Annotated in this window: 47 protein-coding genes and 3 tRNA genes; 20 read left to right on the forward strand and 30 right to left on the reverse strand. The window is 62.9% G+C overall.

Going from position 1 to position 57,671, the window contains the following annotated elements:
* Positions 1-133: 133 nt before the first annotated feature.
* The 10 genes from ACOYNB_RS10950 to trpE all read right to left on the reverse strand — a co-directional run bounded on the left by ACOYNB_RS10950 (position 134) and on the right by trpE (position 9,280).
* A tRNA-Thr gene (locus ACOYNB_RS10950) sits at positions 134-208 on the reverse strand.
* Positions 209-321: 113 nt separating this feature from the next.
* Positions 322-395 (reverse strand) — tRNA-Gly (locus ACOYNB_RS10955).
* A 29-nt stretch (positions 396-424) separates the two neighbouring features.
* Positions 425-510 (reverse strand) — tRNA-Tyr (locus ACOYNB_RS10960).
* Positions 511-625: 115 nt separating this feature from the next.
* Complete coding sequence (locus ACOYNB_RS10965; RefSeq protein WP_422839106.1) at positions 626-1,837, reverse strand: glycosyltransferase family 4 protein; 1,212 nt, start codon at positions 1,835-1,837, stop codon at positions 626-628.
* Positions 1,838-1,924: 87 nt separating this feature from the next.
* Entirely contained in the window at positions 1,925-2,707 is a 783-nt protein-coding gene (locus ACOYNB_RS10970; protein WP_422839107.1) for a uracil-DNA glycosylase, read from the reverse strand.
* Between the two features lie 13 nt (positions 2,708-2,720).
* Positions 2,721-3,521 carry an indole-3-glycerol phosphate synthase TrpC gene (gene trpC, locus ACOYNB_RS10975; RefSeq protein ID WP_422839108.1) on the reverse strand — a complete coding sequence of 267 codons (801 nt, stop codon included), beginning with the start codon at positions 3,519-3,521 and terminating at the stop codon, positions 2,721-2,723.
* 19 nt (positions 3,522-3,540) lie between these two features.
* The gene (gene trpD, locus ACOYNB_RS10980) at positions 3,541-4,587 is read right to left on the reverse strand and encodes an anthranilate phosphoribosyltransferase (RefSeq protein ID WP_422839109.1); all 1,047 of its coding nucleotides are present in this window, start codon (positions 4,585-4,587) and stop codon (positions 3,541-3,543) included.
* Positions 4,588-4,598: 11 nt separating this feature from the next.
* Positions 4,599-5,183 carry an aminodeoxychorismate/anthranilate synthase component II gene (locus tag ACOYNB_RS10985; protein ID WP_422839110.1) on the reverse strand — a complete coding sequence of 195 codons (585 nt, stop codon included), beginning with the start codon at positions 5,181-5,183 and terminating at the stop codon, positions 4,599-4,601.
* A 228-nt stretch (positions 5,184-5,411) separates the two neighbouring features.
* On the reverse strand, positions 5,412-7,655 hold the full coding sequence (locus ACOYNB_RS10990; protein WP_422839111.1) for a putative bifunctional diguanylate cyclase/phosphodiesterase: 2,244 nt from the start codon (positions 7,653-7,655) through the stop codon (positions 5,412-5,414).
* Positions 7,656-7,801: 146 nt separating this feature from the next.
* A complete protein-coding gene (gene trpE / locus ACOYNB_RS10995) occupies positions 7,802-9,280 on the reverse strand; it encodes an anthranilate synthase component I (protein ID WP_422839112.1) in 1,479 nt (492 codons plus the stop codon).
* Between the two features lie 315 nt (positions 9,281-9,595).
* On the opposite strand from trpE, the gene ACOYNB_RS11000 reads away from it, so the two are divergent.
* Positions 9,596-10,234: a chalcone isomerase family protein gene (locus ACOYNB_RS11000; protein WP_422839113.1), complete on the forward strand. Its 639-nt coding sequence runs from the start codon at positions 9,596-9,598 to the stop codon at positions 10,232-10,234.
* Here the strand turns inward: ACOYNB_RS11000 and ACOYNB_RS11005 are convergent.
* The 9 genes from ACOYNB_RS11005 to ACOYNB_RS11045 form a co-directional block, all read right to left on the reverse strand.
* Positions 10,218-10,940, reverse strand: coding sequence for an HAD-IA family hydrolase (locus tag ACOYNB_RS11005; protein ID WP_422839114.1), 723 nt, complete (start codon positions 10,938-10,940; stop codon positions 10,218-10,220). The two genes, ACOYNB_RS11000 and ACOYNB_RS11005, sit on opposite strands and share 17 nt — an antisense overlap.
* 50 nt (positions 10,941-10,990) lie before the next feature.
* Entirely contained in the window at positions 10,991-12,211 is a 1,221-nt protein-coding gene (locus ACOYNB_RS11010) for a voltage-gated chloride channel family protein (RefSeq protein WP_422839115.1), read from the reverse strand.
* Positions 12,212-12,256: 45 nt separating this feature from the next.
* Positions 12,257-13,888 carry a diguanylate cyclase gene (locus tag ACOYNB_RS11015; RefSeq protein WP_422839116.1) on the reverse strand — a complete coding sequence of 544 codons (1,632 nt, stop codon included), beginning with the start codon at positions 13,886-13,888 and terminating at the stop codon, positions 12,257-12,259.
* Positions 13,889-14,335: a hypothetical protein gene (locus ACOYNB_RS11020; protein WP_422839117.1), complete on the reverse strand. Its 447-nt coding sequence runs from the start codon at positions 14,333-14,335 to the stop codon at positions 13,889-13,891.
* On the reverse strand, positions 14,335-15,606 hold the full coding sequence (locus ACOYNB_RS11025; RefSeq protein WP_422839118.1) for a hypothetical protein: 1,272 nt from the start codon (positions 15,604-15,606) through the stop codon (positions 14,335-14,337). The genes ACOYNB_RS11020 and ACOYNB_RS11025 overlap by 1 nt, the downstream gene beginning before the upstream one ends.
* Positions 15,607-15,679: 73 nt before the next feature.
* Entirely contained in the window at positions 15,680-17,569 is a 1,890-nt protein-coding gene (locus ACOYNB_RS11030; protein ID WP_422839119.1) for a GspE/PulE family protein, read from the reverse strand.
* Between the two features lie 130 nt (positions 17,570-17,699).
* Positions 17,700-18,698, reverse strand: coding sequence for a CapA family protein (locus tag ACOYNB_RS11035; protein WP_422839120.1), 999 nt, complete (start codon positions 18,696-18,698; stop codon positions 17,700-17,702).
* An 11-nt stretch (positions 18,699-18,709) separates the two neighbouring features.
* Entirely contained in the window at positions 18,710-19,102 is a 393-nt protein-coding gene (locus ACOYNB_RS11040) for a hypothetical protein (protein WP_422839121.1), read from the reverse strand.
* A 127-nt stretch (positions 19,103-19,229) separates the two neighbouring features.
* On the reverse strand, positions 19,230-20,807 hold the full coding sequence (locus tag ACOYNB_RS11045; RefSeq protein WP_422839122.1) for a flavin-containing monooxygenase: 1,578 nt from the start codon (positions 20,805-20,807) through the stop codon (positions 19,230-19,232).
* Between the two features lie 135 nt (positions 20,808-20,942).
* Between ACOYNB_RS11045 and ACOYNB_RS11050 the strand changes: the two genes are divergently transcribed.
* Both ACOYNB_RS11050 and trpB read left to right on the forward strand, forming a co-directional pair.
* Positions 20,943-21,944 carry an AraC family transcriptional regulator gene (locus ACOYNB_RS11050; RefSeq protein WP_422839123.1) on the forward strand — a complete coding sequence of 334 codons (1,002 nt, stop codon included), beginning with the start codon at positions 20,943-20,945 and terminating at the stop codon, positions 21,942-21,944.
* A gap of 83 nt (positions 21,945-22,027) precedes the next feature.
* Positions 22,028-23,236 carry a tryptophan synthase subunit beta gene (gene trpB, locus ACOYNB_RS11055; protein ID WP_422839124.1) on the forward strand — a complete coding sequence of 403 codons (1,209 nt, stop codon included), beginning with the start codon at positions 22,028-22,030 and terminating at the stop codon, positions 23,234-23,236.
* A gap of 72 nt (positions 23,237-23,308) precedes the next feature.
* On the opposite strand, the gene upp is transcribed toward trpB, so the two are convergent.
* From upp to ACOYNB_RS11075, 4 genes are all read right to left on the reverse strand, one after another.
* Positions 23,309-23,938, reverse strand: a complete 630-nt coding sequence (gene upp, locus ACOYNB_RS11060; RefSeq protein ID WP_422839125.1) for a uracil phosphoribosyltransferase — start codon at positions 23,936-23,938, stop codon at positions 23,309-23,311.
* A 109-nt stretch (positions 23,939-24,047) separates the two neighbouring features.
* On the reverse strand, positions 24,048-24,752 hold the full coding sequence (locus tag ACOYNB_RS11065) for a hypothetical protein (RefSeq protein ID WP_422839126.1): 705 nt from the start codon (positions 24,750-24,752) through the stop codon (positions 24,048-24,050).
* A complete protein-coding gene (locus tag ACOYNB_RS11070) occupies positions 24,739-25,974 on the reverse strand; it encodes an N-acetylmuramidase domain-containing protein (RefSeq protein WP_422839127.1) in 1,236 nt (411 codons plus the stop codon). Before ACOYNB_RS11070 ends, ACOYNB_RS11065 begins: the two co-directional genes overlap by 14 nt.
* Positions 25,967-29,077 carry a type VI secretion system Vgr family protein gene (locus ACOYNB_RS11075; protein ID WP_422839128.1) on the reverse strand — a complete coding sequence of 1,037 codons (3,111 nt, stop codon included), beginning with the start codon at positions 29,075-29,077 and terminating at the stop codon, positions 25,967-25,969. Before ACOYNB_RS11075 ends, ACOYNB_RS11070 begins: the two co-directional genes overlap by 8 nt.
* Before the next feature lie 173 nt (positions 29,078-29,250).
* Between ACOYNB_RS11075 and ACOYNB_RS11080 the strand changes: the two genes are divergently transcribed.
* On the forward strand, positions 29,251-30,579 hold the full coding sequence (locus ACOYNB_RS11080; protein ID WP_422839129.1) for an Hsp70 family protein: 1,329 nt from the start codon (positions 29,251-29,253) through the stop codon (positions 30,577-30,579).
* Between the two features lie 2 nt (positions 30,580-30,581).
* Here ACOYNB_RS11080 and ACOYNB_RS11085 read toward each other — a convergent pair whose 3' ends face one another.
* From ACOYNB_RS11085 to ACOYNB_RS11095, 3 genes are all read right to left on the reverse strand, one after another.
* Positions 30,582-31,046 (reverse strand): DUF2314 domain-containing protein, encoded by a 465-nt coding sequence (locus ACOYNB_RS11085; RefSeq protein WP_422839130.1) that lies wholly within the window; start codon positions 31,044-31,046, stop codon positions 30,582-30,584.
* A gap of 103 nt (positions 31,047-31,149) precedes the next feature.
* On the reverse strand, positions 31,150-32,307 hold the full coding sequence (locus ACOYNB_RS11090; protein ID WP_422839131.1) for a pyridoxal phosphate-dependent aminotransferase: 1,158 nt from the start codon (positions 32,305-32,307) through the stop codon (positions 31,150-31,152).
* Positions 32,308-32,365: 58 nt separating this feature from the next.
* Entirely contained in the window at positions 32,366-32,686 is a 321-nt protein-coding gene (locus tag ACOYNB_RS11095) for a hypothetical protein (RefSeq protein WP_422839132.1), read from the reverse strand.
* 312 nt (positions 32,687-32,998) lie between these two features.
* Between ACOYNB_RS11095 and ACOYNB_RS11100 the strand changes: the two genes are divergently transcribed.
* The 10 genes from ACOYNB_RS11100 to ACOYNB_RS11145 are packed head-to-tail and all read left to right on the forward strand — an operon-like array spanning position 32,999 to position 43,413.
* Positions 32,999-33,502, forward strand: a complete 504-nt coding sequence (locus tag ACOYNB_RS11100) for a hypothetical protein (RefSeq protein ID WP_422839133.1) — start codon at positions 32,999-33,001, stop codon at positions 33,500-33,502.
* 26 nt (positions 33,503-33,528) lie between these two features.
* A complete protein-coding gene (locus tag ACOYNB_RS11105; RefSeq protein ID WP_422839134.1) occupies positions 33,529-34,224 on the forward strand; it encodes an RNA polymerase sigma factor in 696 nt (231 codons plus the stop codon).
* A 5-nt stretch (positions 34,225-34,229) separates the two neighbouring features.
* Positions 34,230-34,892, forward strand: coding sequence for a hypothetical protein (locus tag ACOYNB_RS11110; RefSeq protein WP_422839135.1), 663 nt, complete (start codon positions 34,230-34,232; stop codon positions 34,890-34,892).
* A complete protein-coding gene (locus ACOYNB_RS11115) occupies positions 34,889-36,199 on the forward strand; it encodes a caspase family protein (protein WP_422839136.1) in 1,311 nt (436 codons plus the stop codon). Before ACOYNB_RS11110 ends, ACOYNB_RS11115 begins: the two co-directional genes overlap by 4 nt.
* 40 nt (positions 36,200-36,239) lie before the next feature.
* Positions 36,240-37,298 carry a hypothetical protein gene (locus ACOYNB_RS11120; RefSeq protein ID WP_422839137.1) on the forward strand — a complete coding sequence of 353 codons (1,059 nt, stop codon included), beginning with the start codon at positions 36,240-36,242 and terminating at the stop codon, positions 37,296-37,298.
* 38 nt (positions 37,299-37,336) lie between these two features.
* A complete protein-coding gene (locus ACOYNB_RS11125) occupies positions 37,337-37,789 on the forward strand; it encodes a glycine zipper 2TM domain-containing protein (RefSeq protein ID WP_422839138.1) in 453 nt (150 codons plus the stop codon).
* Positions 37,790-37,798: 9 nt separating this feature from the next.
* Positions 37,799-38,596: a hypothetical protein gene (locus tag ACOYNB_RS11130; protein WP_422839139.1), complete on the forward strand. Its 798-nt coding sequence runs from the start codon at positions 37,799-37,801 to the stop codon at positions 38,594-38,596.
* The gene (locus ACOYNB_RS11135) at positions 38,593-40,206 is read left to right on the forward strand and encodes a hypothetical protein (RefSeq protein ID WP_422839140.1); all 1,614 of its coding nucleotides are present in this window, start codon (positions 38,593-38,595) and stop codon (positions 40,204-40,206) included. Before ACOYNB_RS11130 ends, ACOYNB_RS11135 begins: the two co-directional genes overlap by 4 nt.
* Positions 40,187-41,119 (forward strand): glycerophosphodiester phosphodiesterase, encoded by a 933-nt coding sequence (locus tag ACOYNB_RS11140; RefSeq protein WP_422839141.1) that lies wholly within the window; start codon positions 40,187-40,189, stop codon positions 41,117-41,119. Before ACOYNB_RS11135 ends, ACOYNB_RS11140 begins: the two co-directional genes overlap by 20 nt.
* Positions 41,116-43,413: a hypothetical protein gene (locus ACOYNB_RS11145; RefSeq protein WP_422839142.1), complete on the forward strand. Its 2,298-nt coding sequence runs from the start codon at positions 41,116-41,118 to the stop codon at positions 43,411-43,413. Before ACOYNB_RS11140 ends, ACOYNB_RS11145 begins: the two co-directional genes overlap by 4 nt.
* Before the next feature lie 5 nt (positions 43,414-43,418).
* Here ACOYNB_RS11145 and rpe read toward each other — a convergent pair whose 3' ends face one another.
* Positions 43,419-44,102, reverse strand: a complete 684-nt coding sequence (gene rpe / locus ACOYNB_RS11150; RefSeq protein ID WP_420818117.1) for a ribulose-phosphate 3-epimerase — start codon at positions 44,100-44,102, stop codon at positions 43,419-43,421.
* A 107-nt stretch (positions 44,103-44,209) separates the two neighbouring features.
* On the opposite strand from rpe, the gene apaG reads away from it, so the two are divergent.
* The 5 genes from apaG to ACOYNB_RS11175 all read left to right on the forward strand — a co-directional run bounded on the left by apaG (position 44,210) and on the right by ACOYNB_RS11175 (position 52,483).
* Entirely contained in the window at positions 44,210-44,584 is a 375-nt protein-coding gene (gene apaG, locus ACOYNB_RS11155; RefSeq protein ID WP_422839143.1) for a Co2+/Mg2+ efflux protein ApaG, read from the forward strand.
* Positions 44,584-46,695 carry a site-specific recombinase gene (locus ACOYNB_RS11160; protein WP_422839144.1) on the forward strand — a complete coding sequence of 704 codons (2,112 nt, stop codon included), beginning with the start codon at positions 44,584-44,586 and terminating at the stop codon, positions 46,693-46,695. The genes apaG and ACOYNB_RS11160 overlap by 1 nt, the downstream gene beginning before the upstream one ends.
* A gap of 37 nt (positions 46,696-46,732) precedes the next feature.
* Positions 46,733-47,974, forward strand: a complete 1,242-nt coding sequence (locus ACOYNB_RS11165) for a murein transglycosylase A (protein ID WP_422839145.1) — start codon at positions 46,733-46,735, stop codon at positions 47,972-47,974.
* Between the two features lie 107 nt (positions 47,975-48,081).
* Positions 48,082-51,465 carry an MHYT domain-containing protein gene (locus ACOYNB_RS11170; RefSeq protein ID WP_422839146.1) on the forward strand — a complete coding sequence of 1,128 codons (3,384 nt, stop codon included), beginning with the start codon at positions 48,082-48,084 and terminating at the stop codon, positions 51,463-51,465.
* The gene (locus ACOYNB_RS11175; RefSeq protein WP_422839147.1) at positions 51,458-52,483 is read left to right on the forward strand and encodes an HD domain-containing phosphohydrolase; all 1,026 of its coding nucleotides are present in this window, start codon (positions 51,458-51,460) and stop codon (positions 52,481-52,483) included. Before ACOYNB_RS11170 ends, ACOYNB_RS11175 begins: the two co-directional genes overlap by 8 nt.
* Here ACOYNB_RS11175 and ACOYNB_RS11180 read toward each other — a convergent pair.
* Both ACOYNB_RS11180 and ACOYNB_RS11185 read right to left on the reverse strand, forming a co-directional pair.
* A complete protein-coding gene (locus tag ACOYNB_RS11180; RefSeq protein ID WP_422839148.1) occupies positions 52,454-53,404 on the reverse strand; it encodes an alpha/beta hydrolase in 951 nt (316 codons plus the stop codon). The two genes, ACOYNB_RS11175 and ACOYNB_RS11180, sit on opposite strands and share 30 nt — an antisense overlap.
* Positions 53,405-53,445: 41 nt before the next feature.
* Positions 53,446-54,162, reverse strand: a complete 717-nt coding sequence (locus ACOYNB_RS11185; RefSeq protein WP_422839149.1) for a hypothetical protein — start codon at positions 54,160-54,162, stop codon at positions 53,446-53,448.
* Between the two features lie 199 nt (positions 54,163-54,361).
* Between ACOYNB_RS11185 and ACOYNB_RS11190 the strand changes: the two genes are divergently transcribed.
* Positions 54,362-55,189 (forward strand): HDOD domain-containing protein, encoded by an 828-nt coding sequence (locus ACOYNB_RS11190; protein WP_422839150.1) that lies wholly within the window; start codon positions 54,362-54,364, stop codon positions 55,187-55,189.
* 21 nt (positions 55,190-55,210) lie between these two features.
* Here the strand turns inward: ACOYNB_RS11190 and priA are convergent, their stop codons facing one another.
* Complete coding sequence (gene priA / locus ACOYNB_RS11195; RefSeq protein ID WP_422839151.1) at positions 55,211-57,379, reverse strand: replication restart helicase PriA; 2,169 nt, start codon at positions 57,377-57,379, stop codon at positions 55,211-55,213.
* Positions 57,380-57,671: the final 292 nt, after the last annotated feature.

Consider the following 57,671-nt stretch of genomic DNA (forward strand, 5'->3'; position numbering starts at 1 on the left):
TGGTCTTGCCGTGGTCAACGTGACCGATGGTGCCGACGTTCACGTGCGGCTTGGTCCGCTCGAACTTCTCTTTTGCCATTTTTCTCGCTCCTAGCGAATCGGGACTGGGCTGAAGGAAAGGGATGAGGAGGTGTGGTGCCCATGGGCAGGATCGAACTGCCGACCTCTCCCTTACCAAGGGAGTGCTCTACCACTGAGCCACATGGGCATCGACACAGGTTTAGGCTTGAACAAACTCAAACCTGTGCCGACTGACACTGCGACCTCCGCATCCGCGAAGACCGCTACTTTACCACGCCTAAATTGACAGAACCGTGACCTTGGAGCGGGAGACGGGAATCGAACCCGCGTCATTAGCTTGGAAGGCTAAGGTTCTACCATTGAACTACTCCCGCTCGGGAGCGATTCCAGAATTAGGTTTCCCTGGTGGAGGAGGCTGGATTCGAACCAGCGTAGGCGTAAGCCAACAGATTTACAGTCTGCCCCCTTTAGCCACTCGGGCACCCCTCCAGGGAAGACCAAGACTTTAACATCGTTTTTTCGATCTTGGCAAGCACTGTGTCATTTTTGTCGATGACGCTTTTCAGCAACGTGTCGCAATCACCACACAAAACGGTCATACCCCTCAGGGCGCAGCAGGAGCCCGCCCACGCACCTGCTGGAAATAAGCAAGATGCTTCAAGGCCTGACGAGACCAATGGTGATCTTGGAGGACGGCTTGCGCCTGCGCAAACCAATGATCGAGCGGACTGTCCTCCCCCGCCAAACGCGTCAGCACTTGAGCCAGGGCATCAGGGTCGTTGTCCTGATAGCTCACGCCGTTTCCAGCCTCAACGGATTCAGCCAGCCCTGCTTGATCGAGAACGATCATGGGGCGAGAGTTGGCCAACGCCAACTGCACGGCATCCTGATGCCGCACCAGGGCCTCTGCATGCGTGACTTGCGCGTGCGTCCCCACGGACACGCCAGGCAACACCATCACTTGGTGCTCGGCCATCAGAGGCGTCACGTCGCGAGGATCGGGGTCCACCACCCACTGGATCTGCTCCTCCAGGCCACGTTTGGCGGCGGCGTGGCGAATGGCGAGCAAGGGATCATCCAGGCCGGGCTGCATCAGCCCTGAGGGGGTCATCCCGACCAACGTCAAGCGGAGACGATCCGCCACGAGGGGGCCGGTGTCCCTGGCACGCTGCCACGCCTGCAGCACCAACTCCAGCGCCTTGGCACGCTGACCGACACCAGCCACGCACAGCACTTTGATCACGTTGTCCGATGGCGCAGGGCGGAAGCCCGCAGCAGACAAGCCCGGGCAGATGACGCAGACTCGCTCGGGCGGCACCTTGAGGCGCTTGATCAAACGCTCGGCTGCGTACTTCGTGTGCACCACAAAGCCCTCCATGCGGCGGGCCAGACGGCGCTCGGCCAACAGGGTCAAGGGGGACGCGAGCCAGCACGCGAACGACCGCAGCGGTGCAGGCAACCACGACGACTGAGAAAGAGCCAGCCACGGCTGATGCAACGGCCGCCATGCCAGCTTGTCGGGCTCGTGAAGGGACGCCGAGAGGGCGGGGCGATCGGGCAGTCGAGACAGTGCTGCCAGCACCCAAAACTCACTTTGACTGCCGGGCATCAGTTCGGCATGCACCACGTCAATGCGACGCCAGTCACGCTCGGCCACCCAAGCACGGGCGGCAGCCAGACTGGTAATGGGGCGCTGACCCGTCAACGGGGTCAACACATCGATTTCCACCTGGTTGAGCGCACGCTTGTACTGCGCGGCGTAAGCAGCCAGCGCAGAGGAGTCGGGGGGCAAGGGCGACAACAGCGCCAAACGCATGCAAAAAACCTTTCAGAAAACCAAGGGTCAGATGCCTGATTTTCCACGATGCGCGCGAGCGGGGCGTGGCCCGCTGCGCTTACCCGACTAGGTCAAGGACCAGTCCAGATCGTGGCCATGCTTGCGCCAGAAGTCCTGCGCCAGCCCAAAGTGCCCGCATCCGATGAAGGGGACCGGCCCGCGCGTTGCTGAGAGCGGCGAAGGATGATTGCTCTCCAGACTCACGAGAGTCGACGACGTTGCGCCGCTGCGCGCACGCGCAGCCTCGATCAACGCGCGCTTTTTTTGCGCATGCGCCCCCCAGAGCATGAAGACGACCGGGGTGTCACGCTCGGCGACGGATGCGATCAGGCGATCGGTCAGGTGCTCCCAGCCCCAGCCCGCATGGCTCGCCGCCTGCGCGGCCTCTACCGTCAACACCGTGTTGAGAAGCAGGACCCCTCGATTCGCCCATTGCTGCAAGCAACCGTGATCGGGTGAAGGCAGGCCCAAATCGCGCTGCAATTCTTTGCGGATGTTGCGCAGGCTGGGCGGAATGGGCACGCCAGGCTGCACCGAAAACGCCAAGCCGTGCGCCTGGCCGGGGCCATGATAAGGGTCTTGACCCAGGATCACGACGCGCACATCGGCACGGTGCGTGGCGCGCAAGGCGGCAAAGACGTCAGCGGGGTACACCACGCCCCCTTCGCGCACACGCTGGTCGACACGCTGAATCAACGCAAGGCCCTCGGGACTGGCGCGAAACGCATCTGTCTGTGGCCGCCAGGCAGCGGGCACGCCGTCAAACAGGGCATGCAGGGTCTCAGACAAGCCCTGGTTGCGGGCCGCCTCTGCGTCAAAGAGTCCCGCTTGGCTGGTGCCGCGTCCCACCTGCTGTCTCCGATCAGGCAAACAGTGTGGCCAGCGCTACGCCAGGGTCGGGCTGACGCATGAAGGCTTCCCCAACGAGGAAGGCATGCACGTTGGCCGCACGCATGCGGGCCACATCGGCCGCCCCCAAGATGCCGGACTCGGTGACCAAAATGCGGTCAGATGGCACCTTGGGCAGGAGCCCAATCGTCGTGTCGAGGGTGACCTCGAAGGAGCGCAGGTTGCGGTTGTTGATGCCCACCAGGGGCGTCTTCAAGGCCAGTGCACGGTCCAGTTCCGCGCCGTCATGGACCTCGACCAGCACGGCCATGCCCAATTCGTGCGCCAGGGCTTCCAGATCGCGCATCTGTGTATCGTCCAGGCAGGCAGCGATCAGCAAGATGCAGTCAGCCCCCATCGCGCGCGCTTCGTAGACCTGGTAGGCGTCCACCATGAAGTCCTTGCGCAGGACGGGCAAGTCGCATGCGGCGCGCGCCTGTTGCAGAAACAAGGGTTCGCCCTGGAAGAACTGGCTATCGGTCAGAACACTCAGGCATGCAGCGCCGTGTGCGGCATACGTGGCAGCGATCTCTGCAGGGCGGAAATCCTCGCGCAACACGCCCTTGCTGGGGCTGGCCTTCTTGACTTCGGCAATGACTGCTGCCTGGCCCGCAGCGATCTTGCTGCGCACCGCGCCGACAAAGTCACGCACGTCGGCCAGGTCGCGGTTGCGCGCTTCAGCCTGAGCGCGAATGTCAGCCAAAGAAACCGAGGTGAGCGCAGCGGCCACTTCCTGGTGTTTGACGGCGACGATTTTTTGAAGAATGTCAGACATGGTGTGTTCGGTCGCGGGCTCAGCCCAGCGTGATCGTGGGGAACGACTGTGTGGTTTGCACGAAGCGCGCAAGCGCCTGTGCCGCACGTCCGCTCGACAGGGCCTCGCGTGCGCGCGCCACGCCATCGGCCAGGCTGTCCGCCACATTGGCGGCATAGATGGCCGCACCGGCGTTGAGCAGGACGATGTCACGTGCCGGGCCCTCTTGGTTTTGCAGCACCGCGCGCATGATGGCCATGGAGTCCTCACGATTGCCGGCCTTGAGTGCCGTGCCATCGTGTTCCGCCATGCCGAATTGAGACGGATGAATGACGTATTCGCGCACCGCCCCGTCTTTGAGTTCGGCCACCAAGGTTTCACCGCTCAGGGTGATTTCGTCCAAGCCATCGCGGCCATGCACCACCAAAACATGCTCCGAGCCCAGGCGCTGGAGCACACGCGCCATGATGCCCACGAGGTCGGCATGGAAGACGCCCATCAGTTGATTGGGTGCGCCAGCCGGGTTGGTCAGCGGGCCAAGGATGTTGAACAGCGTGCGCACGCCCAACTCCTTGCGGATGGGCGCAGCGTGCTTCATGGCCCCGTGGAAGTTGGGAGCGAACATGAAGCCCACTCCTGACTCACCCAGGCAACGCGCCACTTGATCGCCGGTCAGATTGATGTTGGCGCCCAGGGCTTCGAGGGCATCGGCGCTGCCGGTTGACGACGACACGCTGCGGCCCCCGTGTTTGGCAATGCGAGCGCCTGCGGCCGCCGCCACAAACATGGCGGTGGTGGAGATATTGAACGTGTGTGCGCCATCGCCACCGGTGCCACACAAGTCGACCAGATGCGCCCGGTCTGCCACCACCACCGGGGTGGCGAATTCGCGCATCACCTGGGCCGCGGCAGAGATCTCTCCGACAGTTTCCTTTTTGACACGCAAGCCGGTGATGAGCGCGGCCATGACGACAGGCGACATCTCGCCACGCATGATGCGGCGCATCAGGCCCAACATTTCGTCGTGGAAGATTTCGCGGTGCTCGATGACGCGCTGCAGGGCCTGCTGATCTGTGATCTGGCTCATCGGACGATCCTTTACATCTTCAGGAAGTTGGCCAGCATGGCATGGCCGTGTTCGCTCAGAATGGACTCAGGGTGAAATTGCACGCCTTCGAGCGGGGCAAAGTTCGGATCCGTCTGAGGGCCGGTGTGACGCACGCCCATGATCTCGCCGTCGTCAGTCCACGAGGTGACTGCCAGGCACTCCGGCAAAGTGGCCCGCTCAATGGCCAGCGAGTGGTAACGGATCACGGTGAACTGCTTGGGCAGGCCCGCGTACACACCCTTCTGGTCGGTGGTGATCACGCTGGTCTTGCCGTGCATTTGCTCTTTGGCACGCACGACCTTGCCTCCCATGGCAGCACCAATGCTCTGGTGCCCCAGGCAGACACCCAGGATGGGCAACTGACCAGCGAAGCGGCGCAGGGCCGAAACACAGACACCCGCCTCGTCCGGCGAACAGGGGCCGGGTGAGAGTACGAGTCGATCGGCCTTGAACGCGGCGATCTCGTCGAGGGTGACTTCGTCATTGCGAACGACCTTGACCTCTTCACCCAGTTCGCAGAAGTACTGCACCAGGTTGAAGGTGAAACTGTCGTAGTTGTCGATCATGAGCAGCATGGGCACTATCCTGTATCGGGATGTGATTCATGGAATGGGCTTGCACCATCCCTCTGTTTGTCCCCCTCGGAGGACCCTGTGTGAGGCGCAAGGTGCGGTGGGGAGCCGCAGGCGCAGGGTCAGGCAGTTGTGGCTGGCGTCACCGCCACCAACGTGCGTTCAGTCGAAAGAGGTCCGAGGGTTGCTGCATGCGAGTCATTCTACATGGACACACCGGCCATCGCCGTGTCAGTAGCGCTCACCCAGCCAGCGTGTGGCTTCATCCACTTCAAGGGGCTTGGCGAAGAGGTAGCCCTGAAGGGCATCGCATCCGGCCTGAAGGGCGGCGCGAGCGTGATCTTCGGTCTCCACGCCTTCTGCCACCACCTTGAGTTGCAGCACGGCGGCCAGATCGCAAATGGCCTTGACCACCGCGATGGCATCCACATGAGGCATGGGGTCGATGAGGCTGCGGTCAATCTTGACGGTGCGCAGCGGCAAGCTGCGGAGCATGTTGAGCGAAGAGAACCCGGTGCCGAAGTCATCCAGGGCCACGTCAATCCCGTACTGGCGCAGTTGGGTGATTTGTTCACAGGCCTGGTCCATGTGGGCAACTGCGGCCGTTTCGGTGATCTCCAGGCTCAGGCACTGAGGTGGAATGTCGAATTCCTTGAGGGTCTTCATGACCATGACAGGGAATTGCACATCCAGCAATTGCAGCGGTGACACGTTGACGGCGACCGGCACGGCGTTGAAGCCCTGCACACGCCAGTTGGCAATTTGTCGGCAGGCCTGGGTGATGATGAGCTCGCCCAGTGGAACGATCAAGCCATTGCGCTCGGCGGCAGGGATGAAGTCCATGGGGCTGATGCGCCCGATGCCGGGCCGGTCCCAACGAACCAGGGCTTCAAAGCCCAGCAAGGCACCGGTGTTGGCCGCGACCTTGGGCTGGTACATCAGCGTGAACTCTTCGTGGTGCAAGCCGGCGCGCAGGGCCTGCTCGGCACGGAACGACGACGCCAGATGTTGTGTCTGCTGCTCGGATGCCCAACTGACCGAGGTGCCCGGCAGGCGTTTGGCCGCGTGCATGGCCGCATTGGCGGCCTGCAGCAGGGGCTCAGGCGACGATGCCGCCTGGGGATAGACCGCCACCCCCATGGAGACGTCGAGGAAGAACTCGTGTGCAGTCAGGCGCAGTGGCTCGGCCAACAACTGCTTGACCGATTCGGTCAGGCGACGGGCATCGTTTTCAGCGTCCGGACCGCGCAGAAGCAGCGCAAATTCGTCTTCACCTAGGCGCATCACCTCGACGGTGTCCTCCAGTCCACGCTGCAAACGGGTGGCGAGTGACTGCAAGACTTCGTCGCCCACCGTGTGGCCATGGGCATCGTTGAAGAACTTGAAGCGGTCAACGTCCAGCAACACGAGGGCGAGGCTGGTGGTGCGCGAGTCAGCAATGCCCTCTCGCAGACGTTGCAGCAGTGCGCTGCGATTGGGCAGCCCGGTCAGCTCATCGTGGGTGGCTTGCCAGAGCAGGGCGCGCGCGGACTCGTGCTGCGCGGTTTCGTCAGACATGACGATTTGGATGGCGGGTTGACCATCCCATTCGACAGGCCAGGCCTTGAAGCGGAGATAAAGCGGCTGACCGTCGAGTGCGCGACGCTCGCCCTCCCACTCTGCCTGCGCCAGAGACCCATTGCGCAACTGCGTCAGCAACTTTCGGACGTACACACGCTCAGCGTACGTCGAGGTGCGGTCCAACCAGGCTTCAGACAGCGGCGCAGGTGCATCCACCACCTTGTCAACGCGGTACGCACTCATGAAGGCAGGGTTGCTGTACACGCATTGCTGATCGATGATGACCGCCACCCCCTGGTGCGCGCGCTCGGTCAACAAGAAGAAGCGGTCACGCATGCGACGCACCCCTTCGGCCGTGCGATTGATGGCAGCGTACATCAGCGCCAGCGCCAACATGAGTCGCAACACGGTGGCAAACACCGTTTGCAGCATCGCCCCCTGGTCGGTCGGCTGCAGCACAAAGTTGAACTGGTTCAACCCGGCCAGAATCAGCAGACCGGCCGTGATGCGTTCCCCCACGCCCATGCGCCACAACCAGTTGGCCAGCATCAGGCTGATGGCGATGTTGATGGAGGCCGAAACGCCCTGCATCAGCCCCATGTCATGGGAGATCACCACGACGTGCGTGACCGTCAGGACCACCGTCATGGCGACCAAAATGGGGCGAGCCACCTGTCGCCGAGACAGCGAGCCGATCCCGGCCACCATCAAGGTCAAACACAGGGACGGGACGATCGACAGTCCGAACACACCCAGCCCATGCACCCACGGGTTCAGGCTGTGTGTCGCCAAATACGCAACCGGATAGCCCGTCCAGATGAGATGTGACAGTCCCAACTGGGCGGTGAACGACTGCGAGCGGTCCTGGCGCCACACCATCAGCAAAGCTGCGCCCGTGATCAGGGTCACAGCCATGTAGATTGCGAAGGTGTACTGCACGGTGGGAAGCGCTTGACTCAGCGAATGGGACAAGCCCTGTAAGTTATCGCAATCTACTGTCATGTTCCGGGGGGGAGATTCCCTCACCCCCCGTTGTCAGCCGCGAATTGCGGCAATCTGACTCACAAACCTTGCTCGACCATCTCGGCGGCGCGGATCACCGCACGGGCCTTGGCCTCGGTTTCTTTCCATTCCAGTTCGGGTACCGAGTCGGCCACGACACCTGCACCCGCAGCCACGTACAACGTCTGGTTCTTGACCACGCCGGTGCGGATGGCAATGGCCACGTCCATGTCGCCGGCAAAGCTGAGGTAGCCCACCGCGCCGCCGTAGACCCCGCGTTGCACGGGCTCCAGTTCGTCGATGATTTCCATCGCACGGATCTTGGGCGCACCACTCAGCGTGCCCGCCGGGAAACTGGCGCGCAGCACGTCCAGTCCGGTCATGCCGGACTTGAGGATGCCCTCGACGTTGCTGACAATGTGCATGACGTGCGAGTAGCGTTCAATGCCAAAGGCCTCGGTGACCTTGACCGTGCCGGTTTTGGCAATGCGACCGATGTCGTTGCGGGCCAGGTCAATGAGCATGACGTGCTCGGCGCGCTCCTTGGGGTCGGCCAGCAGCTCTTTTTCGTTGGCAAGGTCCAGGTCGGGCGTGGCGCCGCGCGGACGGGTGCCCGCGATCGGGCGGATGGTGACCGTCTGGCTGCCGTCCTTGTTGTGCTCCTGACGCACCAGGATTTCAGGGCTGGAGCCCACGACATGGTGATCGCCCATGTCGTAGTAGTACATGTAGGGGCTGGGGTTCAGCGAACGCAGGGCGCGGTACAGCGTGAGCGGCGACGCGGTGAAGCGCTTTTGCAAACGCTGGCCGATGACGACCTGCATGCAGTCACCGGCCGCGATGTATTCCTTGCACTTGCGCACGGCCGCTTCGTAGTCGTCTTTGGCGAAATGGCGCTCAACGGGGAAGGAGTCGGTCGGCGTCACCGGCGGGACGGGCACCACAGTGTGCAGGCGTGCTTGCAGCTCGGTCAGACGCGCTTGCGCCTTGGCGTATGCACCCGGCTGAGAGGGGTCGGCGTAGACGATCAGGAAGAGGCGGTCAGCCAAGTTGTCGATGACCGCCAGTTCTTCACACTGCAACAGCAGGATGTCGGGCGTGCCGATGCCAGGCGTGTCTGGGCGCTGCGCCAGGCGGGGCTCGATCAGCCGCACCGTGTCATACCCGAAGTAGCCCGCCAAACCGCCACAGAAGCGTGGCAGCCCCTGGGGCACCGCCACCTTGAACCGCTGCTGGTAGGCCGCAATGAAGTCCAGAGGGTTACCGGCAAAGGTTTCCACCACCTGGCCATCGGTCACCACTTCGACGTGATGCCCCGTGGCGCGCACCAGGGTGCGCGCGGGCAGGCCCACAAAGGAGTAGCGACCAAAGCGCTCCCCCCCCACCACGGACTCCAGCAGGAAGCTCAGCGGATTGCCTTGCGTGAGCTTGAGGTAGAGCGACAACGGGGTGTCGAGGTCAGCCAAGGCCTGGGCGACCAAGGGGATGCGGTTATGGCCTTCGGCGGCCAAGGCGTTGAATTCGTTTTCAGTCAGCATGGATGTGATCTCGATCTAAGGTTTCCCGCATGGCGAACAAGGGGAAACAGGCAAACAAACAGTGATGACCGGCCCCGATATGGGCGGCATCCACTCAGCAGGTCGTGACGCAGCGACGCCAGGGCCAGGCTCCCCGGTCGTGCGGACCTTTGGTTTGTTTGCGAGAGATGAACATGAAATCAGTGTAGCAGGCACCAATGTGAGGGGAGAAATGACGTGCAAACCGACCCAGACAGGGCAAACCCGTTTGGCGCCCACCCTAAGTGACGCAACAATCGCACACTTTTATCGTTGAACGATTGACGAATGACTGGAATGCAGCGCACTGGAACAAGATGGACGCGTGCCACCTGGCACGGCCTTGGGCTGGCTGTGCTCATGCTGGCGAGCACGGGACAGGCCTGGTCTCAATCGGCCGAGATGTTCGGCGTCACTTACGAGCCGACGATCACCGTCGACGGTCGCCCCCTGCACCTCAACGGCACCGGCGTGGCCTTTCGGGCGCTGGCCAAGCTCTACACCGTGGGACTGTATGTGCCCAACAAAAGCCAACAGGCGAGCACCGTGCTGGGCATGGCAGGCCCCAAGCAACTGCGTTTCGTGATGTTGCAGGGCATGCGGGTCGATGAGCTGGGCAAAGTGATCACCAATGGCATTGAAGCCAACAGTTCACGCGAGCAGTTCTTCCGCCTGATTCCGGCCATTCGTGCCATGGGTGAGCAGTTTGGCCGGATGCCTCGCCTGGCGCCCCACGATGTGGTGACGCTGGACGATGCCCCCCAACGCGGCACAGTGATCGCCGTCAATGGTCAGGCCATGGGCACCCCGATCAAGGACCCGGCCTTTTTCCCGGCCGTGCTGCGGGTGTGGCTGGGGGACAAGCCCAGCACCATGGACCTGAAAAACGCCTTGCTCGACAGCAAGGCGCAGCCCGTGCTCAGCGCCCTGGAGTGAACAGCGCCCCCCAAGGGGCCTGGTCCAGGCGATCCACGTGGGTCAATGCGGGCACATCGTCAATCGGATGGCCATGGTTGTAGCCATATCGCACCAGCAGGATGCCGCAACCGGCAGCCGTGGCGGCTTGGGCATCGTTGCTGGAGTCTCCCACCATCACCGTGTGCGCCGGTGAGATCCCCAGGGCTTCACACGTTTTGAGCAAAGGCAGCGGATCGGGCTTTTTGCGCTCGAACGCATCGCCGCCAAACACATGACGGAAGTGGTCACGCAGCCCTTTGCCCGACAGGAGTTGCTCTGCAAAGGCTGTCGGCTTGTTGGTCAGGCAGGCCAGCGGGACACCCAGTTTCTGCAATTGCGCCAAGCCCTCTCTGACGCCCGGGTAGACCTCGGCATGCTGGCCATTGAGGCGGACGTAATGACCCTGGTAGTGATGCCAGGCTTCGGGCACGGTGTCGTGCACCTCGCGGTCGTCGTCTGGCAGACCCCAGGCATGCGCGACGGTGCGGCGCAGCAGGTCCTCGGTGCCCTTGCCCACGGTCAGCTCGACGAAGGCGCGGTCCACCCGCGCGATCTCCACCGGGTGACAGCCGAGGTCGGCCAGCGTGTGGTGCAAGACCACGACGAAATCGCCCAAGGTGTCCACCATGGTTCCGTCAAGGTCGATGATGGCGGCTTGAAATTGGCGAGGAAAGTCTGAATGCATGGTGTAGTCCACAGTGCCGAATCACACGGCCCCACAAATGGGGACGGTTGTCACGGCAACAAGCGGTGCTTGCGGCGCTCGACGCGTTGCGCCTTGTAAATGCCGGCATGGCCAGATGCGAGGTAACTGAGCACACAGGCCAGCGCCGCCGTGACCGCCGCGTCGGCGCCAAACAGCTCCACCGCCAGCAGGGTGCAGGCCAAGGGGGTGTTGGCGGCCCCGGCAAAAACGGCCACCATGCCCAATGCGGCCATCCAGGCCAAGGGCTGGTGCAGCCAGAGCGCCAGGGCATTGCCAAACGTGGCCCCGATGTAGAACAGCGGCGTAACTTCACCGCCTTTGAAGCCGGTGCCCAATGCGCCGACCGTGAAGGCGGCCTTGACCAACCAGTCCCAAGCCGGCAAAGGCTGCACAAAGGCTTCGCTCAAGCCCGCCAGGCTCAAGCCGGCATACCGGTGGGCATCCAAGCCCCAGGTCAGCAGCGCCAGCACGGTGCCACCCACCAAGGGGCGCCAGGGTGCCCAGCTGAACTGGCGCGCCATGAACGCCGACAAAGCATGGGCGCTGGCGGCAAAGCCTCGCCCAACCCAGCCGGCACCAATGCCCACCAAGGCGACGGCCAGCAGGCAGCCGGCTGACCAAGCAGGCACCGAATCGACCAGATAGTGCTCGTGCTGAATGCCCCAGGCCCGACAGACCTGATCGGCCAGCACCGCAGACAGCAGGCACGGCCACAGAGCGTCGTATTTCAGGCGACCAATGGCCAGCACTTCCAGCGCGAAGACGGCGCCGGCCAGCGGTGTGCCAAACACCGACGCAAACCCCGCACTGATGCCCGTCATCAACAAGAGGCTGCGGTCATCGGCACGCAATCGAGCCAGATGCGTCAGCTGATCGGCCAGGGCACCGCCCATCTGGACAGCCGTGCCCTCCCGGCCCACCGAGGCACCAAACAAGTGAGACAAGACCGTGCTGAGCAAGATGAGAGGCGCCATGCGCAGCGGCACCACTTGCTGGGGGTCGTGGATCTCATCAATGAGCAGGTTGTTGCCCCGCTCGACCGATCGCCCCAGACACCAGTACACCCAGCCCACGGCCATCCCCATCAAGGGCAGGCCTGCCAGCAGCCAGGGATGGGCCTCACGGGTGCGTGTGGCCCAGTCCAGCGCGGTCAGAAACACGGCCGATGCCGTGCCTGACAGCAGTGCCACGAGCGAGGCCAGCAACAGCCAGCGTCCGTGTTGACGAAGAAAAACTCGGGGGAATTGCATGGCAAGACAGTATCGCACCCTGTCTGAGCAGGGTCGCGCGCCGTGTCAGCGGATGGCCATGGCAAAGGCATCTTTGCCTGTGTGCTTGACGGCATACATGGCCTCATCGGCGGCCAGCAGCAGCTGTCGCCCGGTCAGCCCGTGTTCGGGTGAACAGGCAATGCCCACGCTGACCCCCACTGAAACGGTCACCCCGCCATCCAGTGCGATCGGCGCACACACCGACGCCATCAACTGTTGCGTTAACTGAATCAGCAAAGGGTCGCAGGCCCCCACGCCCTTGAGCAAGATGACAAACTCGTCGCCACCGAGTCGACCGACCACATCACTGGAGCGCCGCAGGGCCAGCCGCATGCGCTGGGCACATTGCACCAACACCTGGTCACCCGCATGGTGTCCGTGCTGGTCATTGATCTGTTTGAAACCGTCCAGATCCAGGAAGAGCACGCTCACGGGCTGGCTGTCTGCGGTGGCCTCGATGAGCAAGCGTTCCAGCATGTCCTCCGTGGCACGTCGGTTGCGCGCACCGGTCAAGGCATCGTGCTCTGCCAAATGGCGAGCCTGGGCTTCGGCGGACTTGCGGTCGGTGATGTCATACATCACCCCCTCGACGTGAAAATCGTCTTGTGCGGTACGGTGTTGCGGCCATCCCTCGGCATGCTGGACCGAGATCAGGCAATGCACCCAGCGAGACGCGTCCCCTGGGCCCAGCAACTCGAGGTCATCGGAAACGGTCCCCCCCAATCGCAAGGACTGATCGATGAGGTTCAGGACATGGTCGGGACGCGCAAAGACATCGTGAATGATGTCTGCCGCTTTGAATCGGTTCACATCGGATGGGTCACCACCGAGTATCCTCAGGGCAGTGGGGTTGCAATTGACCAGGCGTCCGTCATGGTCCAGCACGAAAATCCCGGCGCTGCTGGCATCAAAAATCTGACGGTATTGCGCCTCCATTTTTTCGATTTCGGCGCGCAAGGTGCGCTCGTTGCGCAAAGCGCTGTGGTTAGACGCCAGCAAGACGTTGGCGCTTTCGACCAGGGTCCCGATTTCATCATCGCGGTGCCCACGCGGCACAGGCAACTGCGCCGAAGTACCCGGCGGCAAACTGCGCAACTGATCAGCCAGTCGCTGGATGGGGCGGGTCACGGCCTTGTAAACCATCACGTAGAGCAACAAAGCCAGGACGGTGGACTGGATGCCCATCATCCAGGCCAGGTTGTTGGCCACTTTGCGGGCCTCTTGGTGCAGGCTGTCCACGTCGGCATACACCTGCACTTCGCCCACGGATTCACTCTTATCGAAGGGTGCGGCCAGTTTGCGAGCGGTCATCTGCCCCGCATGGTTGACAACAGCCTCCATCGGACCGCGATGGCCGTATTGCCGGACCAGCACCGTACCTCGGGCATCGAGCACATCGACACGTGCCACCAATTCATTGCGAGCCATGCCATCGATGACATCCTGCAGCAAGACCTTGTCACCGGTGTAGGCGCCAATGGCCAAGGTCTTGTCCACGGCGTCCAGCAAGCCATTGACCTGCTCGGTGCCTTCGTCAAAGGTGCGTTGGTAAGCAGCGCGATACCCCAGCACGGCGGCCATGACGGCAAACAACATGGCGCCGACCAACATGGCCAACATGATGCGCACCTGCAGACGTTTGATGGGCACAGCCACTCAGCGTCCTTCCTTGAGGATCAAAATCGTACGCAGTTGGCGGTCGCCGGGGTCTCGCCCCAGGTAGCCAATGGCGCCGGGATGGCGACGCAAATACTCCAGCATCGCCTGCTCACTGCTCATGGTTTGCGGCGGCATGGTCCGCCCGGTGAACATCAACCGCGCCCAATAGCTGTTGATTTGCGCCTGTGTCAACCCGATGAGGCTTTCATAGAAGGCCACACGCACCGCGCTGTCACGGGGCAAATCCAAGGTCACCACCGCACTGCCGTCAGGATAGACGCGCGTGCGCCCCATGAACAGGTCTGTGGCTTCTTTTTGAGAAATGTTGCCCAATGGATTGGTTGCGTTCACCAGCACGTGCACATCGGCATGCGCCAAACCCTGCGAGCCCCAGGCCCACAGGATCGCAGCGATTTGCAGGAAGCGAACCAGCTTGTGCATCATCAGAAAACGAAATCCAGGGCCACGGTTCCCACCTGGGGATGGCCACCACGGACATCACTGCCCGACCACAGGGCCGCGCCGTTGTCCTCCACGTCATACCAGTCCCACTGCACCTTCAGCGCAGTCTGTGGATGGAAATCCCACCTCACCCCCAAGGACACGGAACGCTCCCGGGTGCGCCCGGAATTGAGCCCATTGGACGCTTCGGCGCCCAAGGCCATTGCAGCCCCTCCGAGCGCCGACCAGTCAGGGCGTTCAGCCGCCTTGTTGTCCGGGCGCACCCAGCCCACGACGCCATACACCGTGTAGTCGGCCATGCGTCGCCCCACGGCCAGGTACGCGGCCTTGGCGTTCAGGCTATACAAATCACTGAAGATGCGGGCCGCTTCGGCCTGAATCAACCAGGGGCCACGGTCATACACCACGCCCACCTCTGCAAAATGCACCCGGCCGGACAATTTGGCCATGGGGGTCAGCAAGGCGTTGGCCTGCTGCGCCACGACTGGGTTGCCGGCGCTTTCCACGCTTTGCAGGGCCTGCACCACTTGGGTCAGTGAAGCCGGGGAGTTCACCTCAATGTTGGACACCGACACCGCCGCGCGCAAGGTCAGCCCGTCATCTTCTCGGGACAGGACAGCGCTGATGCCGTTGTGCAAATGCGCCTCGACCGCGGGCGCGCCAGGTTGAATGGGTGTCCACGTGTGAGTGTCACCATACGCTGCTTTCACACGCCAGCGGGCATCGCCTCGTGACCATTCGTAAGCGGCATCCATGCCATCAAAGCCGTACAGCGGCAGGCCACCGTAGAACTCCAGGTTGGGGCGGACCCACGGGTAAGCAAACCCCACATTGCGCTGATCTGACATCAGGAACATGTCCAACGCCATGCGTCCGGCACGGATGGTCACGGCGTCGTTGGGCTGGTAGGCCAGGAAGGCCCATTCGACACTGTCTGACGGTTTGACTTGGGGAAGACGGTCGCGCGCCAGTACCTGGGCGGTGGCTTGCCACTGTGGGTTGATTTCGTAGTTGGCCTGCACACCGATGCGGGAATCCGTACGCAACTGGTTGCCCCCGTGATTTTCACGGTAGCCCAGATCACGCCGCAGACCCCAAGCTTGCGGCCCGTCGACATGGCTGAGCGCCACGGTCCCAAAGCCGTTCAGCCGTAAACTGGGCAAGCTGGACAAATCTACCGCCCGCCCGAGGGACGACCACAGACCTGCCGCGATCGCGACAGACAGACTGAGGGGCAGTGTGGATGGCTTCATGCCCGCATTCTGCGCGCAGCCTGTCCGGCGAAACCAGATATCAGCGTGCAAAATGCCATCCAAACACCTGAAATCAGGCGTTACTGGCAGCCATCACTTCATTGAGGTCGGTGAAACCCTGAAGCACCTTGTCGATGCCGTCTTGCCGCAAGGTCCGCATGCCCCCCTGCAGGCTTGAGGTCAGGATGTCGGCAGCCGAAGCGCGGTGGCGAATCTGCTGTCGAATGACATCGTCGACCACCAAGAGCTCATGGATGCCCATGCGCCCCTTGTAGCCATGATGGTTGCAAGCCTCGCAACCCGGACCACGGTGGTGCAGATGGATGCGTCCGTCACCATCGCCATAGCGCCGTCGCCACTCGGCGAGCACCATGTCTCGGCCATTGGCGGTGTTGTCCCGGGCGCTCAGCAGGTAGTCGTGCAACATGCAGTCCAGTTCGGACTGCGTGGCCACGCCCATCTGCCCGCAATGGGGGCAGACTTTGCGCACCAGACGCTGAGCCAGCACCGCGAGCAGAGAATCCGAGAAGTTGAATGGATCCAGACCAATTTCCAGCAAGCGGGCAATGCTTTCTGCCGCCGAGTTGGTGTGCAAGGTCGAGAACACCAAGTGCCCCGTCAGCGAGGCCTCGATGGCAATGTTGGCGGTTTCCTGATCCCGCATTTCGCCAATCATGATGACGTCCGGGTCGGCGCGCAGGAAGGTGCGCATGGCCGCGGCAAACGTCCACCCGATGCGGGCATTGACCTGCACCTGACACAGCCCGGGTTGGCTGATTTCAATGGGGTCTTCGGCCGTCCAGATCTTGCGGTCGCCCTGATTGAGTTCGCGCAGCACGGAGTGCAAGGTGGTGGTCTTGCCGCACCCGGTCGGACCACAGATCAACACCAGCCCATAAGGCTTGGCGATGATCTCTTTCATGGCGCGCAGGTTGCGCTCGTTGAGCCCGATTTGTTCGATGGGCAGCGGCTTGGCACCGGACAGCAAGCGCAGCACCACATCTTCAATGCCGTGCGTGGTCGGCACGGTCACGATACGCAGCTCGACGGCATGGTCACCGAAGCGAGAGAAGTCGATCTTGCCGTCTTGCGGCTTGCGGCGCTCGGCAATGTCGAGATCGGACATGATCTTGAGCCGCGCCACCAGCGCCGCCCGATACGGGGACGGCAACTCCAGGTAAGGTACCAGCGCTCCGTCAATGCGGAAACGGATGAGCACCTTGCTATGCGGTGACATGGCCTCGATGTGGATGTCGGACGCGTTGCGTTTGATGGCATCCTCGATCATCGTGTTGACCAGGCGCACCAGCGTGCTGCTCGATTCGGTGATGACCTCGCTGGGTCCGTCGCTGGGGCGTGCCACGGGGACTTCGCCTTCCAGCACGGCCGCCAGCTCATGCACGTCCGAGCCGCCGGCCTGTTTGAGACGGCCATCCAGCCCATCATAGGCATTCAGGGTGGCCTGCCCGAGGGTGCCCGGCAAGGCCATCACCGGGACCAAGCGCAAGTTGGTCAGGAAACTGAGTTCGTCCGTCACCCCTCGGTGCCACGGATCGGCCATGGCCACCAGCAAGATGCTGCCCTTGCGCATCAGTGGCAACACCCGCATGCGCTGCGCGGTGTTGATCGGGATGAGCCGCAACGCATCATCCTGGGGTTGAATGGCCAGGCAATCGACCACCGGCATGCCGGCCATGGTGGCCAGCGCGATTTGCAAGTCCGCCTCGACCAAATCGCCGTTGTTGAGCAAGATCTGCCCCAGCGGCTTGTGTGGCCCTTTGGTTTGCTGCGACAAGGCGCGCTCGACCTGGGACGGCTCACTCAGTCCATGACGGACCAAGGCTTCACCCAGCCGACATTGGGCACCCAGTTGATGTTCGCTGGTCGCGGCCTGCCAGACTTCGTCCAGCGAACGCAGCACGACACCACCTTGGGTAGATTCCTGCATACCGTCTTGTTTCACGATTAACCCACTGCGACGCTCGTTACGAAGCGTATCTTTCTCTATTGTGCGCATTACAGAACACTTGTGCATGACAAATGCTGCGGTGTGTGGCTTTCACCCGTGACACATGACTGAAATGTGATCCCTCTCAAGGTTGCGGAGCGCGCAGAGCTTGATGCAAGCGGCGACCAACGGGGTGCGGCACGCCATCACGGTCCATGCGCACCACGTCGATGTCCCAGTGTTGCACGCCCTCCCGATTCAGCACCACATTCAGCAACCAGCCGGTGCGGTTGGCCACCTCGACATAACCATCAAAGATGAAATTCCCCAGGCTGTACACGATGGGCTTGCCGCGATAGACCTCGGTGTCCTGCACGACATGGGGGTGGGAGCCGACCACCATGTCGGCACCGGCGTCCACCATGAGACGCGCCAGGGCACGCTGGCGCACATCGGCCTCCTGCTCGTGCTCCTGCCCCCAGTGCATGAAGGGGATGACGATGTCGGCGCCATGCACGGTGCGGGCGCGCCGGATGTCGGCGACCACCTGCTCGTCTTCGCTCCAGGCCACGCCGGCCCAGTCGGGCCCCGCCTCAAAGGTGCGAGGAAAATATTCGTTGTAGCCCAGCAAAGCGATCTTCACGCCCTTGCACGAGAAGACATGCGGCTCGTGTGCTGCACGCAGGTTGCGCCCGCCCCCCACATACGGCAGGCCGGCACGTTCCAGCCGAACCAGCATCTCGCCGAAGGCTGCTCGCCCGAAATCCCCCGAGTGGTTGTTGGCCACGGTCACCACATCCACGTGCCGCTGCAACACAGGTAACACCGAAGGTGGTGCCCGGAAGGTGTGCAGCTTGTTGCCGACCGGCTGACCGGTGGTGGCGATCAGACTCTCCAGATTGCCCACGCGCACATCGGCCTGATTCATCTGCGCGGCGACCGCAGCAAACGGGTCACGCCCCTGTTGCAAGACGCGCCCCGGCCCGTCCACCAGCATGAGATCCCCCACGAAGACCATGTGCACATCGGGTCCGGCCGCACGCTGACACATCGGCAGCAACGGCACCGTGCCCGATTCTTGCGCTCCGGCCAGCGTGGCCACCGACAGCGCCAGCGACACCGCACCACGCATCCAGTTCGACATGGCAAGCCCCCTCATGACTGCCCCTCAGTCTGCAGCGCACAGCCGTACACCAGCTCACGCCCCTTGCGAGCCGAGTAAACATGGTTCCAGCCCGTCAGCGAAGGGATCTCGGCCCCGAGGGCAAAAGGCGGCAGATGCCGGACTGTTTGCAGGATGACCGGTGCGCCCGCCACCTCCAGGTCGTACACCGTCACCGTGACGTGATCGATGTGGGCTGCTGAACCGGCGACCACGGCCTTGAAGGCGAAGCGCTCGGCCAACCCGCTCAAGGGGACCTCATAAGGTTCCAGGGTCGGACGAGCCTGCATGTGCCAGACCTCGCTCGCATAACGCACCGCGCATTGCAAGACCGGAGCCCCCTGCGCCAGCGGCGCAGCCTGCGCAACCGCCAAACCGCAAGCCATGCATCCCATCACCCTACGCGAGAACCAGCGCATCATCCCTTCGACCTCACCATGAAAACAGCCCCGACTCATCACGAGCGGGGCTGCGATGATCGACCAGGCGATCAGTCTGCCATCAAAGCGGATCTCAGCGTTGGGCCACGCGGGCCATGGCTTGTGCACCCATGGGTGCGGTGCCCACGCCGCCGGTCTGCGACACGCCAGCCAAGCGACCTGCACATTTGACGAAGCGGTAATCGGCCTCTTTCACCTTGCGGGTCTCCATCCAGTAGCGCCAGGTGGACTTGGGCCAGATGGCGAAGTTGATGCCCTCCGCGGTCTGATACCAGCTGCGACACCCCGATGACCACACCGTGCCCTTCAGCGCCTGGGTGACTTCGCCCAGGAAACGGGTCATGGCCTCTGGCTTGACGTCGATGTAATCCGCATCCTTGGCTTTGACCAGCTTGATGCAGTTCACGATGTAGTCGGCCTGCGCCTCGATCATGAAGATGATGGAGTTGTGGCCAAGACCCGTGTGTGGCCCCACCAGCTGGAACATATTGGGATAGTTCGATGCCGTGATGCCCAGGTAGGCAGTGGGGCTCACCTTCCAGTCTTCCTGGATGGTGTGGCCGTTCAAACCTCGCAACTCAAACTGCTTCATGTAGATGCGCGGATCCACCACGAAGCCCGTGCCCAGGATCACGCAATCCAGTGCGCGTTCTTTGCCATCCTTCGTGACGATGCCCGTGGGGGTGAACTCACGGATGTCATCGGTCACCAACTCCACGTTCTCGCGGTTGAATGTCGGGAACCACTTGTTGGAGATGAGGATGCGCTTGCAGCCCAAGGTGTAGTCCGGTGTCAGCTTCTGGCGCAGGACCGGATCCTTCACCTGATAAGCAATGAACTGCTTGAGGAAAAACTCACCGACACGTGCCAGCTTCGGATTGAAGATGGGCCACACGCGAGACTCATTGGTCCAATAGCAGCGCCAGCGATGCAGGGTGCGGGTCACCGGCAGCGTCTCGAACAACCACTTGCTGAAGGCCGAGTAGCGACGCTCGTCACGCGGAATGACCCACGCCGCTGTGCGCTGGAACACATGCAGTTGCTTGACCTGTGGCGCGATCTCGGGGACGTACTGAATGGCCGAGCCCCCCGTGCCAATGGACGCCACGCGCTTGCCGGTCAACTCGTAGTGGTGATCCCACTCAGCCGAGTGCATGACCTTGCCCTGGAACTGATCCAGTCCCTTGATGTGGGGCTTGGCCGGCACGTGCAGGGGCCCCGACGCCAAGATCCAATGGCGGCAGATGTAGGTTTCCCCACCGGCCGTCTTCACGGTCCAGCGGCCCGTGCCATCGTTGAACACGGCACTCACCACCTCCTGGTTGAAGCGCACATTGGGTCGGACGTTGTACTGCCTGGTCACATCCAGGATGTACTGCTGGATCTCGTTCCACGGTGCATAGCGCTTGGTCCACTTGGCGCTGGTGGCAAACGAATACGAATACATGTGCGACTGCACATCACACGCCGCACCGGGGTAGTGGTTGTCGCGCCAGGTTCCCCCCATTTCGTTGCCCTTTTCCAAGATCACGTAGTCGGTGATGCCGGCTTCCTGCAGCTTGATGGCCATGCACAAGCCACCGAAGCCGGCGCCGGCAATGGCCACTTCCACGTGACGAACGTGGGTCGAAGGGGTGGGGAAATCTGTCATGCCATGTCTCCTGTAGTGAGGAGATGGTGCGGTTCAGACTTGATCCAGACCATGCTAGATTCGACCAAAAATTGATCTTTCCGGCCAAAACAGGCGTTTATACGGGTCAACCCGCCCCCTTGAATTGACAGTCCGATGAGCTCACGATCCATCCTTGGCTTGATCTACATGGTGCAAGGCCTGCAGCAAATGGGCGAAGACCCCGAGCCGGTTCTCGCCCGCCACGGCCTGAGCCTGAGCCGTCTCGACCCCAGCACCCGCATTGACCGCTCCCGCGAGTTGCGCATCTATGCCGACCTGGCCGAAAACGTTAAAGACCCGCTGGTCGGGCTCAAGCTCGGGGGCTTCTACGGGCTGGCCGGGTATGGCCCGCTGGTCATGCTGTTGATGACCTGCAGCACGGCCTACGAGGCCTTTCAGGCGGGCATCCGTTACCAAGGCCTCACCTACCTGTATGGCACGCTGCGCTTTGAACCCGGAGACAAGCTGAGCTGCCTGGTGCTCACCCCCATGCCCATGACGGGACAGGCCTTCCGCTTTCGCGTGGACGGCGAGGTCTCCGGCACCTACAAAATGGTGCGTGACATGCAGCTCTCGCTCGGGGTCGACATCCACGCCGAGCGCATCGACATGCCTTACCCCCGTCCCCCCGAAGCGGCAGACTACGAGGCCTACTTCGGCTGCCCGGTTCGCTTTGGCGACACCGAAGCCCGCTTCTGGCTGCGCAACGAGCACCTGCAACTGCGCCTGCCCTCGGCCGACCCCAACGCCCACGCCATGTACCGCACCATGTGCGACCAGCAACTGGTGGCCCAGCAGACCAGCAACGACACCCTGGCCGAACGCGTGCTCACGCACCTGGGCCTGTTCAGCGGCGGCTACCCCTCGGCCGAAGACGTGGCCAAGTCCCTGGGGCTGTCCGAGCGCAGCCTGCGACGCCAACTCAGCGACGAAGGCCGCAGCTTCCGCGATCTGCTGGCCGAAGCCCGCTACGCCAAGGCGCAGCACCTGTTGCGACACACCACGCTGTCGGTCGAAGCCATCGCCCAGCAGCTGGGCTATGCCGAATCTGCGGCCTTCATCCATGCGTTTCAGCGTTGGTCGGGCATGACACCGTCAGCGTTTCGAGGCCGCTGAACCCGAGCAATCCTGACTGTCATCAAGTGAACCCAGGCGCATCAGCGTCTATGCTTGCCTCTTTGACCCAAACCGTATTGAACATGAGCACATCCTCCCGCTTTGCCCCCATGCCCAATGACGAAGGCTACTTCGGTCCTTACGGTGGCCAGTTGGTGCCCCCGCACCTGAAAAAAGCGATGGACGACATCAACGTCGCCTACGAAGAAATTCGCCAGCGCGACGATTTCCAGCAAGAACTGGCCTCGCTGTTCGCGGACTACGTCGGCCGCCCCAGCCCCATCTTCCACGCTCGCCGTCTGTCGGAGCAACTGGGTGGCGCACAAATCCACCTCAAGCGCGAAGACCTCAACCACACCGGCGCCCACAAGATCAACCACTGCCTGGGCGAAGCCCTGCTGGCCAAGTTCATGGGCAAGAGCAAGGTGATCGCTGAAACCGGTGCTGGCCAACACGGCGTGGCCCTGGCCACCGCCTGCGCCCTGGTGGGCATCCCCTGTGAAATCCACATGGGCCAGGTCGACATCGAGAAAGAGCACCCCAACGTCACCAAGATGAAGATCCTGGGTTGCAAGCTGGTGCCCGTCACCCGCGGTGCCGCCACCCTGAAGGAAGCCGTGGACAGCGCGTTCGAGGAATACCTGAACGACCCCACCAACTACATCTACGCGATTGGCTCGGTCGTGGGCCCCCACCCCTTCCCCAAGATGGTGCGCGACTTCCAGTCCATCATCGGCAACGAAGCCCGCGAGCAGTTCCAGGCCAAGCATGGACGCCTGCCTGACCACGTGGCCGCTTGCGTGGGCGGTGGCTCGAACGCCATGGGCATCTTCACGGCCTTCCTGAACGACGACGCCGTGCACCTGGTGGGCGTGGAGCCCTCCGGTGAAGGCCTGGACAAGCCCGGTCGCCACTCGGCCACACTGAGCAAGGGCAAGCCGGGCGCCATCCACGGCATGGCCTGCTATGTGCTGGAAAACGAAGACGGCACCCCATCGGCCGTGCACTCGATTGCCTCGGGACTGGACTACCCCGGCGTGGGCCCGCAGCACAGCTACCTGAAGGACATCGGTCGCGTGGACTACCAGACCGCCACCGATGAAGAGTGCCTGAACGCCTTCATGACCCTGTCGCGCGTGGAAGGCATCATCCCCGCGCTGGAAAGCGCCCACGCCGTGGCCTGGGCCATCCGCGTGGCCCCGACCCTGCCGAAGGACCAGCACATTCTGGTCAACCTGTCGGGTCGCGGTGACAAGGACGCCGACTACGTGGCAGGCAAGCTGGGCCTGTAATCTCTGCCCGGCGGCGAATCAGGCTGTGTCCTTCACGGGGCACAGCCTTTTTCATGGGCGAACGAGGGAGCTTTACTTGGTCCCGAAGATGCGGTCCCCGGCATCACCCAGGCCCGGCATGATGTAGCCGTGGTCGTTGAGGCAACGGTCCACAGCGGCCGTGTAGATGTCGACATCCGGGTGCTCGGCCTGCATCACGGCCAACCCCTCGGGGGCCGCCAGCAGACACATGAACTTGATGGAACGCGGCTGCAACTTCTTGATGCGAGCCACCGCGGCCGAAGCAGAATGCCCCGTGGCCAGCATGGGGTCGACCACGATCACGTCGCGCTCGGCCACCTCGGAGGGCATCTTGAAGTAGTACTCCACCGGGTGCAGGGTCTCGGGGTCTCGGTACAAGCCAATGTGCCCCACACGGGCGCTGGGCACCACCCGCAGCATCCCGTCGAGCAGACCATCGCCGGCACGCAAGATGGACACGAGCACCAGTTTCTTGCCATCGATCATGTAGCCCGTGGTGGTCTCCAGCGGGGTTTCGATCTCGACCGGCTGCAAGGGCATGTCGCGGGTGACCTCGTAGGCCATCAGGGTGCTCAGCTCATCGAGCAAGCGCCGAAAGCTGTTGGTGCTCGCGTCCTTCTGACGCATCAGCGTGAGCTTGTGCTGAACCAGGGGGTGGGAAATGAGGTGGACGGTGCTCATGGTGCTTGAAATCTGAACTGAGCCCCTCGACCAACACGGCCGACAGGTCAGCGATGAGGCTAGCAGGAGATGTGCCTGCGGGCTCGCCCAGCCTATCCGTAGGGCCAAGCTATTGACATGCCATTAACGCCTTGCGTGCAGCGCCAACGTCGTTGTACGAATTCGGATTACCCAGGCAGGCATCGTCTTGCTCAATCAGGATGCGGCCATCTTGATCTCTCAACCTTAACAGCACCGTCATGCGCCTCCAGTCATCACCGATGTCTGGCCCCCGTTTTGCCACGGACTTGTCCGTGAGGTAGTAGCTTATTGAAAACAGCAACGCATCCTGTCCCTTGACGCTTGCCAATGCATTCACGCCATTGCACCAGGTTCGACCGTTCGCCTCGTCGAGCTTGACATCGTGTTTGGCGACTTGCCTGAGCTGATCGTCATAGAAAAAAACGGCACAGATGCCTCCGCCAGCAATCGGGCCGGCATGTTTGTTCATCGCGGATGCTGCGTCGCGGGCGGCATTTTGTGCTTTGGACCGGTGCTGCACACCTGCCACATAGAACGTCCGCCCCCCCCAGCGCATTCTGAAGAAATGGAGTGTCTCGTAAAAGCGCTGGCCCTCCAAGCCACTATTGATTTGATCCCGACGGACCGCCGCTTCCAATGAATGAACGCCTTCCAACTCAAAGCCAACGTCTTTTTCAGACCACGGGAACTGTCGATCCAAACTCACTTCCGCCAAAACAGGTCCCGCAAGAAGAGTGAATGCGAGTACGGCGATACGCCACCGGTTAGCTGATCTTGGATCAAATTGCTTCATACGCTGCTTGCATCTTGGCGTCATAGGCGTTTTTCTTGTATTCACCGCCGTTGTAGTAAAGGGCAATCCGCGGCCAGTCTTTCCTTTTCACCGCAGCCCACAATTTCCCATTCGCCTTATGGCGGATAAAGCCAACCAAAGGCTGTAACTGAGACGATTCGCCCCCGCACATCAGTGAGACCAAAGCTTTTGCGGATGCTTGACCACAACTCTCAAACTCCCCGCCCATGATTTGGAACTTGCCCCACGAGCATGAAGCCAGAGCGGCCTCCGGGTCAAGGCGATAGGCATTCATTAGCCTTAAATAACTGCTCGCATACGAACCATAGCGGTCTGCCTCAGCCGCCCCCTTTTTCGACGTGTAGGCGGGCCCAGAAATGTCGGGGTGGGTCTTGTCGTACGCCCCTTTGGTCAAGCGCCGAAACCAATGCCTCTCAAACAAGATGCTTGGCACTTGCTTGCCCTCTGCAGCATTCAGACGCCAAAAAGCAGCTCCTTTTGTTTCCACCTCTGCAATTGCCTTGAGAACAGCAACCTCGCACTGCAACGCATCCGCGGCATCGTCCCACTGCTTTGTTGTAATCGGATCATCCCGGTACAGATCAAAGAGGTTTTGCAGCCCGCTTGGGATATCGACGCCGAGCTGAATGATGGCCTGCCCGTGCTTGCCCTTGCCCACCTTCTTTCGAACATGGGGGTTGTTTGTGTCTGCCTCGCCCTGCCCTGATAAGACAACTCCACCAGACACTGGCGTGCTGGGTGCCGCATGAGGATGAGGCTGCGTCTGGCCCTTAAAAACCAATGAACCACTCACCAGCGTGATGAGCTTGTGCCCATGATCGGATGCAGTTTGACAAACTTGACGCCACTGCCCTGTGAGGTCCTGCACCAAAACTTCGACAACTGATTTTGCGCTCTGGGTAATCACCCGTCCGCCAGAACCGTTACCCCCCGTTTGCCCCGCTGCTGTTTGGCCGTCGAACTTGATTTTGAACTTGAGGTTCTCAATGGGGTGCCTTAGCGCATCCAGAAACAACACACTCACGCCAAAAGCGGTTTCTTGGGAAAGGTACAGCGTCTGACCTGCTTGCAGTCTATGAGGGTTGTTCAATTGATTGAATTGGCACAACTCTGCGATGCTCCGACCACTCTGCCGAGCAATCTTGCCAAGCGTATCCCCCTCTTTGACCCGGTAGGGATCTTGAATCGTCACATCAGTCATCGAAGGACGCCTCCTCTGTCGAGCTCGTCATCCATGTGTCGTCCTCTGACTCCGCAATCTGTATGTCTTGCTCCATGCTCCATTTGGGTGCAAGGCACACGACATATCGCACCTGCCGGGCATCTTCGGTTATCACGCTGGCCGTGAATTCATCTGTTGGCCTAGCCAGTAAGTGACCGACAGTCTGGCGCCCATCCAACACCTCCACCGACTTCGCACCGCTGAAAGGCAACCATTCACCCGGATAGTCACTGAACCCCAACGCTTCGCTGAACAGTGGGGATGCCAGACTCGGTGCCTGAATAAACCCATGCAGCGGGGCACTCACGCTAATCGGCAACGCCATCAAGCTCGCACCACCGCCACCGCCCCCACCCGCGCCCCACTCATGCATGGCCCCCTTCACCGTCCACGTGCCAGGACAGGTGAAGGTGATGTCGCCGCCCTTGAGCTCGATCTGGCTTTGCCCGGCCGTCAGCGTGATGCTGCGACTGGCCTGAATGCGGATTTCGTCGGTGGTGCTTTGCACCGTGAGGTCCTGATCGGCCCAGATCTGCTGAGCGTCGGTATGTGCTCGCACGCTCAGCGCCCCCTTGGCGGTGATGGCCTTGATGCCGCCGGAGTGGGTGTACAGACTGGTGGTTTGACCGCTGACGGCGCTGAAGGTATGGCCGCTGGTGCAGTGCAGATCGCCGTGGGTGCTCAGGCTGGTGTCTTGCCCGCTGAACAGGCTGACATCGGCGGCGGCCACGATGCTGGCACTGACCGGTGTGTCCAGGTGCAGCAGGGGTTTGGCAAAGCGCTCGACCGGATCGGTCAAGGTGCGGCCGTCGGCCTTGCGCGCGGGTTGCCCGCCCATCGTGCCGCTGTAATGGCCTTGCGCCGCGGGGTCCATCGCGTCGGCATGCTGTTGCACGGCTTGATCAGCGTCGTGACTGCCCAGGCCCTGCGCACCTTGCTGGCGTGCGTTGTGGCTCAGTGCATCGCCCAATTGGCGGGCCGCACGCAACTGTGACACCGCTTCTGCCGCGTCCATTTGCGTGCTGTGTACGCTGCTGCCACGCGCCGGGCGAGCCGAGGTGGTCAGCAGCATACCTTGTCCGGCACGCAGCACGGCCCATCCGTCGGTCACGCCATAAAAGCCGCTGCCCAGCCAGGCCCCACGGTGTGCGTGTCCGGCGCCGCCAGCACCGCTTTGCTGCACCAGGTGGCCGAGGCTGAGCTCGCTCCAGCCCAAGCCCGCACCGTGGCTGAGCAGGCGCATGCGCAATTGCCCGGCGCTGTCATCCAGCAGCCACTGGTTGGCGCCTTGTCCATCGAGGTGTGTGCTGTGCCAGCCCGACAACACCCCGCCATGGTTCGCCCCCGCATCCACCCCGGCAGGCCACGGCAGATCGTGCTGCCCGTTGTGCAACTGGCCGACGACCACCGGGCGGTCGATGTCCCCGTCCATGAACGACACCAGCACCTCGGTGCCGGCACGGGGCGTGAACACCGTGCCCCAGTTGGGGCCAGCCAGACTTTGCGCGACACGCACCCAGGTACCGCTGCGGGCATCGCCGGGGGCGTGTCCGGTCGTGCGCCCTGTGGGGGACTCGGGTGCCGTGAGGGCACCTGGCAAAGGCGCCTCACCGCGCTGCCAGGCAAACTGGATGCGGATGCGCCCATCGCGATCGGTGGTCAGTGGCTCGCCGGACTGGGCCGCCACCGTGGCCGTTTGAGGGCCGGGTGCAGTGGAGCGATCCGGGATCGGTGGTAACAAGCGCGTGCCCGCTGGCACCGCGGTGAAGTGATTACGGTAGCTGCCTTGTTCCAAGGCGTTGTGGCGCAAGATGGCGGCGGCTTCCGAGCCCAGGTTGTTGGCGGCCTCATGGGTCACGCTCAGTACCTGAAACCGGTTCTGCCCCGAAGCCATCGAGGCCAAACCGTACAGACTGTGCTCGGTCAGGGCAAACACTACCCCTTCATGCAGGGAGCGCACGGCACTGTCCCCGGCAGCAAAGCGATGGGGCAGGATCCTGGCGGCCAGCCGAGCGGCCGCGCGGGCTTCGGCCACCGTCGCTGCACCGATCTGTGGATCGTCGATGCGACCGTCGGCATGGCAGCGCTCACCGTGACCACGGTAATCTTCCAGTTCTGGCACACGGCCAGGTCGTGCTGTATGGTGAGCCTGAGCGGACACCCCCGCCACCTGTCGCTCATCCCAGGAAGCCAGGGTCACAACGTTGTGGGTCAGTTGCTGACCTTCCCGCCACGCGGTGATGGTGTCTTGCGCGCAGCCACTGTCCAGCAGACTGCTCCCCCACACGCTCCCTGCACCTCGCATGTCGGGGCGGCTGAACCGCAAGGCCCCCAAGTCGGGTACGTCGGCGTACCCGTCAAACACCACGAGGGTGTGGCGCGCCGAGCGAGCCCCGGCGACCTCACCGGGCAGAGGCGAGGTGGGCGCGCCCTGATGCGCCAGCCGCCAACTCCAGCCTTCTTCAGCCATCAGGCGCTGGACAAACGCCCAGTCGGTTTCACGGTATTGCGTGGTGATGGGCCGCACCGGGCCGGGCTGCCGCACGTCCAGCCGGAAATGGGCCTGCGGGTAGGCGGCCATGACCTCGCTGACGATGTCTGCGGCCGTCTGGTCCTGAAAAATCCGGGTGTCGCGCCGCAAGGTCAGCCAATGGGTCCAGGCCGCCAGACTCAGCCGGTAGCGCGCCAAGCCGCCGTCTGCGCCCAACTGCGCGGCCCGCACCACATAACCATGCCAGGTGCGCAATTGGCCATCGGCCTGCATGAGGCGCACGCTGACCTGCTCACCGTTGAGGGCCTTGAGGGACAGGTGTGCGCTGGTGCTCAGGCAATCCACCTCGGCCCACAGCGGGGATTCGGCATGCACGGCTTCAGTCAGGTGCAGGCGCTCGACCACCAGTGTGGTCGAGGGTAGTGCCGTCTCAATTTGCAACAAGCGGGTGGCTTGCCCCAAGGACAGGAGCGCCTGCAAACGGGACAGGGCATCCGCCCCCGCATGCCGCAAGGTGTCATGCAAGCTGGCAAACGACGCAGCGGGCGCACGCGCGTGCACCCCCATGCCGCCCCACGACGGAAGGTTCATGAAACTCACCTGAATGTTGGATCTTGTATGGCGGGCCATTCTCAAGCGCGCGCGGGAATCGGCCGGCCCCGCCAGCGGGGGGAAATTGCAATCAAGGGTTACCGCCCGCAAAGACCGGGCAAGGCGCCTACAATCGCCCGCCCTGCTGTATTCGCCCCTTCGGGCCCGCGACCATGTCCTTTTGCGCCATCGACTTCGGCACGTCCAACTCCGCCATTGCCATCCCGGCCTCTGGTCAAGGTGCATCTGCCATGCGATTGGTCCCGCTGGAGGGCGAGCATCTCACGATGCCAACGGCTGTTTTCTACTGCACGGATGCGGACGATGTGCCACCCGGTACCTGGCGTGGCACCCATCGCGACGACATGCTGCCGCGCACCTTCGGGCGAGCGGCGGTGAAGGCCTACATCGATGGCTATGAAGGGCGCCTGATGCGCTCGATGAAGAGCATTCTGGGCACCGCGCTGGTCGATCAGACCACGGAAGTCGGCAACGGGCTGGGCGTGAAGTACCTGGACGTGATCACGGGCTATCTGCGTCACCTGCGCAGCATGGCCGAGAAGGCCGGTGGTCAACCGCTGACGCGTGTGGTGATGGGTCGCCCCGTTTTCTTCGTCGACGAAGATCCAGTGCGTGACGCCGCTGCACAGGCGTCCCTCGAAGCTGCCGCACGGGCCGTGGGGTTTGAAGACATCGCTTTTCAGTTTGAGCCCATTGCCGCAGCATTCGACTATGAGCAGCAGGCTCAAAGCGAAGAGTTGGTGCTCGTGGCCGACATTGGCGGGGGCACGTCCGACTTTTCTGTGGTGCGCGTGGGCCCCGACCGCCGCCAGCGCCTGGAGCGACGCGATGACATCCTCGCCAACCACGGCGTGCACATTGCCGGCACCGATTTTGACCGCCGCGTGTCGTTGGCCAGCGTGATGCCCCCCATGGGTTACGGTGCCTTTGGTCCCAGCATTCAGGGGCAGCCTCCACGCCCCGTCCCCAGCCGGGTTTACTTCGATCTGACCACCTGGCATTTGATCAACACGGTGTATCAGCCTCAGCGCATGGCCGAGTTGCGCAGCATGATCGACTTCTATGGTGAGCCCCTGCACCATCAACGCTTGATGAAGGTGGTGCAGCAGCGACTGGGGCACGCACTCGTGGGCGAAGCAGAGGCCGCCAAGATCGCCGTCGCCAGCGGTGGAGAGGCCGACATTGCACTGGACCTGATCGAGTCAGGCTTGCGCGCACACCTGTCCGCGAATCAAACGGAACAAGCCTTGCGCGATGACCTCGCGCGCATCGTCGCGTGCGCCCATGACACGGTCAAACAGGCGGGCGTTCAGGCCAGCGACATCCGGGCCTTGTACTTCACCGGGGGCTCAACGGGTCTGAAGATGCTGACCGACCAACTGGAAGCGGCTTTCCCGGATGCACGGGCCGTGCGGGGCGACCGACTGGCTTCGGTGGCCACCGGCCTGGGGCTGCACGCCGCACGCCTGTTTGCCGACTGACCTCAGTCCTGGCAGATCAGGCCGAGGTAGTCGAGTTGCTCTTCGTACTCGGCCTTGGGCAAATCACGCAAGTCGGCGCATTGCAGGTAGTTGCCTCGCAACTTGCCTGCGGCCTGATCTTCGTAGCTCCAGTCCACGATGTCGGCGGCGGTGAACGGAATCGTTTGACCGTTGGCGAGTCCTTTGATCACGCGTGGCGTCACACGCAAGATGCCCTGAAAGCCTGCTGAGGCGGCCTTGAAGTCGTCAAACCAGATGGCTTCGCTCTGTTCACCCTGCTTGACGACGACCAACACACGGTATCCGCCCACCCCAGCAGGATGCTGTTGCCACACCGATAAAAACGTTGGCAGGGTGGCGCGTGCCTTCGACTGCGCGACGCCATGATCTGCTGCATGCAGAGGGGCGCCACTGCACAACGCACCAACGGTGAACAAGGCACAGAGCGCGCGGCGAACCGTCTTCATGGGGCTTCCTCAGGCTTTAAGTGGAAACCCTTATTTTCCAAGTTGGCGAACGAATGTGCGCAACTCGGTTAACGATAATCGTGCAAATGACGCGATCACTGCATCAGAGTTTGATGAGTCGCTCCAGCGCCTTCTCCAAGGTCGCGGCGGACTTGGCAAAGCAGAAACGAATCACGCCATGGTCGTCCCCTTGCGGGTAAAACGCTGACACCGGAATGGCAGCCACACCGTGCTCACGCGTCAGGCGCTCGACAAAGGCACGATCCCCCTCGTCGCTGATGGCGCCATATTTGACGCACTGGAAGTAGGTGCCCTGACACGGCAACAGCTCGAATCGTGAGCCAGCCAGCGCTTGCCGGAAGATGTCGCGCTTGCCTTGGTACAGCGCCTTCAGTTGCTCATACCAGCCCGGCTTCTTCATGAAGTCGGCCAGCGCATATTGCGACGGCGCATGGACCGTGAAGACAATGAACTGATGCGCCTTGCGGAACTCGGCCATGAGTTCTCGCGGCGCCAGGCAATATGCCACCTTCCAGCCCGTGATGTGATACGTCTTGCCAAAGCTGGAAATCACAAAGCTGCGTTCAGCCAGTTCGGGGTAGCGCATGACGCTTTCATGCCGAGCCTGGTCAAACACCATGTGCTCGTAAACCTCATCGCTGACCAGCACGATGTCTGTGTCCCGAACCAGCGCGATCAGGCGCTGCATGTCTTCGGCCGTCCAGACCGTGCCCGTCGGGTTGTGGGGCGTGTTGAGCATGATCATGCGCGTGCGCGGCGTGATCAGGCGCGCCACCTCATCCCAGTCTGGCTTGTAGTCCGGCAAGGTCAGGTGTGCGTAGACCACCTTGCCGCCCTGCAGTTCGATGGAGGGACCATAGCTGTCATACACCGGGGTGAAGACGATGACTTCGTCGCCAGGGTGCACCATGGCTGCCACCGCCGTGAACAGCGCCTGCGTGGCCCCCGCCGTGACGGTGATTTCGGTCTCGACGTCGTACTGCGCCCCGTACAGCGCGTTCACTTTGGCTGCGATCGCTTCTCTCAATGCCGGAACCCCGGTCATGGGGGCGTATTGGTTATGGCCAGCTTTGGCGTGCTGATCGAGCAGTGCCAGTAATTCGGCTGGCGCATCAAAGTCCGGAAAACCCTGTGACAAATTCACCGCATGATGTTGCTGCGCCAAGCCTGACATCACCGAAAAAATGGTGGTGCCGACTTGGGGGAGGCGGGAGGTAATGGGGTGGGCGTAGCTGGGCATAGGCATCAAACAAAAAAGGCTCCAGTCGGAGCCTTTCTTTTATACCGCTTGTCTGTCGTTATTGCGTGCAGCGTGGATCAACCACAAAGCTCGTTTGATCAAACTGCTGCCAAGCCCCAGTTGCCGCGCCATCAACAACCAAAACGGAGAACACGCCAAAATCGAGGAAGACGCCCAGCAGAGTAATAGCGTCAAAAGACTTCGACGCAGGCACAGTTGTTTCTGTGCAGCCAGCCTTGCGCGCCGTAATCATGTAGCTCTTGCTTTTCTGGAACGAGGTCACTCCGTTGTCTTTGCCAACATATGCCTCATTGACATACAACTCAGCGCCCGGCACGTTACTGCGAATCGCCACCTGTTGAGTCGTGCCATGAAACATGGCCGCACATCCCGACAGAGACATGACCAAAACAGATGTCGAAACTGTCGCTGCAATGACTCTCTTCAAACCGCGCATAAAACCTCTCTGAAATAAACAATGCTCTAGGGTCTGTAAAACTTCGTAAAGCCTACCATATCGAATCCATCACACTTCCGCGATAAGTCCCATCAGCGAACGAACCCAGTCTGCCTGCCGCTTGCATCAGCATGGCCGGCGCGCGGTTTCAAAAAAAGTTGTCCGCTTTCAGGCGCAGCCAGCAAATCGTGAACATGGGCGGCCGTCGGCTGCCTCGTTCAAAGGAGTTTGATGATGCCTGCTTTGCCCATTCATGATCTGCCTTCGCCCGCCTCTGACACCGCTCGGCAAATTTGCGACTACCTCGACAGCGAAGGATTCAAGGGCGAGATCGACGACGATGGCGATATTGTCTTCCGCTGCGAGGGGCTGGCGTATTTGCTGTGCCTTGACTCGGCGGACCCGCAGTGGGGGCGTTTGGTCGTGCCCTTCGTCTGGGAGTGGGACTCGGCGCAAGAGAGCGCGGACGTGATGCAAGCCGTGGACTTTGTGAATCGGCGTAGCAAGCTGGTCAAAGCTTACAGCGTGAACAACCGCGTGCACCTCAGCATCCAGTTGCTGCTGGAGCCTGTGAGTTGCTGGTCCAGCATCTTGCTGCGTTGCGTGCGCGCACTGGCCGAGGCACGCACCCTGATGATCAACGCGATTCGCCTGCCAGAATTGGTCACACTGGATCTGCAGAAGCTGGCCCAGACCCAGACGGACAAGCACAACACGCCACCAGCCACGACACACTGACGCCCCCCACCCGCACGGTGCCCACCATGAACGACTTGTCCAACGATGAACTGTGCCGCTTGCTCAAGCAGTTTGCGCTGGGGCAGAGCCCGGATCAGGCCACTCGCCAGGCGCAACGCGCGTTCTATGACGCCGTTCGGCGTCCGCTGGAGCGCACGGTGTCCCATGCCCTCATGCTGCGTCCGGACCTGTGCCGCGCCGCCGTACAAGAGTCTTGGAACCAGGTGTTTTTGTCTGCTGCCCGCTATGACGGGCAGCAAGGCCCGGTCATGGCCTGGGTCAAAGGCATTGCCCTGAACTGTGCGCGGACCGTGGCACGCAAAGAAACATCGGCCACGCGCTGGATTCAACCCTCAAGGTTCCAAGGCAATCGCACGCATGGCGATGACTGGTCCGACGACGAAGCTGACTGGATCGACACCGCAGTCTGTCCGATGCCCGGACCAGAGCAGGTGGCCCATGCCAGCCAGATTCGCCGAGCCGTGGCCAACTGTTTGGCCCGGTTGCCCACAGACGGGCGCGTGCCATACCGGCAAGTGTATGAACTGGCACTCGACAGCGAGTTGAGCAATCGCGAACTGGCCGACCTTTTCAACGCACAGCACCCCGAGCGCCCCCCTTGCAATGAAGAACAGTTGCGCAAGTGGGTGGCCCGCGCGGGTGACAAGATGCGCGAATGTGTGGGCGCGTTGCTGCGACTGACCGCCCCCCCAGCAAGGTGAACCCGATGGACACACGACAACGCTTTATCGCCGCTTGTACCTTGCACGCCTGTGGCCGTTTACCAGCCGACGAGGCACAGTGGCTGTCCACGGTCCTGCAGCAACACCCGACGTGGCAAGCAGACTTGGACCAGGCCCATGAATTGACGAGACTGGTCAGAGAGGTCCTGCATCAACGGGAAGCCGACCGCCCGGCCGTGATGAGTTTTGACGAGGTGATGGCCCAGCTGCCGCACGCCGTGAGCTCGCACGGCTCGGCTGCCCCCGCGTGGTTGCACGCCCTGGTGGCCTGGTGGCAGCGCCCCAGCACGATGGGACTGGCCACTGCGGCCATGGCTGCACTGGCGGTAGGGGTGGGCGTGCAAACACATCGCTTGAACGACGTGCAAGACATGGCTGAACCCGCCACGTCACACGCCGAAGCACCCATTTATCGCTCAGGTACGTCTGGCCCCAGCGCACGCATCGCATTGCATCTGCGACCCGACGCCACGATGCAGCAGGTCAATGACTTGCTGAGCCTGCACCACCTGCAGATCATCGAAGGGCCCGATGCACAGCAGGTCTATCAGGTACACGTTGCGGCGGACCAGCTGGACCGCGTCTTGGCCGCCTTGCGCAACAGCCCAGTGGTCTTGTCGGCCACGCGTGTGAAGGAGGCGCCATGACCTCACCCCAAGCAACCCGCCGCGAGGCCTTGCGTGGCATCGCTCGCTTTGCTGGATACAGCACCCTGCTGAGCATGGTAGGTGTGCAGGCCGCGGCCGGCTTTGACTATGACAAGGCCCCGAAATGGGCCCTGGTCATCGGCAACCAACGCTACGCCCAGTGGCCGGCCCTGCGCAACGCTGGCAATGACGCGCAATTGATGGCCGACACCTTCAAGGCGCTGGGCTATCAGACCACCCTGGTACGCGATGCCGATGCACGCACGCTGCGCCAGACGATTGACCAATTCAGCGACCGACTGGCCCAAGGGGGTGTCGGTGCGCTGTACTACGCCGGCCATGGCATCCAGTTTCAGGGGCGCAACCTGCTGCTGGCCCTCGACGCCCCCAAAGACGTCAGCGAGGCCAGCCAGCACGGCATCGTCGTGGAGGAGTTGTTGAAGATTTTGCAGCGCAGTGGCGCACAAGCCAGCTTGGTGATGCTGGATGCCTGCCGCAATGATCCGCACGATGCACGCACGGCGAAGCGCTGGCGTGGGGCCGCCTCGGACGGCTTTGCCGAACCCACCCGTGTCCTGCCCGGCATGCTGGTGGCCTACGCCACCCAACCTGGTGAACGTGCTCAAGACGGCACCGGTCAACACGGCCCGTTCGCCACGGCGTTGGCACGCTGGCTGCCCGAGCCCGGACTGCGCCTGACCGATGCCATGGAGCAGGTCAAACGTCAGGTTCGAGCCGACACTCAGGACGATCAACGCCCCATGGTCGAAAGCAGCCTGGTCACTGACTTTCCGCTGACCAAACGCCCGGTGGCCCAGGCCAGCGCGGCCAAGCCAGCCGCACTGCCCGAACCCCTGTCATGGTTTCAGTGGAGCGACCACAACCGCTTGATGGTGCTGACCAACGAGATCCAGCGCCGCGTGGCGGCCATCAATGCCGACGACCTGCCCCTGCTGGAACACCAGGCCCGTCATGGCAGTGCCATGGCACAAGCAGTGCTCGGCACAGCTTGGCGGCAAGGCTTTGGCGTCAGCCTGCATCAACAGCGCAGCGCCGTCAAAGCCAAGAAGTGGCTAGGCATGGCGGCCGCTCAGCACATGCCCTATGCCCTCAATGAGCTGGGCGAGATGTTCTATCTGGGGCAAGGCGGCCCCAGGCAAGCCGATGTGGCGCGCAAGCTGTTTGACGAAGCGGCGCGCCTGAACTACCCCCCCGCCAAGCTCAACCTCATGCAGGTACAACTGGAGTCAACGCTGAACACACCCGACGAACTGCCTGGTGTGTTGAGGCAACTGTCCCAGCCCTGAATCCATCCCTCCACACTTTTCCCTTTTCAAAGCCATCACCATGACCAAGCTTCATCACCGCGCCATGTTGACCACCGGACTCACGCTTGCGGCGCTCCTTGCCGGATGTGGTGGCGGAGGCACGTCCAATGACAACACGGGCCCCACCGCCAGCGCGCTGACCAGCACCTGCCAGGCCATCATCCCAAGCGGCAGCATGGTGGCGATCGCGGCCAAAGGTGGTGTCGGCAGCGCCACCCTGGACGTCAACAAAACCACGTTGGCATTGACGATCACCGCGTCCACGTCCAACAATGAAAAGCCGATCTTCTCGCAGGTGTTGATGGCCACATCTGCGACCGGATCTTGCTCCTTCAAGGCCAGCACGTCCAGCGGACCTCGGGTTCTGCTGGCCAATGATCACCTGGGTGTGGCCTACCGCCAAGACACGCAGGAGCCCGTCCTGCTGCTGGGCAATGTGAGCACCAGCATCGCCAGCATGGCCGGCACCTACAACATGGTGCGCTACCAACAAGACACCGCTGCCAACAACGCCACCAGCACGCGCACCAGTTATGCGACGTTTGTGGTCAACACCGACGGCAGTTGGTCGCTCTACAAGAACGCGGATGCATCCGGCACCGCCACGGCCAGCGGCACCTTGGAGCTGGACGGCACGACACAGCGGCTGCTTCTGGTCACGGGGAGCAGCCTCACCCCTGTGGTCCGCGGCAGCGTGTTCCTCTCTGGCAGCGGTTCAGCACGTATCCTGGCGGTGGCCGAGCATGATCCGGGTGATGCCGAAGGCTCTACCAGCGGCCTGTTCATCGGTGTGCCTCAGGCTGCGTGGTCAACCTTCAGCAGTTCGGTGGCTGGCACCTACGTCACCAACACCACGGATGCGTCGGGCAGCAGCATTGCGGTCTCTGGCCTCACCCTGACCCCCAGCGGCAGCGCGGCCATCAACGCCACCGCCGATTCGCCCATTCAAGGGCTGCTGACCGCATTGAGCACCAATTACGTCTTGCTGCGTTCGGGCCTGCTGGCTGTGATCAGCAACGAGACCAGTGGCGCCACGACATCGGGCTATCTGGAACTGGGTGTCATCCCCCAACCATGAGGCCATGACCAGTCATGCCCTTGACCGGAACTTCATCCATGCTGCAACGGCTCTTCACACTCATCACCGCAGTTAGCTTGGCCGCCCTGGTGGCTGCTTGCGGTGTCGCCCCCACCCGCAGCGATGACCACGCCACAGTGACGCCCCCTGTCATCGCCACCATCACCAGTGTGCGGCCGCATCAGACCACCACACAAACGCCTTCCGGCGTCAACACTGCGGCAGGGGCCGTGGTGGGCGGCTTGCTCGGCAATCAGGTGGGCAAGGGCAAAGGGAAGGTGGCGGCCACCTTGGCCGGCGTGGTCGGCGGGGCCATGGTGGGATCGCAGATCAACCAACACACCAAAGTCGTGGACATGGAAGAGTTGACGCTGGCCATGCCCGACGGTCGAACCATTCAGGTGAATGTGAACGCTGCGGGCTTTCGCCCCGGACAACGTGTCCAGCTCATGATGCACGGCAACCAGGTTGACATCAAAGCGTTGCCATAATTTGCAGCCATGACGTACGTACCTCGGCTCCTCACCCTGACGTTTGCCAGCGTTGCCGCTTTGACCCTCACCACGGGCTGCGCGGTCAAGAAAAACCAGGCCGGTCACATCGAGTTCCGCTTGGATGACGCCGAGTTGCTCGGCAAGGTTGTGCAGACTTTCAGGATGCCCGACGGCAGTGAGGCCCGTCTGCGGGTATTGAACGGTCGTTATTCCATCAAACTGCAAAAGCAGTTGACCGTGATCCCGATCGACAACGCCGCGCAAGCCGAAGTGAAGTCAGTCCACCAAGTGGGGAACCGGGCGCTGGTGCTGGTGGCCAAGTCCACAGCGCAATGCGGCTATCAAAGCCAACTGATCGCCATTCAGGATCTGGAGGCTTTGAGCTGGGATTTCGGCGACTGCTTCCATGCGCCTGAAGTACGCACCTATCCAGACAGCGCCACCTTCGACATTCGGCAAGACAACGGCAGCACGACTCGCTTCACGTATCAGGATGGCAAGTTGATGCGCGGATCCTTCCAAGGTACGCCACCCGGCGCCCCACCCGCAGGTGCGGCCCCCGTCCCCGCTGGCGCGCCGCGCTACGTGCCCGGTTTGCCCAGTGGGGCCGTTACAGGAGACAAGCCTGTCGGCAGCAGGGCGACCCCCGCCACCCCGGTCAAGACAGCCCCCGTGACCGAGCCCAAGCCTGTCACCACGCCGGCCAAAACCACCAGCGCACCACGCAGTGCCCCGGCACCCGCCAAAGCCCTGGACTTCCCCACTCAGGAACAAAAACCTGTTCGCATCATTCTTGACAAATGAGTGCCTCGCCCGCCATGCCCCGCAAGCAGTTGTTCAGCATCATCGGGCTGACGCTGGTTTACCTCTTGTTTGAACTGGCGTTCAACGCACGCCTGCTGGATGTGGTGGGCGGTACCGCCACCCAAGACCAGATCCATCACATCGAAATTTACGGTCGTTCACTGTCCGGGGCCGCAGTGGGCTTGCTGGTCATGCAGTGGCTGCTTGGGCGACGCAATGCCTCCCAAAATCAGTCGCCCAGTGGCATGACGATTTTGCTGGCGGTGGTCGCTGCAGGCATCCTGACCTATGGCGTCCTCAAGGTGATCGTGGATACCGCGGTAGCGAACAGCAGTGCCTCATTTCGCAGAGCCAGTCTGAACATCGTGCTGGTGCAACGTGCCTTGGTACAGGGCTCCGTCGAACTGGATGGCTTAACTGACGATGCCAAGCTGTTTGCACAACCAGCCGGCAAGGCGTTTCTGGCGCAGTTCCCGCTCATGGCCACGTCCATTGATCGGTTGGACGAAAAAATCCGCAATGCCAAGCTGACATTGATCACCACACAGGTGTCCGAGGCCTTGGGCCAAGCCGGCGGCTTCTACAGCAACCAATATGTGAAGGCCGTGAAGGCCACGCAGGAGAAGTGGCAGCGCTACAGCAAGGCCCCTTCGGCACAAGACCTGGATGGCGAGATCGCCAAGCAGCAAGACAAAGCCTGGTCCGAGTACCTGAATGACTTGGGACGCCGTGGCTGGACACCGTCGACCGTTCCAGGCATGGCGCGCGGGGCGGTCTTGCGAAAGGTGCGTTCGCGCGTACCCGTTCCGGCCAACTGGGATCTGGCCGACGAAGCCACGTTTCGCGACGCGGTTGCCACCAAAGTGCGCAAGCGTGCCGGTGCGGCCACGGGCGGCCCCAAGGGCTTGACGGTGCATGGGCAGCGCCTGCCCACAGGCCTGAGCTGGAATGCGTTTTTCACTCACCCAGGCGTTCAGGCAGAACTGCGCGACCAGTTGCATCTGCCCGCTGGCGTCAGCCTGCAATCGGCCTACAGCAGTGGCGCCGAGTTCCAGCGTGAAGTCTTCGACCCCATGGTCAAGCGTTTGGCCCAAGATGAGCTGACGCGCTACGACGCCCCGGTCGAAGACTTTGCCAATGGTGGCAAGCTGGCCGAGCGAGGACTGGATGCTGCGCGCCTGGCCCTGGTGCCTCCTTTGGCGCTGTTTTTTTCCTTGCTGGGTGCCATGACCCACGTCGGGAAGTTGATTTATCTGTTCGCCGAGGTGGTGCTGCCAAGCAAGAGTGCCGGCCATGACGAAGCAGACAATCATGCGCGATCACGTCGGCTCGGCCCGTTCGCTGTCGTGGGCTGCGTGGTTCTTTTGCTCTTCATCACGCTGTCCTGGACCGAAAACGCCGTCACCCAAAGCCGTCTGTACGACTACATGCGTCAACAGATGCGCGACAGCGCCCAACCCACCGTGACCTCTCAAGCATGGAAATGGCTGCAGACCAATGGTTTGCATGTCGTGGCGGTCGGTCAGGATCTGGGCTATCCCTTGTTCGAAGGCATCCGCACGCAGGTGCTGGGCGGCATCACTTATGGCTATGAAGAATCTCACCATTAACGCCCCCCGGCGTCTGTCGGCGGCCTTCGCGGTCGCACTGCTCGGGCTCACCCAAGCCGGGCTGGCTCATGCAACGTGCCAAGGCATGGTGCTGCACGCACATCGCGGCAGCCCGGATGCCCCCGAGAACGCACTGAGCGCCATCAAACAGGCCGTGGCCGGCCCATGGGACGGTGCAGAGACCGACATTCAACAGTTGCGCGACGGTTACTGGGTGATCCACCACGATGCCCAGGTGGGCCGAACCCTGAGCTTGCAGGGGCGTCGCGTGGCGGACCTCGACAGCACCACCTGGAAAGAGATCCGCATGAAGGATCGCAAAGGTCGTGTGACCGCCGAGCGGGCGCCCTTCCTGACCGATGTGGCCAGCGCCGCCAGTGCGTACACCGACAAGGTGCTCAACGTCGAGATCAAGCAAACCAGCGCCGACTGCTTGCCCGCACAACAGGCTGTCAGCACCCTGAACCAGAACCTGCCTGCCGGCAACTGGTTTCTCACCTCGATCGATCGTCGGCAGCTGCAATGCGCCCGCCGCATGGATGCCAATGGCTACATGGGCCTCATCGTGCTGGACACGCAGGCCCTGGCACTGTCGAGCGACAACCGCTTTGCCCGCGCCAACGCGGCACGTCTGAGTGCGCCGATCATTGATCAGGCCTACCTGAGTCGCCTGCAGCAAGAGATTGGCCGCCCCGTCGGCATCCACATCGACATCAACACCCTGACGCACAACCCGGGGCTGCTCCCGCTCGCGCGCCAGATGGCTGTGCCGGTGTTCACCTACTTTCTGGGCAATGACCGTGAACATGCACAGGCCTTGGCCACCGTGCGCAGGCAAAGTGGCTTGCTGCCCAGCGGCGCCATCATCAACGGTCAACCCGACACCTTCTGCAGCGCACTGGGCTCGCCATGAGTGAAGATCAAACCCTGCCACAAGGCAAGATCCTGGGCATTGTTGCAGAGCACATCGAACCCGTTACCCGGTTTGATGCCAAAGATCTGAGCGATGCCACGCCCGAAACCGCCTTCCAGGTAGAGGTTTCGCTGCAGTTGGATCAGTCTGTGAGCTTTGACACCACCACCACCCACGGTGCGGCCAAGCTGTCGGCTTGGGTGGACAAAGTCCACGGGCAGTCTGCCTTTCTCAGTGAGTTAAGCGATCGTTTGCACAAGGCGCAGCGTGAGGCCCCCAAAGCCATCGCGGCATGGGCCAAGGACAATGCCGGCAGCTATCGTCGGCTGCTGCCCGCCAACGCGTGCTTCATTTCGGCGCCGGGCTCTGTCGGCTACGAACACACCTGCACCACCTGCTCGGGTGCATGCCGGGTCACCTGTCCCTCGTGCTACGGGCGAGGGCGAACCGATTGCACCCACTGCTATGGGTCCGGCAAGATCAATTGCCACAGCTGTCACGGCAGCAAGAAAGTATCGTGTTCCAGCTGCTACGGACGCGGTAGCTGGAACGAGCAAGTCAGCGAGTCCACCTGGAGTCACTCCGCCAACAGCTATGTGACCACCTACCGCACCGTGTACCACAACTGCTCGGCGTGCTACGGCAGTGGCCAGACCACCTGCCACAGTTGCGGATACGACGGCAAGATTTCGTGCGGGGTGTGCTCGGGGCAGGGACACATCAACTGCATGCGCTGCAACACCACCGGTCAGGTGGATTGCAGTGCGTGCCTGGCCAGCGGCATTCAGCATGTGTGGGGAACGGTCAAGGCCGTGGTGGCACACGACGAGCAACTGAGCATTGCCACGGACAACGCCACCGTTCAGCAATTGATCGAGACCCGCCTGCCTCGGGAGAACTTGCCGGACTTCGGTGCACTGACCCACGTCGAGCATCGCCCGCAGGGCAGCTGGCTGAGCACACAGCACACCGTTCAGCTGGATGTTCGCGAGGCCAACGTACAGGCCAGTGGCGACACCTTTGTGCTGTACGGCTTCGGCCCGGACGCCAAGGTGTTCAGTTTCGAGAACATTGCCGGCCACATGCTGACCGAGGATCTGGAGCGCCTGGAAGCCAGCGTGTCACAAGCGTCCAAGTGGCGCCGTCAAAAGGGCAGCGATTTGCTGGACACGACGGCCGACTTCCTGCGTTCGGAATTGAACTTGCTGCTGGCCGAAAAAGTGGCCGACCACAGCACATCACCCGATGCGGCCGCACAGGCTGTGGAAGCACACTTCACCGGGCTGGTGGATGCCACCTACGTTAGCCGTGCCACCCAGGCGCTGCGCGGCGCACTGGCCCGTCTGTACGGCACCGAACTGCTGGAGCCCGCTGCCTCCTTGTGCGGCTTGAGCGCCCTGGCAGCCGGCGTGCAATATGGCTTTGGCTTTCACAACGGCCACGCAGGCGTCGCGGTGCTGACCAGCCTCTTGGGCGGTGCGGTGGCCTGGTTCGGACTGGAGTGGCTGACCCGCCGCCGGATTGCGCGCCGCTTCGAGGCCGATTTCGGGAAACGGGTGGTGCAGCAGCTCGCCGCCAACGGCAGCATCAAGCGCTGGCGCATCGGGGTGGGGGGCGCGCTTCTGGCGGCCAACGTGCTGGCCATCATGGGCACCAATGCCCTGCCACCGGTGCGCGCCCACAAACAGGAACTGGCTGCACAGGCTGCCACCGATCAGTTGCTGATCAACTGGCTGAGCGCCGGTGCCGACGCTGATCTGCGGCAGCGCACCTATCCGGACCATGCGCAACTGGTAAAGCGCGCAGAAGCCGGTGACCAACGTGCGCTGGTGGTGCTGGCCTGGCAGCTGTTGCTCGGGGCCGGACAGACCAGCAAAGACGTGGCCGAAGCTGGCAAATGGCTGGACAAGGCACGCAGCGAAACGATGCAAAGCGGGCTGTGGCAAACCGCCAAGGCGGTTCAGATCATGAACCAGGACGCCATGCCGGATGACCTGCGTGCGGCAGCCCAGAAGCTCAACGAGGGCACCAAGCAAGGCCATGCCGAAGCACGCTACTGGCTGGCGCGCTTGTACCTGGCCGAACAAAGCCCGGTCCATGACGCACGCCAAGGCATCAAGCAACTGACCCAGGCGGCGGACCAGCGCCACGCGCATGCCGCGCTGCTGCTGGGCCAGAAGTACGCCAACGGCGACGGCGTACCCCGTAACCTCAACCAGGCCCGCCGCTACCTGTTCACAGCATCCGGTGCTGGTCTGGCCGAGGCCAATGAGGTGCTGAATCAGCTGAAGTAAGCCGTTTACTTCGCCAGCTCGGCGCGCATCGCGTCGATCACGGCCTTGTAGTCAGGCTGACCAAAGATGGCGCTGCCGGCCACGAAGGTGTCCGCACCGGCGTCGGCCACGCGGCGGATGTTGTCCACCTTCACGCCGCCGTCGATTTCCAGGCGGATGTCACGGCCAGACGCGTCGATGATCTTGCGCACCTTCTCGGCCTTGCGCAGGGTACTGTCAATGAAGCTCTGGCCGCCAAAGCCGGGGTTCACGCTCATCAGCAGCACCACGTCGACCTTGTCGATCACCCACTCCAGCACGTCCACCGGCATGGCAGGGTTGAACACCAGGCCAGCCTGGCAACCTTCGGCCTTGATGAGTTGCAGGGTGCGGTCCACGTGGGTGGAGGCATCGGGGTGGAAGGTGATGATGTCGGCGCCCGACTTGGCAAAGGCTTGCGCCAGCGCGTCCACCGGCTGCACCATCAGGTGCACGTCGATCGGCACGGCCGTGCCATCGGCCTTGACGGCATGCTTGCGCAGGGCCTGACACACCATGGGCCCGAAGGTCAGGTTGGGGACGTAGTGGTTGTCCATCACGTCGAAGTGGATCCAGTCGGCGCCCGCATCGATGACGTTGCGCACTTCCTCGCCCAGGCGGGCGAAATCGGCAGACAGGATGCTGGGGGCGATGCGGAAGGTGCGTGACATGAGGTGCCTCGTGAAAATCAAGGCACCCATTGTAGAAAAAGACACCCCTACGGGTGGGCGGGTTATGTGAAAGAGCCCACGGAACCCTTCTGCCTAGAATGGATCCAATGAGCAAAGCTGAGTTCACCTGCACGGTCGTGCCCGCTTATCTGGAGGCCCAAAGCCAGCCAGAACGGCACGAGTATGCGTTCTCGTACACCGTCACCATCGTCAACACAGGCGAGGTGCCAGCACAACTGATCGGCCGGCACTGGCTCATCACCGATGCCACCGGCCACACAGAAGAAGTCCGGGGTCTGGGCGTGGTGGGGCATCAACCCCTGCTGCAACCGGGCGAGCAGTTCGAGTACACCAGCTGGACGCGCCTGAACACGCCGCATGGCGTGATGCACGGCACCTATTTCTGCATGACGGACGACGCCCGCTCATTCGAAGCCCCGATCCCGGCTTTCACCTTGGCGAGGCAGCAGTCCCTTCACTGATGGCGCTGACTTCCCTTCGCAACACCCTGCAACGACAACCCTGGTGGCCCCGGCCCGGCAACGGCTTCGACATCGCCGACTGGCTGGATCAGGCCGATGCGCAAGCGAGCCTGGCGGAACGCCACATCTGGTTGATCCGTCTGGTGGACTGGCTGCGCAGGGGCGAGCCCGTCAGTGGCGCGGCGTTCGTCTTGCACCTGATCGGACAGCAGCCAGCCCGACGCGCTCGTGTGGTGGCGCTGTTGGCCACGCTGTGGCGCGATGTGGATGTGGCGGCCTTGCTGGCCGACTACGGTTTTGCCCCCCGCACCAGCTTTCTGAGCGAACTGGGCGAACGACTCCGGCTGCGCATCATGCCCCTGAGCCCGGACACCACAGACCTGGGCACCTTGTTTGACCTGATTTTTGACCATCCGGATGACGCGACGTGGGTCGCTGCACTGAATGAACCCACGCTGGATCAGCTGGGCGCGTTGTGGACCGATGCGATGGCTGCTGCCAGCGCCAGCACACCTGCTGCAAGCATTCCGCCCCTGGGATGGCGCGAGCCGTTCTTTGATGCGATGCTGTATCTGGCCACGCAGATTCGGGCCACGGGTTTCTCGCCCGCCTTTCGCTCACGCATGGGTGTGCGTGTGGATGCCGACTTCGATGCCCTGCCAACGTCTGCCGAGCAAATGCATGCAGATGCCAGCGTGCGTCAGGCTTTCCGGCAGCTGGCGCGGGTCACGGAACGCCTGCACGAACTGGCCCAAACCCATGCAAGCGTGTCCCCCCATGAACCCTGGCCGCCCGCCGTGCTGCAAGAAGCGCAATACCTGCGTGCCTTGCTGGACGCCTGCGCGCAAGGCGCGCAGGGCCTGCACGGCCATCTGGACGAGCATGGCATTTCGGTGGATCTGGTGTTCCAGATCGACCAATTGTGTGAGCGCTGCCACCGCCTGGCCCGCTTGCTGGATGTCGTGCTGTCGCCGCAACCCGGTGCCGATTTGCGGGGCTTGTTGCTGATCCTGGTGCAGGTGGGCGGGGAGCGCCGCAGCATCCGCAATCTGGTGGCCCAACACCACTCGCAACTGGCCCGCAAGGTGGCCGAGCGCAGCGCCGAGACCGGCGAACACTACATCACCCGCACACGTGCCGAATACTGGGACATGCTCCGGCGCGCAGCGGGCGGGGGTCTGGTGCTGGCAGGCACCACGTTCATGAAGTTCGCGGTGTTTGCCTTGGGCCTGTCGCCGTTCTGGACAGGGCTGGGGGCTGGCCTGAATTACGCCGCCAGCTTTGTGCTCGTGCAATGGCTGCATTTCACGGTGGCCACCAAGCAGCCGGCCATGACCGCGCCCGCCATGGCTGCCAAACTGGCCAACACCCGCGACGAGGCCGCAATCGAAGGCTTTGTGGACGAAGTGGCCCATCTGGTGCGCTCTCAGGTGGCGGGCATCGTGGGCAACCTAGCTGTGGTTGCGCCGGTGGTGCTGGGCATTCAAAGTCTGGCCTGGTGGCTGAGCGGCCGCCCCCTGATCAGCGAAGCCGAGGCCCATTACGTCTTGCACAGTTTGAGTTTGTGGGGGCCCACCGCGTGGTATGCGGCCTTCACCGGCGTGCTGCTGTTTGCCTCCAGCTTGCTGGCCGGGTTGGCAGAAAACGCCTTCGTGCTGCATCGGCTCGACAGTGCCCTGCGCTGGAACCCGCGTGTGCAGGCCTGGCTGGGTCCGGCGCGCGCAGCCCGCTGGGCCAGTTGGTGGCGCGACAACGTCTCGGGCCTGGCCGCCAACATCTCGCTGGGTCTGATGCTGGGTCTGGTCCCGATGGTGGCCACCTTCATGGCGTTGCCGCTGGATGTGCGCCACGTCACCTTGTCCACCGGGCAGATTGCGGCGGCGGTGGGCACCCTGGGCCCGGCCGTTTGGCATGATCCGGCGCTGTGGTGGTGCGTGGCGGCCATCCCCGTCACGGGCTTGCTGAATGTCGGGGTGAGTTTTGTGCTGGCCCTGCGTGTGGCCGTCCGTTCTCGCAATGTACGGGTGGGCGAGCGCGCCCGACTGTGGGGCGCCATTCGCCATCGGTTGCTGCGCCGCCCTCTGAGTTTTTTCTGGCCCGCGCGCGGCTGACTGACGCGCCCTCGGCACATCCCGCACAATGGCTTTCATGAGTGTTTTGTCGTTCCGTTTGTTTTCTCGCGCCCTGCAGGGGGCTGCCAGTGTGATCGCCGCGGCATGCTTGGTCGCATGCGGTACCTCGCCACGCCTGGATCGGCCTGCTGCGCCCATTCAGGACAACTCGCGACTCCCACCCACCCTCGATGCTGCCAAGCCGCCGCTCGATTTGAGCCAGGCGTGGCAACGCGGCAAGGCGCAATGGCTGCCTGCGCGCTGGGAAGATCTGCCGGGTTGGGAAGCCGACCGGCTGCAGGAATGGTGGCCGGCCTTGTGGCGCAGCTGCCAGAAGCCAGCCGCCGGCTGGCAACAGATCTGTACCGATGTACGCAAGCTGGGCGCCCAATGGGGGCAACAGGTAGATGATGGCTTTGTGCGCCAATGGGTGCAAAGCCGCCTGCAGCCTTGGCGGGTGGTATCGGCCGATGGTCGCCCATCTGGCTTGCTGACGGGGTACTTCGAACCCTTGCTGGAAGGTCGCCGACGCCCGGATGACCGCTTCAAATACCCCCTGCATCGCACCCCACAAGGGCTGGGACAGCGCAAACCTTTCTTCAGCCGCAGCGAGTTGGAAACCTCGCCCGAAGGGCAGGCCGCACTCAAGGGTCGCGAGTTGATCTACCTGGCTGATCCACTCGATGTGTTGCTGATACAGGTGCAAGGCTCGGGCCGCATCAAGCTGCAAGACGAAACCACCCCGCAAGGCGCTCCGCGCGTGGTCCGACTGGCCTTTGGCGGCCACAACGATCAACCCTACATGTCGGTGGCACGCTGGCTGGTGGACCAGGGCGCCTTCCCGCTGGAGCAAGCCTCCTGGCAAACCATCCGCACATGGGCACAGGCCAATCCGGACCGGGTGCCCGACATGATGCGAGCCAACCCACGCGTGGTCTTCTTCAAGGAAGAGGCCTTGCCTGATCCAGAGCTGGGTCCGCAAGGCGCTCAAGGTGTGGCGCTGACGCCGGGGCGCTCCATTGCCGTCGATCGCGACAGCGTCCCGTTGGGCACCCCGGTCTGGGTGGACAGCACCAAACCTCAAGCCTGGTCGGCCACACCGCCCCCCAGCCAACCCTTGCAACGGTTGGTCATGGCGCAAGACACGGGCGGCGCCATCCTGGGCGCCGTGCGCGCCGACTTCTTCTGGGGCTGGGGCGACGATGCCCTGGCCATGGCGGGGCGTACCAAGCAGGGTCTGGCGATGTGGGTGCTCTGGCCCAGCACCTCACAACCCTGACATGTCTGACCTGGTCCGTGAACTAGGACCGGGTTGCCCTGCTCATGCCAGGGTCACTGTCGATGCAGATGCTGCATATTGCAAGCATCTGGCATCTTGCTGACCCCATGGACACGTTTTTCTGGCTCGATCGCCCGGGCTTTGATCCGCACTTGCTGATGTACGGAGACCATGACCCCTGGCTGGTCGTGCTCTCCGTGGGTTTGGCCATTTTTGCCTCGACCATGGGCTTGCAGGCCGCTCAGCATGCGCGCACCCAAACCGGGTTCCGCCAGCGCATGCTCACCCTGTTGGTGGGCAGCGTGTCGCTGGGTGGCGGCGTGTGGGCCATGCATTTCATCGGGATGCTGGCCTTTCGGCTGTGCACCACCGTCAGCTATGACCCGCTGATCACGGTGCTGTCGATGCTGCCCAGCGTGGGTGCATCCTGGATCGCCCTGAACCTGTTGACCCATGAGCACATCGATGGCCGCCAGTTGACGGTCGCCGGGGTGTTGGTGGGTGCGGGCATCGGGGCCATGCATTACACCGGCATGGCGGCGATGCGCCTGGCCCCCATGCTGCGCTATGACCCGTGGATGTTTGCCCTGTCGATTGTGGTGGCGGTGAGCCTCGCCATCGTGGCCCTGTGGGTGAAGTTTGGCTTGGCGGCGCGGTTTCCGAACGCCAGTCCCCTGGGGCTGACAGGCGTCGCCGGGATCGTCATGGGCCTGGCTGTCTCCGGCATGCATTACACAGGGATGGCGGCTGCCCGCTTCATCGGCACCCCCACGTCCGACGTGGAGCTCAGCTCGACCTCGCAGTTGCCGATGGCCTTGTCGATTGCACTGGCCATGGTGGTGTTCACCGTGATGAGTGCGGCCATTGCCGGTCTGACACGCTACCGCCAGTTGCTGGCCCAAATGGCGTCCAAGCAGGCCCGCTTGCGCGCCATCACCGAAACGGCCACCGATGGCATCGTGGTGTTTGACCATCAGGGCATCATCCACAAGTTCAACCCCAGCGCCGAGCGCATTTTTGGCCGCACGGCAGAAGACATGCTGGGGCATAGCATCACCACAGTGATGATCGAGCCGTACAAGCAGATGGCCGAGACCTCGTTCCCGCAGTTTCTGGGGGAGATCGAGCGCACCATGGGGCAGGAGGTGGAGACCCACTGCATCCACACCGATGGCCGACGCATCCCGCTGCGGCTGGTGATGGGGCGCATGAAGTCCCTCAAGGAGCGCCTGTACGTTGCCTTCCTGACCGACATCAGCGAGCGCAAGCGCATGGAGGAGGCGCTGCGCGACAGTGAGGCGCAATTCCGCTCCCTCATCGGCAACATCCCGGGCATCTCCTACCGCTGTCGTGTCGAACCGGGATGGCCCATGGTCTACATCAGCAGCGCCACGGAGCGCATCACCGGCTGGCCAGCTTCGTCCTTCATGGGCGCCACGCCAGAGGTGCGCTTCGCCGATCTGGTGTCGGCAGACGATGTGCGGCGCATTGCCGACATCGTCAAACATGCGACCGACACCGACCAGCAGTTCGTGCTCGAGTTCCAGTTGCGCACGCGCCAGGGTGACTTGCGGTGGATGTGGGGCAACGGCAGCATCGTGCGCGCCAGTGACCAGAGCGTGATGTGGATCGACGGCGTTTTGCTGGACATCACCGAGCGCCGGGAGATGGAAAACGAATTGGTGGAGGCCAAGAACCGTGCCGAAGCCGCCGCCGTGGCGCGCAGCACCTTCCTGGCCAACATGAGTCATGAGATCCGCACCCCCATGAACGCCATCATCGGGTTCACCGAGGTGGTGCTCAGCGGCCCGCTCGAGGCAGAGCAGCGACGGCACCTGGAAACCGTGCACAAATCGGCACGCAGTCTGCTGTACCTGCTCAATGACATCCTGGACACGTCAAAGCTGGACCGTGGTGCGGTCGAGCTGGAAAGCCTGGTCTTTTCCTTGCCGGATCTGATTCAGCAATTGTGCTCCGAGCAATCGATTCAGGCTGGACGCAAAAAGCTGGTGTTGCGCAGCGATTGCCCGCCCTCGGCCGGCGTCGTGCGGGGGGATCCGCATCGGCTGCGTCAGGTGTTGCTGAATCTGGTGGGCAATGCCATCAAGTTCACCGAGCACGGTGAGGTCAGCCTGAGTTGTGCACGACACGGTGACTGGATGCAGTTTGCCGTGCGAGACACCGGCATTGGCATTGCGCCCGAGCGCCTGACCACCATTTTCGAGGCCTTCACCCAAGCCGATGCTTCCATGAGTCGCCGCTTCGGCGGAACGGGGCTGGGCACCACGATTGCCAAACAGCTGACCGAGTTGATGGGGGGGCGCATCTGGGTGGAAAGCCGTCTGGGCCAGGGCAGCACCTTCCATGTGGCCGTGCCACTGCCCGCCTGTGATGCCCCCGTCAACACATCGGCGCGCCCCGAATCCGTCGCGCTGACGCTACCCCCCATGCGGATGCTGGTTGTCGATGACGTGCCGCAAAACACCGAACTGTTGTGCGTGGTCCTGGGGCGCCAAGGGCATCACCTGGTGGTGGCCCACGATGGTCAGGAGGCGCTGGAACGCTATGCAGAAGGCCCCATCGACGTGGTGCTGATGGATGTTCAGATGCCGGTGATGGACGGGCTGAGCGCGTGTCGCGCCATCCGTCGCCTGGAGCATGAACAGGGGCGCCCGCACACGCCCGTCATTGCCCTGTCTGCCAGTGTGCAGGAGTCAGACCGGGCCGCCGCCCTGGAAGCGGGCATGGATGGCTTTGCGCACAAGCCGCTCGACATGGTCGCACTGATGCATGAGATCAGCCGAGTCACCGGCATGGCCGGCCACACGATCACATCCAATGCGCACGCAGGTGCAGCGGCACCCCCCGTGACCGCCATCTGGCTCGACATGCCGCAGGGCTTGGCCCGCTGGGGCGATGCACAGGCCTATCACCGGGCTTTGCAACAATTCAGTCAGCAACAGCAGGCCTGGCTCCAGGCGCCAGAACAGGTCGAGGCCCCCACCTCGCTCGACGCGTTGATCGCGCAAGCGCACCGGCTCAAAGGGGCCGCCAGCAACCTGGGTCTGGTCGGTCTGAGCCAGCATGCCGCGGTACTGGAGCACTTCACGCCCGACACGCCCTCAGCCCTGCGCACGCAAGCCTGGGCCGCCCTGCGTGAGGCCATCGAAGCCACCTTGACGGCCTTGGCTGCCGTGACCTCACCCTTGCCCCCTGGCACGGCCACCACACAGACGGCTTCCCCCGGCCCGTCGCAGACACAACGCCAGGCCTGGGTGACCCAAGCCGAACAACTGCGACAGGGCTTTGGCCGCGGAGAATGCCTGGAGCCACTCTTCACACAGTTCTGCCACGCCATTCAGCCCCACGTTCCGGGCACCTTGCTGAACACCTTGGTTCAGGCCAACGATGCCTTTGACTTCGACGCCGCGGCACAGGCCCTGGTGTCGCTGCAAGATACCCTGCAGGTGAAAGGACCGCACGATGTCTGAGACCGATCCCGCGAAGCGCGCCACGCTCTTGATCGTTGACGACGAGCCAACCAACCTCCAGGTCTTGCGGCAGATCCTGCAATCGGACTACCGGCTGCTGTTTGCGCGAGACGGTCACAAGGCGCTGGAGCTGGCGCGACAGGAGCAGCCCAACCTCATCTTGCTGGATGTGATGATGCCCGGCCTCACCGGCCACGAAACCTGTCAGGCCCTCAAGGCCGACCCCAGTACCCGCCAGATCCCCGTCATCTTCGTGACTGCCCTGTCCGAGACTGACAACGAAGCGCTGGGCTTTGAGTTGGGCGCCGTGGACTACCTCATCAAACCGGTCAGCCCGGCCATCGTCCAGGCACGGGTACGCAACCACCTCTCGCTGGTGCGCATGGAAGAGTTGCTGCAGTCCCGCATGGAAATCATCGAGCGACTGGGGCGCGCCGCCGAGTACAAGGACAACGAAACCGGCTTGCATGTCATCCGCATGAGCCATTACGCGCAGACCTTGGCGCGCGCCGCCGGATGGACGGCCGATGCTGCCGAGGAACTGCTGACCGCAGCGCCCATGCACGACATCGGCAAGATCGGCATTCCTGACCAGATCCTGCTGAAGCCCGGCCCCCTGAGCGCAGAAGAATGGGCCGTCATGCGCACCCACCCGCAAATCGGTGCCGACATCATCGGGGAGCATCCCTCCAGCCTGCTCAAGCTCGCGCGCGAAATTGCGCTGCACCACCACGAGAAGTGGGACGGCAGCGGCTATCCCTTTGGCTTGCAGGGCGAGGCCATTCCGGCTTGCGCACGCATCGTTGCCATTGCCGATGTGTTCGATGCGCTGACCACGGCCCGCCCTTACAAACAGGCCTGGTCCGTCGACGATGCCCTGGCGCAATTGCGCCGTGACCGAGGCAAACACTTTGACCCCACGCTGGTGGACCAGTTCCTGACCGTCTTGCCCGAGATCCTGGCCATCAAAGAGAAGTGGAAAGAGACGTCAGCGTCCGAAAGCCTCTCTCAAGGCTGACGCCAGGGCCTCGTAGGCCTGCGTGGCTTCGGGCAGCAGGCGGCCCATGTTGATGAAATCGTGGATGACGCCCGGCCAGACCTGCACCGTCACCGGCACACCTGCTGCGCGCAGTTTGTCGGCGTACTGATAGCCATCGTCGGTGAGCGGATCGCACTGGGCCAGCCCGATCCAGGCAGGGGCCACCCCGCGATGGTCGGGGGCCAACAAGGGCTCGCGGTGCCAGCGCTCGGCGGCGGTTCCGCCATGAGCGTGCGCCTCGAACCACTTCATCAGCTCGGCACTGAGCAGGGTGTGGCTGGCGTACGTCTTGAACGAGTCCGTGGCCACGCCCACCTGCACCGACGGGTAGAACAAGGCCTGCAGCTTCAATGGAATGTGGGCATCGCGGGCCATCAGCGCCAGCGTGGCTGCCAGCGTGCCGCCGGCGCTGTCACCGCCCACGGCCAGACGGCTGGCATCCAGATGACGGGTGTGTCCTTGCTCCACCAGCCAGCGCAGCGTGGCCACGCAGTCTTCCAGACCCGCAGGGAATTGGTGTTCGGGGGCCAGCCGGTAATCAATGGCGAGCACCGCCGCGCCACTGAGGCGTGCCACCTGACGGCACATCGCATCACAGGTGTGGATGCCGCCGACCACAAAGCCGCCGCCATGCAGATACAGCAGCACCGGCAGGTCATGGTCGTGCGAGTTGGCCCACAGCCGAGCAGGGATGTCTCCCGCCGGCCCGGGAATGGTGAAGGACTCCACCCGCGGCAGCGCCACCGGCGGCAGCCCCATGGCCCCGACACCCGCCGCGTAAGCCTGACGGGCCTGCGCCACCGTTTGCTGGTACAGCGGCGGAAAGCCCGCCCGACGCACATTGGCCATCAGGGCCCGTGTCAGCTTGGAAAAAGGCAGGTCAGGTTGGTCGTCCGCCATCGCGAGGCATCCATTCGTTCAAACGCGCACCCGCACGCCGCTCAGGGCGCCGTGATGCGAATCTCCAGCTGCTCAGACTGGTTGTCATCCAGATCGCGGGTCGACAAGCTCCCCGCACTGCGCTGCTGCTGGCGCACCCCACTGCGCGCCACCACAGCCCATTCTCCCAGAGGGATGGCCACCGTGCTCAGGACCTCGTTGCGGCGCACCTGGCCATCGGGCTCATAGGGCTGTTGCTGGCTGACCTGGGCTTCCAGCTCGACCGTCACGGGGGCGCGCCCGCCCGGCCAGCTCGGGCGCACGGTGATCCCGCGGCCCACATCCAGCCACACTGTCTGCGCCCACACCTGCACGCCACCCGGTGCCTGCAAGGTGCCGCCTTGCGAGGGCGGCACCATGGACCATTGCCAGTTCAGATAGGGTTTGCTTTCGCCCACGAACAGGCGTGCGCGACCCCCGTTGAGCACCTGCAGTTGCTGGACCGACTGGGTCTGCCCGTCGGTCTGCACGGTGGACCAGTTGCCCGACACTTCGGTGACCACACCGCGGCGACTGTCCACCACGATGCGACCGGTCTGGATGCCGCCCTGTGTCTGGCGCGTCTGGCCTTGCCCCTGCACGCGCCACTCCACCAGCAGGTTACGAAGCGGGAGCCGGGCATCTCGCCCCTCGGCCCAGGCTGCGCCACTCAAACCCGCCAGCAGCCCCCACAGCACCACGCGACGCAGGGTGGGCGTGGCATTAGGGATGATCTGCATCAGAAGCACTCCTTATTTGACATGGAAACAGGGGAATTGCCCCCTCTTTTCCATTGGACGAAAAATATTGCGTGAGAGATGCTCAAGTCCATGCCCAAGCGGGCCGATAGATCAACAATCTGCCACAAAGTGGAAAATGTTTTCCTCTGGTGAGCAGGTACGCAGACCAACCGGTTCAATCCAGATGGAGGCTGGCTTTATGCAGCTCGACGCCCTGTTCAAACAACCCCAGGCCCTTCCCGCCATCCCCAAGATCGTGCACGAGCTGATTGACAGCTTCAACGACCAGGATGTGTCGATCGATGACATTGCCAAGAAACTGGCCGCCGATCCCGTGCTGTCCGCACGCTTGCTGCGTCTGGCCAACTCGGCTTATTACCATGTGTCGCGCACCGTGGGCACCGTCAACGATGCCATCTCGATGCTGGGCTTTGTGACCGTGCGCACGCTGGTCATCAGTTCGGGCCTGACCGGAGGCTACAAGTCCATGCCCGGCATGGATCTGAACCGCTTCTGGCGCTACAGCATGCACACGGCGGCCGTGGCCGGCTGGCTGGCCCGCAAAACCGGCGTCAATGCCGACCAGGCCTTCACCGTGGGCCTGATGCACGGCATTGGCGAGTTGGTGATGCACGCCGGCATGCCCGAACAGATGCTGGCCATGGACAAGCAACTGTCCGCCATGGACCCGCGCCGCCTGAGCGTGGAAGCCGCCACCTTTGGCTACAACTACGCCACCGTGGGTGCCGAGCTGGCTCGCCAATGGCGCTTCCCGGTGGACTTCGTGAACACGATTGCCCACTTCCCGCTGCCCTTGGCCAATCAGCCTTTTGATGCCGCAGCCGCGGTCATCCACCTGGCCACCTGGCGCGCCCGTGCCGAGCACAACGAGCTGAGCGCTGAAGAGCGGGCCGCCACCATCCCCGCCGATGTGTGCGCCCGCCTGAACATCAAGCCCGAACTGATCCTGCAGGACATGCCGCCCCTGAAGGAGCTGTGTGAAGGCCTGGACGCGCTGATCGGCTGATCCCACGCGCTGGCGCCGCTGTCAGATGGACAGCGGATCCACATCCACCGCCCAGCGGATCAAACCGCTGCGGCGGTTTTTTTGTGCCAGTTCGAACCAGATCGCTTGCGCTTCCGACAAGAAGCGCTGCAACGGCGCGCGTTGGGCCGACTCGATCATCAACTGCGCCCGCTCCACATTGGCCACCCGCTGGATGGGCGTGGGCACAGCCGGGTACAAGGTCACTCCGCAGGCCAGCGCACGCTCCTGCATGGTTTGGGCGGCCGCTTCGAGGAAGCCTTGTGCCGCTTCCTGCGTCTTGCCCTCGGCGCGCAGCATGGCCAGGCTGGCGTAAGGCGGCATGCCCGCCATGGCGCGCTCTTTCAACTGCTGCGCGGCAAAGTCGGCATAGTCGTAGCGCAACAAGGTCTGGTACAGCGGGTGCGTGGGGTGCCAGGTCTGGATCCACATTTCGCTGTGTGCCGCCACCTCGGCATCACGGCCCGCACGGCCCGCGGCCTGCATCAGCAGCGCAAACTGTCGCTCGGCCGCCCGGAAGTCACTGGCAAACAAGGCCGCATCCGGGTTGATGGCCGCCACCAAGGTGATGCGGCGGAAGTCGTGCCCCTTGGCCACCATCTGCGTGCCCACCAGCACATCCACCTCGCCGGCATGTACGTCGGCCAGGCGTTCTTCTAGCGCGCCCTTGTGCTTGGTCACATCGGCATCGATGCGGCCAATGCGGGCACCGGGCAGGATCTCGGCCAGTTGCTCTTCCAGCCGCTCGGTGCCGCGCCCCACCGGCGCGATGTCCTGGTTGCCGCAGTCGGGACACGCGCGTGGCACCCGTTCGGTGAAGCCGCAATGATGGCAACGCAAGGTGCGGTCCACCTTGTGGAACACCCGCCACGCACTGCAATGCGGGCAACCGCTTTTCCAGCCGCAGTCACTGCAATGCAGCACCGGTGCATAGCCCCGGCGGTTGAGCAGGATGAGGCTTTGCTCACCGCGCTCAATGCGCTGCTGGATGGCCTCCAGCAAGGCCTTGTCCAGGGGTGGAGGCTCTTGCCCCCGGGGGGGCTTGGGCGCACGCGACAGGTCCAGCAGGCGCACACGCGGCATGCTGCCGTCGCCGATGCGGGCCGGCATGGCCAGTCTCACATAGCGGCCCGCACCACCCTCGGCCGCCGGCGTGGCGTTGAACCAGCTTTCGAGCGACGGCGTGGCCGACCCCAGGATCACCGGAACCTGCTCCAACCGCGCACGGAACACCGCCAGATCACGGGCGGAGTAGCGCGCGCCGTCTTGCTGCTTGTAGCTGGGGTCGTGCTCTTCGTCGACCACGATCAGGCCCAGACGGGGCAGGGGCGTGAACACCGACAAGCGGGTGCCCAGGATCAGATCGGCATGGCCGGTGTGCGCCAGCAACCAGTTGCGCAAGCGCTGGGCCGGCGTCAGGCCACTGTGCAGCGAGACGATGCGGCGACCGGCAAAGCGCTCGACGACACGGGCTTCGAGTTGCGGCGTGAGGTTGATCTCGGGCACCATCATCAGCACCTGCAGGCCTGCGTCGAGCGCACGCTGGGCCTGCCGCAGGTACACCTCGGTCTTGCCACTGCCGGTGCTGCCCCACAGCAAATAGGCTTGCGCACCGCCATCGGCCAAGGCACCGAGCGCATCGCCTTGCTGTGTCGTGAGGGCCGGCAGCGGGGGCGCCTCCGGCAAGGCTGCAGACGGTGGCACAACCGCCTCGGCCACCGCCGCCGTCTTGCGCCGTTTGGGTTTGGCCGGCACGGGGTTCACCCATTGGTCGAGCCGCTTGATGCGCCGAGCCCATTGGGTGGCATCAAGTTGGCGCAACTCCGGCGGCAACACCATCAGGGCCATCTCACCCACACTGCGCTGGTAATAGGCCGCCGCAAACTTCACCACCTGCCGCCAATGCGCCGGCAGCGGGGGTAAGCCCGTCAGCACCTCGGCCACCGGCTTCAACTGATCCAGCGGCCAGTCGGGCTCCGAGGCCACCTCATCGTGCCCGAGCCACACCACCCCGGTCACGATGCGCCGACCCAGCGGCACACGCACCAGCGTGCCGGGCGGCAAGGGCTGATCGCTCAGGTAGTCCAAGGCCCCCCACAGCCCACTGTGCTGCGGCGCCTCGACCACCACACCGATGCGATGAGGATAGGGAGAAGAAAAAGAATCGGACATCTGCGGGTACTTGTCCCCCGGATTCTGACAGGCACATGAAGGGGCGCCAGCAAGTGCTTGATTTAAAAAGGCCACATTGCTTATCCACGCAAGCTGTGGATAACTTTGTGGGAAAGCTTTGCAAACGCGCGCTAAATGCTTGTCAGAGCGGCACTTATGTCATTTTGCTGCAGAAAGCGGCACGCACTGTTATCCCATACAAATCAATGACTTAGCACGAATTTGCTGGATTTTCACCGTTTGGTGCACCCAAGCACCATTTCCGGGCCTCGCTCCGCCGGATGTGGGGATA

This window comes from Aquabacterium sp., assembly GCF_049317225.1.
Classification (GTDB): Bacteria; Pseudomonadota; Gammaproteobacteria; order Burkholderiales; family Burkholderiaceae_C; genus Aquabacterium.

Bases quoted from the DNA above. Each gene is read 5' to 3' on its own strand.
- ACOYNB_RS10965 (WP_422839106.1), bottom strand. From the start codon at position 1,837: ATGCGTTTGGCGCTGTTGTCGCCCTTGCCCCCCGACTCCTCTGCGCTG.
- trpC (WP_422839108.1), bottom strand. From the start codon at position 3,521: ATGTCTGACATTCTTCAAAAAATCGTCGCCGTCAAACACCAGGAAGTG.
- trpD (WP_422839109.1), bottom strand. From the start codon at position 4,587: ATGAGCCAGATCACAGATCAGCAGGCCCTGCAGCGCGTCATCGAGCAC.
- ACOYNB_RS10985 (WP_422839110.1), bottom strand. From the start codon at position 5,183: ATGCTGCTCATGATCGACAACTACGACAGTTTCACCTTCAACCTGGTG.
- ACOYNB_RS10990 (WP_422839111.1), bottom strand. From the start codon at position 7,655: ATGGCTGTGACCCTGATCACGGGCGCAGCTTTGCTGATGGTGTGGCGC.
- trpE (WP_422839112.1), bottom strand. From the start codon at position 9,280: ATGCTGACTGAAAACGAATTCAACGCCTTGGCCGCCGAAGGCCATAAC.
- ACOYNB_RS11000 (WP_422839113.1), top strand. From the start codon at position 9,596: ATGCAGCGCACTGGAACAAGATGGACGCGTGCCACCTGGCACGGCCTT.
- ACOYNB_RS11005 (WP_422839114.1), bottom strand. From the start codon at position 10,940: ATGCATTCAGACTTTCCTCGCCAATTTCAAGCCGCCATCATCGACCTT.
- ACOYNB_RS11010 (WP_422839115.1), bottom strand. From the start codon at position 12,211: ATGCAATTCCCCCGAGTTTTTCTTCGTCAACACGGACGCTGGCTGTTG.
- ACOYNB_RS11020 (WP_422839117.1), bottom strand. From the start codon at position 14,335: ATGATGCACAAGCTGGTTCGCTTCCTGCAAATCGCTGCGATCCTGTGG.
- ACOYNB_RS11025 (WP_422839118.1), bottom strand. From the start codon at position 15,606: ATGAAGCCATCCACACTGCCCCTCAGTCTGTCTGTCGCGATCGCGGCA.
- ACOYNB_RS11035 (WP_422839120.1), bottom strand. From the start codon at position 18,698: ATGTCGAACTGGATGCGTGGTGCGGTGTCGCTGGCGCTGTCGGTGGCC.
- ACOYNB_RS11040 (WP_422839121.1), bottom strand. From the start codon at position 19,102: ATGGCTTGCGGTTTGGCGGTTGCGCAGGCTGCGCCGCTGGCGCAGGGG.
- ACOYNB_RS11045 (WP_422839122.1), bottom strand. From the start codon at position 20,807: ATGACAGATTTCCCCACCCCTTCGACCCACGTTCGTCACGTGGAAGTG.
- ACOYNB_RS11050 (WP_422839123.1), top strand. From the start codon at position 20,943: ATGAGCTCACGATCCATCCTTGGCTTGATCTACATGGTGCAAGGCCTG.
- trpB (WP_422839124.1), top strand. From the start codon at position 22,028: ATGAGCACATCCTCCCGCTTTGCCCCCATGCCCAATGACGAAGGCTAC.
- upp (WP_422839125.1), bottom strand. From the start codon at position 23,938: ATGAGCACCGTCCACCTCATTTCCCACCCCCTGGTTCAGCACAAGCTC.
- ACOYNB_RS11065 (WP_422839126.1), bottom strand. From the start codon at position 24,752: ATGAAGCAATTTGATCCAAGATCAGCTAACCGGTGGCGTATCGCCGTA.
- ACOYNB_RS11070 (WP_422839127.1), bottom strand. From the start codon at position 25,974: ATGACTGATGTGACGATTCAAGATCCCTACCGGGTCAAAGAGGGGGAT.
- ACOYNB_RS11075 (WP_422839128.1), bottom strand. From the start codon at position 29,077: ATGAACCTTCCGTCGTGGGGCGGCATGGGGGTGCACGCGCGTGCGCCC.
- ACOYNB_RS11080 (WP_422839129.1), top strand. From the start codon at position 29,251: ATGTCCTTTTGCGCCATCGACTTCGGCACGTCCAACTCCGCCATTGCC.
- ACOYNB_RS11085 (WP_422839130.1), bottom strand. From the start codon at position 31,046: ATGAAGACGGTTCGCCGCGCGCTCTGTGCCTTGTTCACCGTTGGTGCG.
- ACOYNB_RS11090 (WP_422839131.1), bottom strand. From the start codon at position 32,307: ATGCCCAGCTACGCCCACCCCATTACCTCCCGCCTCCCCCAAGTCGGC.
- ACOYNB_RS11095 (WP_422839132.1), bottom strand. From the start codon at position 32,686: ATGTTTCATGGCACGACTCAACAGGTGGCGATTCGCAGTAACGTGCCG.
- ACOYNB_RS11100 (WP_422839133.1), top strand. From the start codon at position 32,999: ATGCCTGCTTTGCCCATTCATGATCTGCCTTCGCCCGCCTCTGACACC.
- ACOYNB_RS11105 (WP_422839134.1), top strand. From the start codon at position 33,529: ATGAACGACTTGTCCAACGATGAACTGTGCCGCTTGCTCAAGCAGTTT.
- ACOYNB_RS11110 (WP_422839135.1), top strand. From the start codon at position 34,230: ATGGACACACGACAACGCTTTATCGCCGCTTGTACCTTGCACGCCTGT.
- ACOYNB_RS11115 (WP_422839136.1), top strand. From the start codon at position 34,889: ATGACCTCACCCCAAGCAACCCGCCGCGAGGCCTTGCGTGGCATCGCT.
- ACOYNB_RS11120 (WP_422839137.1), top strand. From the start codon at position 36,240: ATGACCAAGCTTCATCACCGCGCCATGTTGACCACCGGACTCACGCTT.
- ACOYNB_RS11125 (WP_422839138.1), top strand. From the start codon at position 37,337: ATGCTGCAACGGCTCTTCACACTCATCACCGCAGTTAGCTTGGCCGCC.
- ACOYNB_RS11130 (WP_422839139.1), top strand. From the start codon at position 37,799: ATGACGTACGTACCTCGGCTCCTCACCCTGACGTTTGCCAGCGTTGCC.
- ACOYNB_RS11135 (WP_422839140.1), top strand. From the start codon at position 38,593: ATGAGTGCCTCGCCCGCCATGCCCCGCAAGCAGTTGTTCAGCATCATC.
- ACOYNB_RS11140 (WP_422839141.1), top strand. From the start codon at position 40,187: ATGAAGAATCTCACCATTAACGCCCCCCGGCGTCTGTCGGCGGCCTTC.
- ACOYNB_RS11145 (WP_422839142.1), top strand. From the start codon at position 41,116: ATGAGTGAAGATCAAACCCTGCCACAAGGCAAGATCCTGGGCATTGTT.
- rpe (WP_420818117.1), bottom strand. From the start codon at position 44,102: ATGTCACGCACCTTCCGCATCGCCCCCAGCATCCTGTCTGCCGATTTC.
- apaG (WP_422839143.1), top strand. From the start codon at position 44,210: ATGAGCAAAGCTGAGTTCACCTGCACGGTCGTGCCCGCTTATCTGGAG.
- ACOYNB_RS11160 (WP_422839144.1), top strand. From the start codon at position 44,584: ATGGCGCTGACTTCCCTTCGCAACACCCTGCAACGACAACCCTGGTGG.
- ACOYNB_RS11165 (WP_422839145.1), top strand. From the start codon at position 46,733: ATGAGTGTTTTGTCGTTCCGTTTGTTTTCTCGCGCCCTGCAGGGGGCT.
- ACOYNB_RS11170 (WP_422839146.1), top strand. From the start codon at position 48,082: ATGGACACGTTTTTCTGGCTCGATCGCCCGGGCTTTGATCCGCACTTG.
- ACOYNB_RS11175 (WP_422839147.1), top strand. From the start codon at position 51,458: ATGTCTGAGACCGATCCCGCGAAGCGCGCCACGCTCTTGATCGTTGAC.
- ACOYNB_RS11180 (WP_422839148.1), bottom strand. From the start codon at position 53,404: ATGGCGGACGACCAACCTGACCTGCCTTTTTCCAAGCTGACACGGGCC.
- ACOYNB_RS11185 (WP_422839149.1), bottom strand. From the start codon at position 54,162: ATGCAGATCATCCCTAATGCCACGCCCACCCTGCGTCGCGTGGTGCTG.
- ACOYNB_RS11190 (WP_422839150.1), top strand. From the start codon at position 54,362: ATGCAGCTCGACGCCCTGTTCAAACAACCCCAGGCCCTTCCCGCCATC.
- priA (WP_422839151.1), bottom strand. From the start codon at position 57,379: ATGTCCGATTCTTTTTCTTCTCCCTATCCTCATCGCATCGGTGTGGTG.